This is a genomic window from Dietzia papillomatosis NBRC 105045 (assembly GCF_001570845.1).
Taxonomy (GTDB): Bacteria; Actinomycetota; Actinomycetes; order Mycobacteriales; family Mycobacteriaceae; genus Dietzia; species Dietzia cinnamea.
The window spans coordinates 56,327-112,379 of record NZ_BCSL01000006.1; the positions used below are offsets into that span (position 1 = coordinate 56,327).

The following is a 56,053-nucleotide window of genomic DNA, read 5'->3' on the forward strand; positions in this document are numbered from 1 at the left end:
AACCGAACAGGATCGAGTGCAGGTCCTGCTGGGTGGGGAACCGGGCGATCAGCACGAGACCGAACGAGAACAGGGCCGTGAACACGATGCCCATCGCGGCGTCCGGCCGCACCGTCCCGCTCTCGCGGACCGCGCCGATCAGCCACACGGCGACGAGGGCGGCGACGAGGGCGCCGACCGCGAACGGGATGCCGGTCAGCGCCGCGATCACCACTCCCGGCAGGACCGCGTGCGACACGGCGTCGCCCATGAGCGACCAGCCCATGTGGACCAGCCAGCAGCTCAGCAGTGCGCCGGCGACCCCGGAGGCCGTCACCACGAGCAGCGCGCGGCGCATGAACTCGTACGACATCGGTTCGGTGAGGAGTTCGATCACGAGACGGCCCGATCGGTGACAGGGGACGCGGCGGCGCCCCGGGCGGAGTCGGCGGCCCCGGGGAGGCGGGCCCCGAGCAGGGTCGACAGGACATGCGGCGTCGTGGTCTCGGCGACCGGGCCGTGGGCGACCAGGCGGCCGTTGAGCAGGGCCACCGAATCGGCGAGCCGCTCGACCGTGCCCAGGTGGTGGGTGGAGACCAGCGCGGTGCGGCCGCCGGCGGTGAGCTCGCGCAGGACGTCGATGTAGACCTCCTCGCTGCCGGCGTCCATCCCGTTGAACGGCTCGTCGAGCAGGAGCAGGTCGGCTTCCTGGGCCAGGCAGCGCGCCAACATGACCCGGCGACGCTGGCCGCCCGAGAGCTCGCCGATGCGACGCGCCGCGAGCCCGGACAGGCCCACCCTCTCGAGGGCGTCCGCCACGGCGGCGCGGTCCCGTCCCGACGGCCGACGCCACGGCCCGGTGAAGTGCCGACGGCCCTGCATGACGACCTCGGCGGCCGTGACGGGGAAATGCTCGTCGATGCCGTCGGCCTGCGGCACCGCCGCGACTCGTCCGCTGCGCAGCGCGCCGCGGACGGACGTGCCGAGGAGGCGGACGGAGCCCGCCGTGGGGGTGACCAGGCCGAGCAGCGCCTGCAGGAGAGTCGACTTGCCGGAGCCGTTGGGGCCGAGCAGGACGGTGATCTCCCCCCGCGGCGCGGACAGCGAGACCGCGTCGAGGGCCCGGACCTGTCCCCGGTCGACGGTGAGGTCGGAGACGACGACGGCGGGCGGGCCGGTGTCCGGGGAGAAGGGCAGTGGCCGATCGGTCATGAGGTCAGCTCCCGGGTGATGGTCTCGAGGTCGTGGTCGAGGAGGTCGAGATAGGTGGGCACGGGCCCGGTGGGGCCGGAAAGGGAGTCGACGTACAGCAGGCCCGCCAGGCGGCTGCCGGTCTCGGCGGCGACCTGCTCCATGGCGGCGTCGGAGACCGTCGACTCGCAGAACACCGCGGGGATCTCACGCTCGCGGATCCGGTCGATCAACGCGGTGACCTGCCGGGGCAGGCCCTGGTTCTCGCTGTTGACCGGCCACAGGTACAGCTCCTCCAGCCCCAGGTCGCGGGCCAGGTAGGAGAACGCCCCCTCGCAGGTGACGAGCACGCGGCGGTCCGCCGGCACCTCCGCCACCGCGTCGCGGGCGCGGACCGCCATCTCCTCGAGGTCGGCGACGTAGTCCTCGGCGCGGGCGCGGTACTCCGCCGCACCGTCCGGATCGAGGTCGGCGAGGGCGCCGGCGATCGCGTGGACGTAGCGTGTGCCCTCGACCGGCGACATCCACGCGTGGGGATTGGGGCGGCCGGTGTAGTTGCCCGCCCGGATGGGCAGGGGCTCGACCCCGTCCGAGGTCACGAGGTGGGCGGCGTCGGTCCCGTCGATGAAACGCAGGAGCCAGTCGTCCATCCCCAGCCCGTTGCTCACCACGAGGTCCGCGCCCTCGACCCGCTTGAGGTCCTCGACGGTCGGCTCGTACTGGTGGACATCGGCGCCCGGCGTGGTGACGGACTCGACCACCACGCGGTCGCCGCCGACGCGCCCGACCATGTCGGCCAGGATCGTGAACGTCGTCGCCACCACCACCCGGTCCCCGGACGCGCCGGACCTCTGGCGGTCGTCGACGTCCGCCGGGCCGGTGACGCCGACCGCGCACCCGGACAGCAGCGCGAGCGCAGTGGTGAGCGCTGTTGCGGCTGCCCGAGAAGGGGCGGCGCTACGGGTGGCAGCGCCTCTGAGTTTCGGCATACCGAAACTTTAAATCAATTGGCGGGAAAATTCATACCGCCCCGGTAGTCCTGCTGGCGCCACGCCTCGTAGACCGCCACCGCGGCGGCGTTGGACAGGTTCATCGAACGCCGCCCGGGCAGCATCGGGATCCGCACCCGCGCCGTAACCCGCGGATCGGCTAGGACGTCCTCGGCCAGGCCGGTGGGTTCGGGGCCGAAGAGCAGGACGTCGCCGGGGGCGAACCGCACCTGGGGCAGCGCGAGGTCGGCCCGGGCGGAGAAGGCCCACACCCGTGCCGGCAGGAGCCGGGCGTACGCCGCCTCGAGGTCCTCGTGGACCTCGACGTGCGCCAGGTCGTGATAGTCCAGCCCGGCCCGCCGCAGGTGCGGCTCCGACAGGTCGAAGCCCAGCGGGCCCGCCAGGTGCAGCTCGCACCCGGCGCCGGCCGCCATGCGGATCGCGTTCCCGGTGTTGGGTGGGATACACGGACGGTCGAACAACACACGCACACCCACACCGGTCATGGGGGCCATTCTCGCAGCGCCGCGACGACGGGCGCGCCCCGGAGTGGGATACTGGTGCGCGTGACCGCGATCAAGCTGGACGGCAAACTCACCCGCGACGAGATCGTCGCCGACCTCACCCGGCGCGTGTCCGCGTTGCGGGAGAAGGGGATCACCCCGGGGCTCGGCACGGTTCTGGTGGGGGACGACCCCGGCAGCCACTCCTACGTCAAGATGAAGCACCGCGACTGCGAGCAGGTCGGCATTGCCTCCATCCGACGTGATCTGCCCGCCGACACCACCCAGGCCGAACTCGAGGCCGTGATCGACGAGCTCAACGATGATCCCGCGTGCACCGGGTACATCGTGCAGCTGCCGCTGCCCAAGCACCTCGACGAGAACGCGATCCTCGAGCGCATCGACCCGGCCAAGGATGCCGACGGACTCCACCCCGTCAACCTCGGCAAGCTCGTGCTGGGCGAGCCCGCCCCGCTGCCGTGCACCCCCAACGGGTGCATCCACCTGCTGCGCCGGTTCGGGGTGGAGCTCGACGGTGCGCACGTCGTGGTGGTCGGCCGCGGCGTCACCGTCGGTCGCCCGATCGGCCTCATGCTCACGCGGCGTAGCGAGAACGCCACCGTGACCCTGTGCCACACCGGCACGCGTGACCTGGCGGCGGAGACCCGGCGAGCTGACGTCATCGTCGCCGCCGCGGGCGTGGCTCACATGCTCACCCCGGACATGGTCAAGCCCGGCGCCGCCGTGCTGGACGTGGGGGTCTCCCGCCTCGACGGCAAGCTGGCCGGTGACGTGCACCCGGACGTGTGGGAGGTCGCCGGGGCGATCTCGCCCAACCCGGGCGGCGTCGGCCCGCTCACCCGCGCGTTCCTGCTGAGCAACGTGGTCGAGCGCTGCGAGCGGCTCGACGCCGACACCTGACGGCTCCCGTGACACACCCCGCTCCCGACCGCGCCCGGCACCGGGCCACCGACGCCCGGCCCCGCCGGACGCGCCCCGCGCGCCTGACGTGGGCGCAGGTGCGTGCGCAGTGGCCGCTCGCGCTCGTGCTGGCGGGGGTCGTCGTTGCGCTGGGCTTCGTCATCCTCGAACGCTGGCGCAGGGGCGCGTTTCTGCTGGGGCTGGTTGCGCTGGCGGCGGCGACCCTGCGCGCGGTGCTCCCGGACGAGCGGGCGCGGCTGCTCGGGGTACGCGGCAAGAAGTTCGACGTGGCGTTCTACGTCGGGATCGGGGCCGTCATCCTGTGGCTGGCCACGTCCGTCGACTCGCTCGGTACCGGCTGATCCTCCGGGTCGTGCACGGCGGGGGTGCTATGCCCCGCGGGGTTGCGGTGTCCGGCGCGGTTGCCGGGCTCGCGGCAGCCTCCGCGCTTGGCCGTGCTGTGGCGCTCGGTGCGGTTGCTGGGCTCGCGGCAGCCTCCGCGCGCGGTCGCCGCTCCGCTGACGTCGGCGCCACCTATCGAATCGCGCGCCACCTATCCGACCGCGCGCCACCTATGGGGCCCCGTAGGCGGCGCATAGTCGGATAGGCGGCGCTAGCTCTGGGTGTGCGCCCGGCGGCTTCTGCCCGGTGGTTGCACCCGGTTGGGAGGGCCCGGGCCACAGCCGCTGGCGGGTCCGCCGGATCGGCCTCGATCACGCAGCGGCTGCGAAGAGCACACGCTTGATCCGCGCAGCCAGCACATGCGGTTCCTGCAGATCGCGCCACCGCCAGTGGAGGACCCGATAACCGAGGGCCATCAGTTCGGCGTCGCGGTCCTTCTCCATACCCAGGCGGCGCCGTGTCTCTCCGGGGCTCAGCCCGTCGAAGTACTTGCCGAAACCGTCGCACTCTCCGATCACGCCGTACTCCCGCCACAAGAAGTCCACACGGGCGACCCGAACGCCTCGAGAGGTGAAGACGTCCACCTGAGGCTCGGGCTCCGGTAGGCCGAAGTCGTGGAAGGTCAGCCGGCTGAGGCTCTCTGCCACGCTCTCGCTCCTCCCGTCGACGACACTCAGCGACTGCCGTGCACGTCTGATCCCGCGACGACCCGCGGATCTGCGCAGAGACTCGTCGAGCGCGTCCCTGGTGACGATCTCCCCGTACAACGCCGCGTCGGCGACCGCCACGGAAGCGTCTCTGGGCGTCGAGATCGCGATGTCGGTGACCGTTCGTGCCGGGGTGGTGACCCGCAATCCATTGACCGTCATCACCTCATCGGACAGGCCGGGCGCGGTGCGGAAGGTCGTCAGACTGGTTGTGCGGGACCGCGGCGTCGGGCCGTCCTCGCACACCGCGACCCTGCGCAGCGGAAGACCCCAGTCCGGAAGCCCGTGGAGGAGGGCCGCGGATGAGTGGGAGAAGACCGGCGCGTCGAGTGCGGCGTCCGCGGCCAGAATCGACAAGAGGTGGCGCTCGCGCCTTCCGAAGTCACGCGCTCGCCCTTCGACGTAGAACCCGGGCCTGAGTCGGATCAGATCGCCGGACTTCACCGCGCGGTTGATGCTCTGACTCGTGATTCCGCGGGCGAGTAGCTGATCGGAGGTGACCAGCAGGGAGATCAGGTCGTCTGGTGTGTTCATGGGCCCGATCATCTGGGCCCAGACACCGGGAAATCGGCTCAGCACCGCCTGACGCGGCCTAGCTGTGGAGAGCGCCGGGCCTGCGGACGGACGTGTACGCGTGCTGGACTTCCCGGGCTGAGCAGCACGCATCGTGCCGCGCGCGGGTCATGGATGGACGATCTCGCACGACGGCACGTCATTGCATCGCAGGTCACCTATCGGGATGCGCGCCGCCTAGGGGTTCCCTTGGGCGGCGCTCGATCCGATGGGCGGCGTTGCGACCTGACGGCACGAAGCGCGTAGGCGAGTTGTGCGGCTCGCCGGGGGACCGCGTCGGCGGGGGAGTGGGTCAGCGGAGCCGGAGGGGGACGCCCTCGCGGACATGATCGCGAACCCCGTCCGACGCGATGAGAGATCCCATTGCGACCAGGGCGAGCAACGAGAACACGGTGCCGACCACCGAGATGAACGTGAGGCTGTCCAGCACCGTCCGGGCGAGTGAGCTGAGCGTCAGCAGGCCCACGCCGGCGCTGATCACCACCAGCGACGCACGGTGCGCCCGCCACAGCAGGACCGCGCCGACGAGAAGCAGCAGCCCCAGGACCAGCGAGGAGACGGCTGAGACGAACAGGGGCCCGAATCCGGCGGTACCGCTGCCTCCGCTCGCGGTGGCGGCCAGGCCGAGCACGGTGGCGAAACCGATGGCCACGCCGATGATCCCCAGGCCGGCCGCCAGTCCGGTCAGCAGCATCGCGGCGGGGCGGGGGGTCTGGTCCCGTTCGGAGGCGTGATGCGGGTGATCGTGGTGGTCCGGGCCAGTCACGCGTGCCCCCGCGTCTTCTCGGCGGTTCCCTGCTCGGCGAGTTCCAGGGTGCGCGCGAGCATCGGGCCGACCACATCCGCCTCGGTGAGGAACCCGTCGTGCCCGGCGGGACTGTCTATCACGACGAGCGGGTCCGCTCCGGGGAGCAGCGCGGCGAGCTCCTCCTGCTGACGCAGCGGGTACAGCCGGTCGGTGGTGACGCCGCCGATGACGCAGGGAACCGGACAGGAGCGCAGTGCCTCCTCGACGCCGCCGCGCTCGAGGCCCACGTCATGACGGTTCAACGCGTCCGTGAGCAGCACGTACGTGCAGGCGTCGAAGCGGGAGACGAGCTTGCCGGCCTGGTGGTCGAGGTACGACTGCACGGCGAAGCGGCCCGACATGGACAGGTCCTCGCCGCGGGGATCCTCCCCGGGCTGGGGACGGTTGGCGAAGCGCTCGTCCAGCTCCACCTCGCCCCGGTAGGACAGGTGGGCGATGCGGCGGGCGATGCCGAGTCCTGTCACGGGTGTGCGCCCGGTGCCGTGGTACCCGCCCTGCTGCCAGTGCGGGTCTGAGGTGACGGCCATGATCTGCGCGGTCTGGATACCGATCTGATCGGCCGACGCCCGGGCGCCGACCGCCAGTACGCACGCGGCGCGGACGCGGTCCGGGTGGGAGACCATCCACTCCAGGGCGCGGGCCCCGCCCATGGATCCGCCGATCACGGCGGCCCAGCGCTCGATGCCCAGCAGATCGGCCAGAACGCGCTCGGACTCGACCATGTCCCGCACCGAGACGGCGGGGAACCGGGCTCCCCAGTAGTGGCCGTCGGGGTGTAGCGAACTGGGGCCGGTCGACCCCCGGCAGCCACCCAGGACGTTGACCGACAGTACGCAGTAGCGATCGGTGTCCAGCGGCAGACCGGGCCCGACGAGCCCGTTCCACCATCCCGGGGTGGGGTGCAGCGAGTCGACCGGTCCCACGACGTGCGAGTCACCGGTGAGCGCGTGCTCGACCAGCACGACGTTAGAGCGGTCCTCTGCGATCCGCCCCCATCGCTGGACGGCGAGCGTCACCCCCGGGAGGACGACACCGGTGACTAATGTGATGTCGCCGATGGCGACATGGCCGAGGGTGCCGTCACCCGGGGGCAACAGCGCGAGCGGATCGGAAGAGCTGACCATGGGATCGGGTCAGGAGATCGCGGCGAAACCGAGCTCGAGGTCGGCGATGAGGTCCTCGACGGACTCGATGCCCACCGAGAGGCGGATGGTCGCCCACGTGACACCCGCGATCGCGTTGGCCTCGGGGGTGCCCTGTGAGTGGGTCGTCGTGGCCGGGTGGGACACCAGCGACCGCACGTCGCCGATGTTCACCAGGCACGAGTGCAGCTTGAGGGCGTCGATGAACGTCCACGCGCGCTGCTTGACCTCCTCGTCCGACGCGCCGTCGGGGACGACGATGTCGAACGTCACGATCGCGCCGGCGCCCTTCGGGGAGATCTTCTTCTGCAGCTCGTTGTACGGCGACGACGCGAGGCCGGCGTACTGCACCTTGGCGACGTCCTCGCGGGCCTCGAGCCACTCGGCGATGCGCTGCGCGTTGGACACGTGGCGCTCGATCCGCAGGCTCAGGGTGTCGATGCCCTGGGCGAGGGTCCACGCGTTGAACGGGGACGCGGCCGCACCGGTGTCCCGCAGGAGGGTGACGCGGGCCTTGAGCGCGAGCGCGGGCGCGCCGAGGTCGGCGTAGACCAGCCCGTGGTACGCCGGGTCGGGGGTCGTGAAGGACGGGAAGACGTCCTCACCGTTTCGCTGCACACGCCAGTCGAACTTGCCGCCGTCCACGAGCACTCCACCCAGGGACGAGCCGTGGCCACCGAGGTACTTGGTCGCCGAGGCCACCACGACGTCGGCTCCCAGCTCGATCGGACGGATCAGGTAGGGGGTCGCCACCGTGTTGTCGATGACCAACGGCACCTGGTTGTCGTGCGCCACCTCGGCGATCGCCGGGATGTCGAGGATGTCGTTGAGCGGGTTCGAGATGGACTCCGCGAAGAACAGCTTGGTGTTGGGGCGCACCGCCGCCTGCCACGAGGCGGGGTCGTCCGGGTTCTCGACGAAAGTGGTCTCGATGCCGTACTTGGGCAGGGTGTGCCGCAGCAGGGTGTCCGTGCCGCCGTAGAGGCGCGGGGAGGACACGACGTGGCCGCCGGACTGGGCGATGGCCTGGATGGCGGCGGTCTCGGCCGCCTGACCGGACGCGAACAGCAGACCCGCGACGCCGCCCTCCAGAGAGGCGATGCGGTCCTCGACCGCCGCCACCGTCGGGTTGGTGATACGGGTGTAGATGGGGCCCATCTCTGCGAGGGCGAACCGGTCGGCCGCCTGCTTGGCGTCGGCGAAGACGTACGAGGTGGTCTGGTAGATCGGCAGGTTCCTGGCGCCGGTGTCGGAGTCGACGGGCTGCCCGGCATGGATCTGGCGGGTCTCGAAGGCCCAGTCAGGGTTGCTGTTGTCGTAGGTCATAGGGGCGGAGACCCTCCTTTCGTCAGAAGGGTCCGGCCGCTTCGTCAGACAGCGGACCCGCGCTTGCCCGTCCACCCGGTCGGGTGGTGGCCAGGTCGTCTCCCGGGGCACCCCACCGCGGTGGAGGGTTGCCGTCCAGCGAGCCGGGGCTTCGCGCTGGAACTCATGACCTGGGGGTCAGGCTAGCCTAAGCCTCTCCGCGGCTGCAACGAGGGGCCACCTCGCTCCTGCGGACCCTCCGGGTGTCCCGGATCAGTAACATGAGACGCACGTCACGATGTTCACCGACAGCGCCGGTCTCACGAGGTCCGGGCGGGGAAAGAGGGACCGATGTCGAAGATCAAGGTCGAGGGGACGGTCGTCGAACTCGATGGCGACGAGATGACGCGCATCATCTGGAAGTTCATCAAGGACGAGCTGATTCACCCCTACCTGGACGTGAACCTCGAGTACTACGACCTCGGGATCGAGAGCCGGGACGCCACCGACGACCAGATCACCGTCGACGCGGCCAACGCGATCAAGAAGCACGGCGTCGGCGTCAAGTGCGCGACCATCACGCCCGACGAGGCCCGCGTGGAGGAGTTCGGGCTCAAGCGCATGTACCGCTCGCCGAACGGCACGATCCGCAACATCCTCGGCGGGACCATCTTCCGCGCCCCGATCATCATCTCCAACGTCCCCCGTCTCGTGCCGGGCTGGACCAAACCGATCATCGTCGGCCGTCACGCCTTCGGGGACCAGTACCGCGCCACCGACTTCAAGGCCCCGGGGGCGGGCAAGGTCACCATCACCTTCACGCCGGCCGACGGGTCCGAGCCGATCGAGCACGAGGTGGTGGACCTGCCCGAGGAGGGCGGCGTGGTGATGGGTATGTACAACTTCAACAAGTCCATCGAGGACTTCGCGCGCGCCTCGTTCAACTACGGCCTGGACCGCGGCTACCCGGTGTACCTGTCCACCAAGAACACGATCCTCAAGGCCTACGACGGCGCCTTCAAGGACATCTTCCAGGACGTCTTCGACCGCGAGTTCAAGGAAAAGTTCGAGGAGGCGGGCCTGACCTACGAGCACCGGCTCATCGACGACATGGTGGCGTCCTCGCTGAAGTGGGAGGGCGGTTACGTGTGGGCATGTAAGAACTACGACGGCGACGTGCAGTCCGACACCGTGGCACAGGGCTTCGGCTCACTCGGCCTGATGACCTCGGTCCTGCTCACCCCGGACGGGAAGACCTGCGAGGCCGAGGCCGCCCACGGCACCGTGACCCGCCACTTCCGCCGGCATCAGCAGGGTGAGCCGACCTCCACTAATCCGATCGCCTCGATCTTCGCGTGGACCCGCGGCCTCGAGCACCGCGGCAAGCTCGACAACACCCCCGAGGTGATCGAGTTCGCCCACCAGCTCGAGGACGTCGTGATCAACACCGTCGAGGGTGGTCAGATGACCAAGGACCTCGCCGTGCTCGTCGGAGACGACCAGGGGTACCTCAATACCGAGGATTTTCTCGCCGCGCTGGACGAGAACCTCAAGCGCACCCGCGCCGGCTCCTGATCCAGGCTGAATCGACGCGCGGGTCCACCGCCCGCGGCGGGATGGGCTACGGTCAACCGGACAGTGGTCCACTTCACAGTGTGGCCGTCCCCGCCCCTTGGCCCCAGGAGTTTCCGTGGACCAGAGCCCCCTTATCGACGTCGGTCTGCCGATCGCCCTGGCCATCATCATGGTCGGGATCGGTCTGAGTCTGACGCGGGAGGACTTCGCGGTCCAGGCTCGATCGCCGCGGGCCACGATCGTCGGCCTGGTCGGCCAACTCGTCCTGGTGCCGCTGGTGGGCGTCGGGGTCGCCCTCCTCTTCGACCTCACGCCGATGCTCGCGCTCGGGGTGGTCTTGGTGGCGGCGACGCCCGGCGGGGCCACGTCCAACCTCATCACCTACCTGGCCCGCGGGAACGTGGCACTATCGGTGATCCTCACCGCGATCACGTCCGTGGCGGTCATCCTCACCCTGCCGCTGTGGTTCGACCTCGGCGTCCGGTTCATCCCGGGCGCGGCGGACTCTGAGGTGAGCGTCCCGCTGGCCCAGACCTTCGGATTGCTGCTGGGTGTCATCCTCATCCCGGTGGCGATCGGCATGGTGCTACGGGCGAAGGCCCCGTCGCTGGCCGCGCGCATCGAGCGGTTCGTAGGGGTGGTGGGTCTCGTCGTGCTGGTGGCGCTGATCGTGGGCATCGTGCTGGGGGAGCGGGACCGGATCGTCGACCTGGTCGCCACCGTGGGCCCGGCGGTGATCGTCCTCAACATCGCGTTCATCGTCCTCGGCGGACTCCTCGCGTGGGTGTGCCGACTGGGCCGCGCCGAGCAGATCGCCGTCGCGGTGGAGTTCGGCATCAAGAACACGACCCTGACGATGCTCATCGCCTTCACGGTGATCGGCGACGAGGAGGTCGGTCTCGCCGCCGCCGTCTACAGCATCGTCATGTACGTCACATCGTTCCTCGTGGTCTTCGCCGGGCGGCGCCTCATGCGTACCGCCCCCTGAGAGGGTGATGCGGCGAGACCACCCGGTCGGTCGGCGTAGCCTGCTCCGGTGACCACGCGCCCCGACCCCGCCGCCGAACCCGGCGCAGACCTGTCCGTCCAGCCCGGCGCCGCAGGTCCCGCGTCTGCCACCGCGGCGCCCTCGCCCACCCGCCGGAGGGTGACGGCGGCGCCCGCGCCCACCCGCCGGAGGGTGACGGCGGCGATTCTCGCGCTCGCGCTGGGCGGGTTCGGCATCGGCGTCACCGAGTTCGCCGCGATGGGTCTGCTGCGCTCGATCGCGGACGGGTTCGGGCTCACCGAGCCACAGGCCGGCAACGTCATCACCGCCTACGCGCTCGGCGTGGTGGTGGGCGCACCGCTGCTCACCGTGTGGACGTCGCGGTGGCGCCGACGCACGCTGCTGCTGGTGCTCATGGCCCTGTTCACCGTCGGCAACGTGGCGGCGGCCTTCGCGCCGACCGCGGAACTGCTGGTGGCGGCCCGCTTCGTCGCCGGCATCCCGCACGGCGCGTACTTCGGGGTCGCCTCGCTGGTCGCGGCGTCCCTCGCTGGGCCGGGCAGACAGGCGCGGGCCGTGTCCCAGGTGCTGCTGGGCCTGTCGGTCGCGAACGTGATCGGTGTCCCGGCCGCGACCTGGCTCGGGGAGTCGATCGGGTGGCAGTCGGCCTTCCTCGCGGTCGGGGTGATCGGCGCACTGACCGTGGCGGCCATCCTCGTCGTCGTCCCCGAACCCACCGGCACGGTGGTCGTGCGCGCCCGCGAGGAGCTGGCCGCCCTGGCGCGGCCACAGATCCTCGCCACGCTCGCAGTGGGCTGCGTGGGCTTCGGCGGGATGTTCGCGATCTACACCTATATCCAGTGGACGATGGTCGACGTCGCCGGGATCGACCGCGCGTGGATGCCCGCCGTCCTGGCCGTCTACGGGCTGGGCATGGTGGCCGGCAACATCGTGGGCGGGATCGTCGCCGACCGCGACCTCGACCGGGGCCTCGTCGGCATCGCCGCAGTGATGACGCTCGTACTGGCGGGGTTCGCGCTCGCCGCGCATCACCCCGTGACCGCGGTGATCGGTCTGTTCCTCGTGGGGACCACGGGCTCGGCGCTCGTGCCCGGGCTGCAGTCGAGGCTCATGCGGCACGCCGGCCGCGGGCAGACGCTGGCCGCCGCGCTCAACCACTCGGCACTCAATGCCGCCAACGCGCTCGGCGCCTGGCTCGGCGGGGTCGTGATCGCGTTCGGGTGGGGTTACACCTCGCCCGCCCTCGCCGGTGCCGCGCTGGCGGCGCTCGGGCTGGCGATCCTCGTCGTGGCCGTGCGGTCGGTGCGCAAGGGAGAAACCGCGGCGCCCTGAAATGTCGTAGCCGTCTGAGAAGGTGCGGGCACGCGGCCGGGACAACCGGCTTTCGTCACCACACCGAGAGGCTGACCATGGGGAATGCAGCGCAAGCCACGCCCGGGCGTCCGGCGTCGAAGGAGATCCTCGGACGCCTGGGAATCTCGGAGCGAGCTGTAGTCGAGGCGGTTCGAGACGGTCTCGCCGAAGGGCTCGCCCTCGATCCCGCGGCGCCGAAGATCGCTCCGGGTTTCTACGCTTGGGCAGGGACGGTCGCGTCGATCCGGCGCCACCTGGCGACCGACGGCTGGAAGCTGGCGGACAAGCAGAATCTGCCCACGATCGTGTCGCCGGACGGGCGTGTGCGCCTCATCGTGGCGAGCGGCGACTCGGGTACCGGTGACCCCGAGGCGATTCCGTCGACGTCCAACCCGAAGGGGCGTGCTGTGGAAGAACACGTCCGATCGAACGATCCCGGGCGGCATCAGCAGATCCAACTGGCTCTGGACATAGACGTGGAGTCGAACCGAGACGGAGCGGGTGCGTGTCAGACGTGGATGCTTCTGTACCGGCACGACATCGGGACGCAGGCGAGCGTTGCTGAGGTGTCGCTCCCGCTGGATATCGAGGGTGGCAAGGTGACCCGGTGGGGCGACCGTGCAATCATCGATACCCCCATGCAGTTCTCGGCCATGGAAGTGAGGGCGACCGATGTCTCCGCGTTCGACGACGTCGACTTCGAGATCCACGCCGCAGGAGAAGGCTGATGGATCCAGGCTGGCCCTCGCCCGGGTACGCGCCGGTCTGACCCGGCGAGAACTGGCGGACGTGGTGGGAGTCGCGGGGTCGACGGTTCGGACATGGGAGGCCACGGGCGTTCCGGTGGGGCGATTGGGCGCCCTTTCGGCAGCGACAGGGGTATCGCGGGCCTTTCTCGAGCTGGACGAGCCGGACGTGCTTGAGCCGGATTTGATTTACTTTCGATCGCGTCGGTCGGCGTCGTCGTCGACGCGAGCTGCGGCAGCGGGGGACGGGCTCGTCGGAATCGAGTTCTACAGCGCGCTCGCGAGGCGCCTGACATTGCCCCGGGTTGATGTGCCGGTGTTGTCCGAGGTGGGCGATCCGGAAGAGGCCGCACGAGTGCTGCGGTCGGCATGGACGTTGGGTCCGGGACCCCTGCCGAATCTGGTGCAGCTCGCGGAGGCGCACGGGGTGCGAGTGATGGGCCTGCAGGGACGGTCCGCCGACGTCGATGCCTTCAGCCTGTGGCGTGACGGCCGTCCATACGTCTTCCTCTCCCGCCTGAAAACCCCGGAGCGATCGCGATTCGACCTCGCCCACGAACTCGGCCATCTCGTTCTCCACGCACATGAGCCATATCCCACGGCCGAGTGCGAAAAAGAGGCCGATGCGTTCGCGTCCGAGCTTCTCCTCCCGACGCTCACGCTGCAGAGCGAGGGACTGCCAGAGGTGGGACTGGACCCGCTCCTCGCCGGGAAGCTCAGATGGGGTGTGTCCGCGATGGCGTACGTCTCGGGCCTTCGGCGGGCCGGGGTGGTGGGGGATTCCTCGATCACCAAGATGTTCCGCGATCTCTCGGCGAGGGGCTTCCGACGTGCGGAACCGAGCTCGTCGATGCCGTGGCCCCGATCCAAGGTGTTCGACGCCGCCAGGGAGATCCTGGGGCGGTCGATCGTGGAGGATCTCGCAGCCGAGACCGGACTCTCGCCTGACGACATAAACACCCTCACCTTCGGCCAACTCCTTGCCGTGGCTCGACCTGGTGCTCCCTCCACTCCGGGCACGGAGCCGGATGAGGGCGATCGTCACGCGAGTGGGCTCCGGTTGGTCGTCGGGGGCGCTTAGCCCCGGTTTCCAGTGGCACGACGTCCGACACTGCCGCTGCACCGGTGCCCCGGGTTGGGTCCGGCGGTCGGAGGCGGCCTGATCCCGGCCCGGCCGTGTTGGAGGGGGTGGCTACGATGGCGGCCGTGAGTCTCACCGTCAGCACTGTCAACGTCAACGGGATCCGCGCCGCCGTCAAGCAGCGCTCGGAGACCAACCTCGGGTTCCTGCCCTGGTTGGAGAGCAGCGGGGCGGACGTCGTCGCCCTCCAGGAGGTGCGCGCGGACGAGGAGCAGACCCGCAAGGCGCTCGCGCCCGCGCTCGACGCGGGGTGGCATCTCATCGGATCGGCGTCTTCGATGAAGGGCCGCGCCGGGGTGGCGTTGCTGTCCCGCCAGGAGCCGTCGGACGTGTGCGTCGGTTACGGCGATCCGGAGTTCGCCGAGTCCGGCCGCTACATCGAGGCCGTCTACCCCGGCGCGGTCGACGGCGAGACCGTCACCGTGGCCAGCCTGTACCTGCCGTCGGGCTCGGCCAACACGCCCAAGCAGGATGAGAAGGACCGGTTCCTGAAGACGTTCCGGGGGTACCTCGCCGAGCGCGCCGCCGAGCTGAAGAGTCGCGACGGTCACGAGATGATCATCTGCGGGGATTGGAACATCGCCCACCGTGAAGAGGACCTGAAGAACCACAAGGGCAACCACAAGAGCTCCGGTTTCCTGCCGCACGAGCGGGAGTGGATGACCGACGTGTTCGCCGACGGCAGCGGGTGGACCGACATCGTGCGGCACCGCCGCCCCGACGAGGTGGGCCCGTACTCGTGGTGGAGCCAGCGTGGCAAGGCCTTCGACAACGACGCGGGCTGGCGCATCGACTACCAGGTGGTCTCCGACGGCCTCGTCGACCGCGCCGTCAAGGACTGGGTCGATCGCGCCGAGGCCTATGACATGCGGTGGTCCGACCACGCGCCGGTGACCGTCGTCTACGAGTGACGGCGCCGGGGCGACGAGGGTGACGACGACGAGGGCGTCCGCGCCGGGGCGGCCCGCGGTCGCGGATGCCGCGTGGCGGGTGGGCCCGTAGCCTCGGTCCCATGCCGAAGTACGCGACCGCTGAGCACCCTGATCGTGCGGGCCTCGAGGAGTTCCTGCGCTCGCGGCACCGCGCGATCCTCATCACCCGCAAGTCGTCGGGGGGCCTGCAGTCCTCACCGGTCACGTGCGGCGTGGACGCCGAGGGGCGGCTCACCGTGGCGACCTATCCGCAGCGGGCGAAGGTGCTCAACATCCGCCGGGACCCGGCGGTGAGCGTGTGCGTGCTCTCCGACGAGTTCAACGGCCCGTACGTCCACCTCGACGGCCGCGGGGAGATCATCGACCTGCCCGAGGCGGTCGAGCCGCTGGTCGACTACTTCCGCAGCGTCGCCGGCGAGCACGACGACTGGGAAGAGTATCGCGCCGCGATGGTGCGCCAGGGCAAGTGCCTCATCCGCGTGACGATCGACGACTGGGGCCCGATCGCGACCGGCGGTTTCCCGCCGGAAATGGCATCACGCTCGGTCGACTGACCCGTCCCATCGGCGGGCCGAGGGCGTCAACGGAGAGAACCCGGCAGCGTGGGATGATGATGGCCATGTCTGAGCCGTCCTCCTCCGCAACCCCCACGCCCGCCGCCGGGTCGGCAGAGGCGCAGGCGCCCGCCAAGCGCCAGCGTGTCCTGTCCGGCATCCAGCCCACCGCCGACTCGTACCACCTCGGCAACTACCTGGGCGCCGTGCGGCAGTGGGTCGAGCTGCAGGACGACTACGACGCCTACTACTTCATCCCGGACCTGCACGCGATCACCGTCAAGCAGGACCCCAAGGAGCTGCGCGAGCGGGTCTTCCGCGGCTGCGCGCAGCTGCTCGCGCTGGGCGTGGACCCCGCCCGTTCGGTGCTGTTCGTGCAGTCGCACGTGCCCGAGCATGCCGAGCTGTCGTGGGTGCTGAGCTGCATCACCGGCTACGGCGAGGCCGCGCGGATGACGCAGTTCAAGGACAAGGCCGCCAAGCAGGGCACGGACGGCACCACCGTGGGGCTGTTCACCTACCCGGTGCTCATGGCCGCCGACATCCTGCTCTACCGCCCGCACCTGGTGCCGGTGGGCGAGGACCAGCGCCAGCACCTCGAGCTGACCCGCGACCTGGCGATGCGGTTCAACTCCCGCTACAAGAAGACGTTCGTGGTGCCGGAGGGCAAGATCCTCGAGGGTTCGGCCAAGATCTACGACCTGCAGGACCCCACCGCCAAGATGAGCAAGTCCGGCGAGAACCCCAAGGGCGTCGTCAACCTGCTCGACGATCCCAAGGTTTCCGCCAAGCGCATCCGGAGCGCGGTCACCGACTCCGACGGGAACATCCGCTACGACCGCGAGATGAAGCCCGGCGTGTCCAACCTGCTGGCCATCCAGTCCGCCTTCACCGGGCGCGCGATCGCCGACATCGTCGCCGACTACCAGACCGCCGGAGCAGGCTACGGCGCGCTGAAGACCGACACGGCCGACGCCCTCGAGGCGTTCGTGACGCCGCTGCGTGGCCGGTTCGACGAGTTCATGTCCGACCGCGCCGAGCTCGAGCGGATTCTGGCGGACGGCGCGGAGAAGGCCCGCGCGGTCGCCGGCCCCGTCCTGTCGCAGGTCTATCAGGCCGTCGGATTCACCGCGCCCCGTCGGGGCTGAACCGGGCGTCGGCGCGGCCGCCGACCATACAACACCTGTAGCGCGGTCGACACGCCGACGCCGCCTCAGGCCTCGCGGGTGGCCTGCTGGTAGACCTGCTTCCAGTCACCGCCGAACCGCTGCCACAGCGAGCTGCCCAGCGAGACCTCGCCCCCGGGAGCGGTGGCGCGCCACAGCACGAGAACCGCGTCGTCGCCGAGGCGTCGGGTCTCGACCACCTCGAGTTCGACGTCCTCGACGGACCCGTCCGTGTCGCCGAGCTGGCGGCGGGTCCGGGTGCGGCCCGCGGCGTCCACCTGCCGCCACCGCACGTCGAGCAGTCGCGTGAGAGTGCGGCGGTCCCGGCGGACGGCGTCGGTCAGCAGGGAGCGTTCCAGGTCGACGACGAGGTCCTCGATCCCCGGGCCGGCGGCGGAGGGAGAACTCCCTTCCTCGTCCGCGGGACCGGCCGGGGTGTTCGCGTCCAGGGAGAACAGGTCGGGCTCGGACTCGGCCGCTGACCTCGTCGTCGTCCCGCTCGTCCCCGATCCTCCCGCGGACGGCGATCGCCGGGCGGCGCCCCCCGCGGCGGGCGGGGGAACGGCCGGGTCCTCGCCCGCGCCCACAGCCGTCGCACCCGGGAAGCCCGGCCCGGGCTCAGGCTCCTTGCGCGACGAGTGCGCCTTGGCGGCGCCGTTGGCCAGGGCGTCGGCCTTCTCGTTGAGCTCGTGGCCCGCGTGCCCCTTGACCCACTCGAACGTCACCTCGCGGCCCTGCATCGCCTCGTCGAGGGCCTTCATCACCTCGACGTTGAGCACGGGCTTGCCGTCGGCCTTCTTCCAGCCCTTGCGCTTCCAGCCCTTCATCCATTTGGTGACCGAGTTGATGACGTACTGCGAGTCGCACAGGATGTGCAGCGGCTCATCGGTGTGCGCGGTCTGGCGCAGCAGGTCCAGCACGGCGGTGAGCTCGCCCTGGTTGTTGGTGCCGCGCTTCCAGCCACCGCAGCGCCAGGTCGAGTCGTCGATATACCAGGCCCATCCGGCAGGACCGGGGTTTCCGAGAGCGGAGCCGTCCGCGGCGGCGATGATCGTCACGACATGGGATCCTGCCACCGTGGCCGGCGCCACTTCGCACCGGCCACGGGGGGCCACGGGGGCCGACCGGCCGCCTCTCCCCGGGAAGCGGCCGGTCGCCGGTCAGCCCTGCAGGTCGCCGTCCTCGATGCCGTCGAGGTTGATCAGCGGCTCGTCCGCGGTGCGCTGCCGCTCCTCGCGGCGGGAGATTCGGGCGGCCTCACGCATTTCGATGCCCTCGGTGACGAAGTCGCCGATCTCCTTGGCGATCGACCCGACCGCGTCGGTGACGATGACCGCGATCCGACCCACCAGCGACGCCCCCGCCTGGACGCCCGCCTGGACCTGGTCCTTGTTGCGTTCGAAGTCGCTCACGGACCGCTCCCCTCGTCGATGGTGGCCTTTGACGGTACCCGCGACTCAGGCGGCGGAGGGAGCCTTCCTGCGCTCGATGATCACCGCGGGCGCGTCCTCCGGCTTCGGCGGCAGCGGCAGGGCGAGGCGGAACATCTTGACCCACACCGAGCCGACCTGCTTCCACAGCGGCCCGGTGTTGTATGGCAGCCCGTGCTCCTCACAGATCCGGCGCACCTCGACCGCGATCTCCGGGTACCGGTGCGCGGGCAGGTCCGGGAACAGGTGGTGCTCGATCTGGTGGGAGAGGTTGCCGGTGGCGAGGTGCATCAGCGGGCTGCCGGAGATGTTGGCCGAGCCCAGCATCTGGCGCACATACCACTCGCCGCGCGTCTCCTCGGCCGTCTCCTCCTGTGTGAAGACCTGCGCGCCGGACGGGAAGTGGCCGCAGAAGATCACCGAGAACGCCCACACGTTTCGCACGAGGTTGGCGGTGAGATTGCCGGCGAACGTCAGCGGGAACAGGGGGCCGGTCAGCGCCGGGTGGACGATGTAGTCCTTCGCTACCTGGCCGCGCACCTTGCGCCACCAGCCGGCGACGAGGCCCTTGACGTCGGACCACTTGCGCTTGCCCTTGAGCACGTTGTCGTACTCCAGGTCGTGGAGCATCACGCCCCACTCGAAGAGCATCATCAGCGCGAACGCGTACACCGGGTTGCCCAGACGCAGCGGGGTCCACTTCTGCTCGTACTCCATACGCAGCAGGCCGTAGCCGATGTCCCGGTCCAGGTCGAGGATGTTGGTGTACGTGTGGTGCATGTAGTTGTGCGAGTGTCGCCACTGGTCGGAGGGGCACACGTTGTCCCACTCGAAGCTGGACGAGTGGAGCATGTCGTCGCGCATCCAGTCGTATTGGCCGTGCATGACGTTGTGGCCGATCTCCATGTTGTCGAGGATCTTGGACGCGCTCAGCGCCGCGACACCGGCCAGCCACGCGGGCGGCAGAAAGCCGAGGAACATCAGGCCGCGGCCTGTCAGTTCGAGACGACGTTGGGTGCGGACGACGCGCAGGATGTAGTCACGGTCGGCGGTGCCGAGGTCGGCGACGACCCGGTCGCGGATCGCGTCGAGCTCGCGGCCGATGATCTCCACCGACTCGGCGGACAGGACGATCGGTTCGGGCGCGAGAGCGGACTTCTTCGCGGACATCTTCGCGGCCTTCTTCGGCGCCGCGGGCTTTCTGGGACGCAGGGTGGGGAGTTGCAGGAGAGCCATGATGCGGTTCCTTTCCGGGTCGGGATCCGGTTGGTGGTGTCTACAGTTCGATCTCGACGTCGCCGACGGGCGCGTTGACGCAGATCTGGACGTGGCAGCCGGGCGTGGCGTCGACCTCGCCGGTCCGCAGGTCGCGCGTGGCGCCGGAGCGACGCACGGCCGTGCAGGTGTGACAGATGCCCATGCGGCACCCGTGCTGCGGTCTCAACCCCGCGGCCTCCGCGCCCTCGAGCAGCGTGGTGCCCTCGTTGCGGGCGGTGATTCCGCTGCGCAGGTGGGTCACCGTGCCGCCGTCGCCGTCCGGGACCGGCCCGTTCGAAGCGGTGAAGCGCTCGCGGAGAACGCCGGAGAAGCGCTCCGCGCCGAGCGTCTCCGCGAGCCCGCCGGCCAGGGGATCGGGGCCGCAGAGGAACACCGTCGCGTCGCGGTGCCACGGGGCGATCGCCTCGAGGTGCCCGGCGCTGAGGTGGCCGGCCAGGCCGTCGGGCGTGGACCCTCCGGCGGTGGGCACCACGCGGACGTCGATGCCCGCGCGCGACAGCTGGCGGAGCCGGTCGCGGAAGGGCACGTCCTGCACACGCCGGGCATAGTGCAGCCAGGCCACGCGGCCGGCGCCGGAGCAGTGCTGCTCTGCGGCCAGGGTCGAGGCGATCGCCAGCATCGGCGTGATGCCGCTACCGCCGCTGACCAGGAGCACGTCGGCCGGGCGGACCTCGGGCAACGCCATCTCCCCGGCCGGGTTGCCGAGCAGCAGTCGCGTCCCGGCCGCCGCGTCGGCCCACAGGTACTCGGAGACCGTGCCGCCGGGATGGCGACGGACGGCGATGGTCGCGAGCCCGTCGGCGCGGGACGCCGGGTCGACGGGGGAGTAGTGGCGGCGGTGGACGACGCCGTCGATCACCACGCCGATCTCGAGCGCGCCGCCGGGGGCGGGCCTCGGGACGCCGGTGGGCAGTCGCAGGGTGAGCACGGTGACGTCGGGGACGGGCCGGTCGACGGCCACGACCGTCGCGCCGGTGGGGTCGTCCGACCAGGCCACGCCCAGCGAGCGGACGTAGTGCTCGACCGGATGCGGCGTCAGCAGGGTGCGGGTGAGGCGTCGGGAGAAGAGTCGGCGAAGGGGCGGGGCGGTCATGGGGACCTCCGTGGAAAGTGTGGGTCGGTGTGGTCGTGCACCGTCGGCCGCGCTCGCCCCTGTGTGGTCCTCGCGCCTCACACCCCCGGGGGCGTGGTCGCGTCCCGGGGGGCGCGTCCGCCCGGTTCGACCACCGGACGAGTGTGAGTGTACAGGTGTTCTCTGAAATGAAAAGACCCCGCGGCGGTGGCCTGTGAGACGATCTGGCGACGTGGCCGGTCTGAGCGGTTCCAGCAGATAGTCGATAGGATCGGACCCGTGACGACCCCCAGGACGCGAGCGGAGCAGAAGCGGCACACGCGTGCACTCATCGTGGAGGCGGGCCGGAACGCGGTGGCGTCCCGCGGATTCACCGGGCTCGTCGTCCGCGAGCTCGCCCGCGAGGTGGGCATCGTGCCCACCGCGTTCTACCGGCACTTCGAGTCGGTCGACGACCTGGCTTCCGAGCTCGCGGCCGGCGCGGCGGACGTGCTCGGCGCGTTCGTCGACGAGCTGGTCTCCACCCCGACCGAGGACCCGGCGACCGACTGGCCGGGCCGCGCCGCCGACGCCGCGACCCGGGATCCGCAGACCTGGGGGATGTTCGCCCGCGGGCTGGCAGACACCGCTCACCCCGATCATCGCGTCCTCACGACAGCCGTCGATTCCGCGCGTCGTCGGCTGGGGATAACCCTGGGCCGACTCGAGACGCTCTCCGGAGCGGACGGCACCGCCGTGGACATCGCGGCCGACCTCGTCGTCGTCGTCCTACTCCGTCTCCTCGTGGAGGTCTCCGTCGGCTACGCGGCGCGGACGGCGCGCGACGAGTGCGCGGCGCGGTTGCGGGTCATTCTCACCGGAGCCGCCGTCTCCTGATCGCGGCCGGTGTCCCCTACGCCATCCGGCCCGCGTCCCCGGCCGCGCCACCCGCTCAACGTCGCGAGCGGAGCGCCAGCACCGCGCCTGCCAGTACCACGAGTCCGGCGGCACCGAGCCCCAGCCACGGCCCGTAGCGCCCCAGCAGCGAGTCGCCGACGTCCGCCGAGTCCGCCGCGCCCGGGTGCCCCGCCGTGCCGAGCGGCCCGGAGGCGAGATGAGCCGTCGCGTCGTCGGACGGGTCCTGTTCGCCGGCCCCGAGCGACCCCACCGTGCCGCCGGTGGCGAACGCGGCATCGAGCAGGGACGCCGCCTGCTGCCACGGGGCCGCGGGCACGCGGGTGCCGTCGAGCAGCACCACTGCCAGCCGCCGCCCGTCGCGCTCGGCCGCGCCGATGTACGTGTGGCGGGCGTCGTCCGTGAAGCCGGTCTTGCCGCCGATCGCGCCCGGGTAGTTGTAGAGGAGCAGGTTGTCGTTGCCCACCACGAACCCGGGATTGACGGTGACCCCGTCCGGGCGGATGACCGGGCCGGTGTTCGGCGGCGCCTCGGCGGGGTCGGGCGGGCCCGCGCCCTCGCCGGCGGGATACCCGGGGAATCCGGTGGACTGCGTGGCGACGATCTCGGCGAACGTCGGCCGGGTCATCGCGTCGCGGAAGATCAGCGTCATGTCGTAGGCGCTGGACATCATGCCGGGCCCGTCGAGCCCGTTGACCGTGGCCGCATAGGTGCTGCGCGCCCCGATCCCGGCGGCGTGGGCGTTCATCGCCTCGAGCGTCGCCTCGATCCCGCCCATCTGGTGCGCGAGCACCACGGCCGCGTCGTTGCCCGACGACATGAGCAGTCCGGTGAGCAGTCGCTTGACGGAGTACGCACCGCCCGGGCCGACGCCCACGAGGCTGCCCTCGGCCCCCTCGAGGTCGGCGTCGGTGACGTGGACGATCCGATCCGGGTCGAGAGTGTCGAGCGCGACGGTCGCGAGCAGCGTCTTGATGAGACTGGCGGGGCGATAGCGACCGTGAGGGTCGCGGGCGGCCACGATCTCGCCGCTGTCGAGGTCGGAGATCATCCACGCGCTCGCCGTCACGTCGCGGGGCGTCTCGAAACCGTCAGGGGCTACGACGTCGCAGCCGGCCAGCGCGTCGCCGCCCGGCGGGATCTCGGGGACGGGGGGAGGGGTGGGCGCGGTCTGGCCGGGCAGCGGGACCTCGGACTCGTCGACCGGTGCGGGCGGGGTCGTGCGGTGGGGACAGCCGGTGATGTCGCGTGGGGTGTCGAAGTACGACGACGAGGTGGTCGACGGCAACACGGCCGCCGGCGGCGCCTCCGTGAGCGGGAGGTCCGGCGCGGGTTCGACGGCCGTAGCGGGGTCCGCGGCGGCGAGGGGTGTCAGCGCGACGAGGGCCGCGATCGCGAGGCCGGCGGCGCGGTGTGCGGGCCGTCGTCGGGTGCTGGTCACGGGTCCAGATTCTATGACCGTCCGGGTCGTTCGTGGGCCGGATCCGCCGTGAGACGGGCCGCCGAGGCGAACGCATTCCCCGCAGCCGCTCCCGGCGATGGCGTCTCGCTCCCGGCGTCGCTTGCAGCCGCTCTCGGCGATGGCGTCTCGCTCCTCCCGATGGCGTCTCGCTCGCGAGCTTTCGACAGCCGCGCGCGGACATGTCGTCTCGCGCGCTCATCGGTACGCGCCAGACGCCATGGCGAGAGGCGGCTATGGGAGGCATGGGTAGGGTGCGCAGTGACGCGCGCAGCGCAGGCCCGGGCGGGCCGGAAATGCGGGCGGGGCCGCACCCTCCGGAAGTGGAGGATGCGGCCCCGCCCGCGGCGGCGTCTGGGGCGCCCCGCGTGGAGATGATCAGCGGGCGAACAGCAGTGCGCGCTTGACCTCCTGGATCGCCTGCGTGACCTGGATGCCACGGGGGCACGCGTCGGTGCAGTTGAAGGTGGTGCGGCAGCGCCACACGCCCTCGGCGTCGTTGAGGATCTCGAGACGCTCGGCGGCGCCCTCGTCACGGGAGTCGAAGATGAACCGGTGCGCGTTGACGATGGCCGCCGGCCCGAAGTACGACCCGTCGGCCCAGAACACGGGGCAGGAGGTCGTACAGCAGGCGCAGAGGATGCACTTGGTGGTGTCGTCGAAGCGGGCGCGGTCGGTCTGCGACTGGATGCGCTCGGCGGTCGGCTGGTTGCCGGACGTGATGAGGTACGGCATGACGTCGCGGTACGACTTGAAGAACGGCTCCATGTCGACGTAGAGATCCTTCTCCACCGGCAGGCCGCGCAGCGGCGCCACCGTGATGGTGATGGACTTGCCGTCCTTGGGGAGCATGTCCTTCATGAGGACCTTGCACGCCAGGCGGTTCACGCCGTTGATAAGCATGGCGTCCGACCCGCAGATGCCGTGCGCACAGGACCGGCGGAACGCCAGGGACCCGTCGATGTAGTTCTTGACGTACATCAGCAGGTTGAGCAGACGGTCCGACGGTAGGGCCGGGACCTCGTACTCCTTCCAACCCGCCGAATCCGGATCCTCCGGGTTGAACCGGGCGATCTTCAGCGTGACCATGGTCGAGCCGGGCGGGACGGGACGGTTGTCGGAGCTCGGGTCCCTGCCGTCGGTGGCCTTGGTGGTGTCGACTGCGGTGGTCATCAGTACTTACGCTCCATCGGCTCGTAGCGGGTCTGCACAACCGGCTTCCAGTCCAGCCGGATGTCGGAGAGCAGGTCGAGACCGCCCTCCTTGAACGCCATGGTGTGCTTCATGTATGTCTCGTCGTCGCGGTCAGGGTAGTCCTCGCGGGAGTGACCGCCGCGGGACTCCTTGCGGTTGAGGGCACAGACGACCGTGACCTCCGCCAGCTCCAGCAGGAAGCCCAACTCGACGGCTTCCAAGAGCTCGGTGTTGAAACGCTTGCCCTTGTCCGAGACGGTGACCTCGGCGTAGCGCTTCTTCAGCTCGCGCAGCTCATCGCGGGCCTCGGTGAGCGACTGCTCGGTGCGGAACACCGACGCCTTGTCATCCATCATGGCCTGCATCTGGCTGCGGATGTCGGCGGCGTTCTCCGTGCCGTGCGGGGCGAGCATGCGCTCCATCCAGTCGCGGACCATCTTCTCCGGCTCCTCGGGGAGCTCGACGAACTCGTGGTTCGCAGCGTACTCCGCCGCGGCGATGCCGGCGCGGCGGCCGAAGACGTTGATATCCAGCAGCGAGTTGGTGCCCAGGCGGTTGGAGCCGTGGACGGACACGCAGGCGCACTCACCGGCGGCGTACAGGCCGGGGACGACGTCGGAGTTGTTGCGCAGCACCTCGCCCCGGACGTTGGTCGGGATGCCGCCCATGACGTAGTGGCAGGTGGGGAACACGGGCACGAGCTCGGTTACGGGGTCCACACCGAGGTACGTGCGGGAGAACTCGGTGATGTCGGGCAGCTTCTCCTCGAGCACGTCGGCGCCGAGGTGGGTCACGTCGATGTAGACGTAGTCCTTCTCGGGGCCGGCGCCGCGACCCTCGCGCACCTCGAGGACCATCGAGCGGGCGACGATGTCACGCGGGGCGAGGTCCTTGATGGTGGGGGCGTAGCGCTCCATGAAACGCTCGCCGTCGGCGTTACGCAGGATGCCGCCCTCACCACGGACGGCCTCGGAGATGAGGATGCCCAGGCCGGCCAGGCCCGTCGGGTGGAACTGGTGGAACTCCATGTCCTCCAGCGGCAGGCCCTTGCGGAAGACCACGGCCATGCCGTCACCGGTGAGGGTGTGGGCGTTGGAGGTGGTCTTGTACATACGGCCCGAGCCGCCGGTCGCGAAGACGGTGGCCTTGGAATGGAAGACGTGCAGGTCGCCGGAGGCGAGCTCGTAGGCGACGCAGCCGGTGGCGACGGGGCCGTCGGCGGTCTCCGTGAGGCAGAGGTCCAGGACGTAGAACTCGTTGAAGAACTCGACCTTGTGCTTGACGCAGTTCTGGTAGAGCGTCTGCAGGATCATGTGACCCGTGCGGTCGGCCGCGTAGCAGGCCCGGCGGACGGGCGCCTTGCCGTGGTCACGGGTGTGTCCGCCGAAGCGGCGCTGGTCGATCTTGCCCTCGGGCGTGCGGTTGAACGGCAGGCCCATGTTCTCCAGGTCGATGACGGCGGTGATGGCCTCCTTGGCCATGATCTCCGCGGCGTCCTGGTCGACGAGGTAGTCGCCGCCCTTGACCGTGTCGAACGTGTGCCACTCCCAGTTGTCCTCCTCGACGTTGGCGAGGGCCGCGCACATGCCGCCCTGGGCGGCGCCGGTGTGGGAGCGGGTGGGGTAGAGCTTGGTGAGGACCGCGGTACGGGTACGCGGGCCCGCCTCGATGGCCGCGCGCATGCCTGCGCCGCCCGCGCCGACGATCACTACGTCGTACTGGTGCTGGTGGACCTGACGATCGGTCATGGGTTTCTCAGTGCTCGCTTTCGGAAGGGTGAAGTCCGCCGGCCGGATACTGCCGTCGATCAGATGTCGTAGGCGAGGCCGAAGATGGCGTAGGTGCCCAGGACCAGGGTCAGAACGGTGGCGGCGAGGAGGATCGAGTTGAGCCAGAACCGGGTCGAGTCCTTGCGCGAGTAGTCGGCGATGATGGTGCGGACACCGTTGGCGCCGTGCAGCATCGCCAGCCAGAGCATGAGGATGTCCCAGGTCGCCCAGAACGGGCTCTGCCAGCGATCGGCCACGTAGGCCCAGTCGATGCGGTGGACGCCCTCGTCGATCATGAGGCCGACCGTCAGGTGGCCGAGGGTGAGGATGACCAGCGCGACGCCGGAGAATCGCATGAAGATCCACGCGGTGCGCTCGAAATTGAAGCGCGAGCGGAGGCGCGGGGACCGGGGCTGCGCCAGCGAGGCGGGGCGGTCGTAGGAGGTCTGGAGAACAGGTGCGTCTGCCATGGTGATCGTTCTCCTTAGAGGTGCTCAAAGAGGAGGAAGAGGAGGCGCGCGGTCGCGGCGGCGAAGACCACGACCCAGATCGCGAGGATCGTCCACAGCATCTGGCGCTGGTACTTGGCGCCCTTGGACCAGAAGTCCACCAGGACGATGCGCAGGCCGTTGAGCGCGTGGAACAGCACGAGCGCCACGAGGCCGATCTCCATCAGCCCGACGATCGGCGTCTTGTACGTGTCGATGACCGCGTTGTAGCTCTCCGGGCTCACCGTGACGAGCGACGTGTCGAGCACGTGCACGAAGAGGAAGAAGAAGATCGCGACGCCGGAGATCCGGTGGGCGACCCACGACCACATCCCCGGGTCACCCTTGTAGAGATTGAGCTTCTTTCTGGGGGCCGGACGCGCCGGCGCCTGCGCAGTACTCATGGGCTTGTCGTGCCTCCGAATCGTCTGGGCCTGATGCCATCGGCGCGCGTTCCGGCCCGAGAGCACAGCGGGCGCCTACTAGGACTTTAGACCTGAGATCTGCCTGACGAAAACCAGGGTGGGTACCGTGGTCGGGGCGGGTAATGCCTGTTAGGCGACCCTAAATGAAGTTACCGAGGGGTAGATCGACGTGACGCATGATGAATCCGCAGCACAACGCAGCACTCTTGTCGACACTCTCACGGAAGTGGCACTGGGGGCCGCGCGAAACGCCTACACGCCCTACTCCGGCCTGGGGGTCGGTGCCGCCGCGCTGACCGGGCCTCCGGTCGGCCCTGCCGTCGCGGGAACGGAACCCGGGATCACGCCGCCCCCCGGCCGGGGAGACGGGCGGGATCGGATCGTCGTCGGGTGCAACGTGGAGAACGCCTCCTACGGGTTGACACTGTGTGCCGAGTGTTCGCTCGTGTCGGACCTCCACCGCACCGGAGGCGGGAGGCTGCTCGAGCTCGTCGTCGTCACCCACACCGGCGAGCCGCTCTCGCCGTGCGGGCGCTGCCGGCAGCTCCTCCACGAACACGGCGGCCCCGAGTTGGTCGTCCACACCGCACGCGGCGCGGTGCGCCTCGGCGAGCTCCTCCCGGACGCGTTCGGGCCGGGGGACCTGGCGTGAGCGCGCGGGTCGGTCCGGCGCGACGCCATGACGCCGTGCGGATCATCGAGGCGAAGAGGGACGGACGGGAGCTCGACGACGACGAGATCGACTGGATCGTCGAGGGGTTCACCAGCGGGGCCGTCGCGCCCGAGCAGATGTCCGCGCTCGCGATGGCGATCTATTTCCGCGGGATGACCGACCACGAGATCTCCCGGTGGACCTCTGCCATGGTGCGCTCGGGCACCCGACTGGACCTGTCCACCGTGACCCGCGGCGACGCCGTGGTGCCGACCGTCGACAAGCACTCGACCGGCGGGGTGGGCGACGCGATCACCCTCGTGCTCACGCCGCTGCTCGCGACCTGGGACGTCGCCGTGCCGCAGCTGTCCGGTCGCGGACTCGGCCACACGGGCGGCACGCTCGACAAACTCGAGTCGATCCCCGGGTGGCGCGCGGACCTCGACGCCGACGAACTGCGGGCCGTCCTGACGCGGACGGGGGCCGTGATCTGCGCTGCCGGGGCGGACCTCGCCCCCGCCGACCGGGCCCTCTACGCGCTCCGAGACGTCACCGGCACCGTCGCGTCCATCCCGATGATCGCGGCGTCCATCATGAGCAAGAAGATCGCCGAGGGCACCGGAGCGCTGGTGTTGGACGTGAAGTTCGGCTCCGGCGCGTTCCTGCCCGCCCCCGCCGACGCCCGCGAGCTGGCGCGGGTGATGGTCGGGATCGGCGCCGCCGCCGGTGTGCGGACCAGCGCCCTGGTGACCGCCAACCACACGCCGCTCGGTCGCGCCGTGGGCAACGCGCTCGAGGTGGCTGAGGCGCGGGAGATCCTCGCCGGCGGGGGGCCCGCCGACATGGTCGACCTCACCTGCGCGCTGGCGCTGGAGGCGCTCGCCGCGGTGGGGATCCCGGACGCCGACCCGCGTGCCCGGCTGGCGGACGGGCGGGCCATGGACGCCTACCGGGCGATGATCTCCGCGCAGGGCGGGGACCCGGACGCGGTCCCACCGCGGGCGGCGCACGTCGCACAGGTGCGGGCCCCGGCGTCGGGTCCGATCAGGTGGGACGCTCTCGGGGTCGGTCGCGCATCGTGGTTGTCCGGGGCGGGGCGCACCGGCCCCGGCGAGACGGTCGACCACGCCGCCGGCGTCCTGCTGGACCGCGTCGAGGGCGAGGTGGTCAGCGCCGGGGACGTGGTGGCCTCCGTCCACGCGGGCGACGCGGCACGGTTGCCCGCCGCCGTCGACGAGCTCCGGGCCGCCCTGGGGACGGGCCCTGGGCGCGGTCCCGCGGGGGAGGTCGCCGACCGCCTGCGCGGGTGGTGACCCGTCAGGCCATGTCGGGGGTGGTGACGAGCTTCTCGACGTCGTCGACGAGGTCGCGCCACTCGGTTGCCTCGTCGTCGAACGGTGCGGTCGGCTCGAGCAGCCTGGCGTCGTCGGGGTTGAGCACGTAGTGCAGGAACCGACGCAGCGCCGAGCCGCGGCCGGTGACCGACGCCTCGAGCTCGGCGTCGCCGACATAGTTGGCGAGGTCGGTGATGAGTTCCACGGCCAGGCCGAGCTGGTCGGAGTCGACCATGTCGGGGCCGACCTCGATGTCGCGGTCGAGCCCCGCCAGGACGTAGGCGTTGTCGTCGGTGACGTGGACGTCGAGGCTGCCGTCGACCGCGGCGAGCTTGACGCGCTCGTACGTGGCCACCCTGCTGAGCGTCGCGTCGTCGTTGTCCGCCAGGAAGCGGGCCAGGCCGCGGGGGCTGGTGAAGACGTAGGCCTGGTCGCCGTCCCCGAGGAACACGGGGCGGTCCCCGAGGTAGCAACGCAGGCTGAGGTACTCCTGATCGGAGAACACGATCTTGACGGGGTCGATACCGACGCTCTCCCACAGGGAGCCCTCGGGGTAGCCGGTGGGTGCGGGCTCGGGCTCCGGCTCCGGCTCGGGGAGTGCAGCCTCGGCGGTCGCGAGGTCGCGGCGGGCACGCTCGACCTCGCCGCGGTCGAGGTCGGGGGTGGCCATGACGTCCTGGATGGCGTCGAGGACGTCGTCCCAGCCCTTGGCGACGGTCTTGCGGATGGACTTCCACAGCTTGAGCCCGTCGCGGCCGTAGAACTCGTCCATGCCGTGCGTGACGGACGCCAGGACGGGATTGCCGTTGAAGAACTTGGTCACGGTGTCGAGTTCGCACACCTCGCCGATCGAGCGGGCGATCGCGAAGGACTGGTCGATCTCGTCGACCGAGGACTCGGTGGGGTTCTCGCCGAGCAGTTCGAGGACGCCGACCAGGTCGTAGCAGTTCTCGTCGGCGGCGCGGAAGTCGAGGACGTCGGACTGTGCGAACTGCTCCCACGAGGGGTGGTCCTGCAGGTCGTGCTCGGCGCCGCTGCGCACCAGCGCCAGGAGTTCGGCCGTCGAGTCGAACGCGTAGAGATCGTCACCGAGGCCCAGGAACGCCTCCCAGTCGTCGTTGTCCTCGCGCCAGCTGGGTGCCCAGAGGGTCGTGACGTCTCCCTCCGGGAGACCGAGCTCGATCGGGACGATGTCCTTGGCCATGCTGGTCAGCATATCCACGCCCGCTCAGCCGGTGCCACGGCCCGCCCGGGTGGCGTCCGGGTGCCGGCGGGCGGCGTCCTCGGCGGCGCCCCTACGACCGATCACCGCGAGCGCCACCGAGCCCGACACCAGCTCGGCGCGTCGCGCGTTGGCCTGTTCGACGGCGTCCGCGGTGGCCTCGAGGATCGACGCGGCGACCGTCTCCGAGCCGTGGCGGCGCAGGCCGGATGCCAAGACGAGATCGATCACGGTCCCGCCGGAGTCCGCGGTGGCGGTGGCGAGCTGGTCGCGGCTGCTGGACACCACGCGCAGCGTCTCCAGCTGGTCGTGGGCGGACTCCCATTCGGCCGCGATCCCGCGCAGACGGTCGAGGAAGGCCTCCACGTCCAGTCCGCCGCCGCTCACGAGACGGTCTCCCGCAGCTCGTCGTCGTCCCACTGCCACTCGTCACGACCGTGTCCGTCACCCTCCTCGGCGGCGAGGCGTTCGAGGAGTTCGCGGGCGTCGCCCGCCGCGGCGGTGAGCGTGCGCAGGACCGCCCGCGCCACCTCCGTAGACGGGCGGTCCAGCAGGTCAGCAGGCAGGGCCAGACCCACCGGCACGCCGTCGGTACCGACCTCGGCGACCACGCCGGTCATGGGGTCGGTGCGACGGCAGGTGTCGCGGGTCATCCGCCTGTCGGGCGGTAGAAACCGTAGAAGGACATGCCTATATTGTCGGTGCGCAGGCCCGATACCGCTACAGGGTCCCCGGCCTCCACGATCTGCCCGTTGCCGATGTACATGGCGACGTGACCGTCCCACACCAGCAGGTCACCAGGCATGAGGTCCTGCGCCGACACCTGGACGCCGACGCCCTGTTCCTGGGCCAGCCGGGGGATCTCCACTCCGGCGTCCCGGTACGCCCACTGCGTGAGCCCGCTGCAGTCGAGCCCCTGCCCCGGGGTCGTGCCGCCCCACACGTAGGGCACGCCCTGCTGGCTGAGCGCGTTACGCACCGCCCCGGCGGCCTGTTCGTTGGGGGCGGTGACGACCGAGCCGTCGGGCAGCGTGACCTCGGTACCGCCGCCGATCAGACCGGAACCGGCGTCCCCGAAGCCCACTGAACCGGGCGCCGCGGTCGCCGCCCCCTCGGACGATCCGCCGTACCCGTCCGGCGACGCCGTCGCACCCACAGAGCCGCCACCCGCGGAGTAGGCTCCGCCTGCGCCGCCGTGAGCCCCGCCCGCCGCGCTGTCGGCGGCGGTGATCGCGCCCGGTCCCGACCCCGAGTAGGCGACCGTGGTTGCGTTGATCGCGCCGCCGGTGCTGCTGTCCGCGGCGAGCGCGCCCGGCATGCGCGGCGCCGGCGGAATGCCCGCGGCGATCGCCCGCATTTCCGCGGTGGGGATTCTGAGTTCGTTCTGCACGCGCTCGGCTACCTGTATCCCGCGCGCGAGGTGCTCTGCGGCCAGGCCGAGCAGCGCACCCTGCCCGGCCGGGGTCACCAGCGCCGGACCGAGGGCGGCGGCGCGGGCGAGGAACTGCTGGACGATGCCGATCACCTCGACGGTGCCGCGGACCACGATCTCCGCCGCGACCGCGGTGACGCGCGCGATCTCCGCCGCGGACTCCCCGAGCGCGCCCATGGTCCGTCCGACCTCCGCGATCGAGTGGGCCGCACCGAGGGAGGCGAGCGAGTTCCACGATTCGGACAACAGCCGCTCGAGGGGCGGCCCCATCTGCTGGGCCACCTCGAGGCCCTCGCTGACCGGCCGCATGATGTCGCGGGCCTCGCCGGGGACGAACTCCTCGGCGGACAGCAGGTCGAGGATCTGCTTTATGGGGCCCGCGTAGGCCAACGCGTCGGCGATCACCGGATCACACCCACCTCTCGGTCATGTCGAGCCCCGCTGGGCCCGCACCCGCCGCTCCCGGGCCCCCGGTGCCCGCCGCACCGATCATGGCCGCGCCCGCGGCGTCGGACTCCTCGAACAGACGGCCGGTCTGCAGCACCAGGTCGCCGGCGGCGTCCGTGACGCGCGTGAGGCCTGCCAGCACCTCGCGATGCCGTGCGGTGGCGGCCAGCAACGCGGACATGAAGTCGGCCCCGACCGGACCCACGACCGGTGCGACCGCGTCGATCGGCACCGCGTCGACCGCCTCGAGCGCGCTCCCCAGCGTGTCGGCCAGGGTGGTCAGCCCCGTGCCCAGTTCCCGTAAACCGTCGACATCGACATCGATCGCCCCGTCCGCCATGGCCTCGTCCCCTCAACGCCGTCTTCTCGTCCGTCACAGGGTTCGACGCGCAGGGGAGGCGATCCGGTTCCACCCGGTCCGCGATTTGTCCGGTGTGGAATCCTGACGGGCATGGACATCATCGTCGTGGACCACCCGCTGGTCGGGGACCGGCTCCGAACCCTGCGGGATTCCGCCACCGACACCGCCGGGTTCCGGGCCGCGATGGACGCGCTCGGGACCATGCTCTGTTACGAGGCGTTCCGCTCGATCCCGACGAAGCAGGTCCCGGTGACCACCCCCATCGTCGAAACGACGGGGGTGGCCGTGGACGGCGTGCCGCTGGTCGTCCCGGTCCTGCGCGCGGGCCTGGGCCTGCTGGACCCGGCCACCCGGCTGCTGCCCGGGGCGCAGGTCGGGTTCATCGGCCTGGCCCGCGATGAGGAGAGCCACGAGCCGGTGTCGTATCTGTGCTCGCTGCCCGAGGACCTCGCCGGACGCCACGTGGTGGTGCTCGACCCGATGCTCGCGACCGGCGGCTCGCTGGTCACGACGTTGGAGACGCTCGCGGCGCGGGGCGCGACCGGCCTGACGGTGGTGTGCGTCCTGTGCGCGCCGGAGGGGATCGAGGCCGTGCGCGAGTCTGGCCTGGCGGCGACGCTGGTCACCGCGACGATCGACGAGCGCCTCGACGAGAACGCCTTCATCGTCCCCGGCCTGGGCGACGCGGGCGACCGCCTCTTCGGCCCCCGCTGAACGGCGGTCCCGTCTGACGCGAGCCCCCCGCAGACGCGAGCCCCCGCAGACGCGAGCCCCCGCAGACGCGAGCCTCCCGCCGACGCGAGACCCCGTCTGACGCCCGCCGGTCAGCCCACGTCGCGGCGGGCCACGGCCACGGCGACGGCGTCGGCCACCGCCTCTCCCAGCATCGCCAGCCGACGCTCGGCGTCGTCCCGGTCCGCCGGCGACGGCGCGGCCGGGGTCCACGCCTCCACGTAGGTCTTGAGCAGGGGCTCCGTACCTGAGGGGCGCACCACCGCGCGCGCACCGTCGACATCCACGCGCAGGCCCGCCGTGCCGTCGAGCGCGCGCACCCTGCCGACGGTGGCGAGCAGCGCGCCCACCCGGTCCAGCACGGCCACCGGGTCCGTCCCCGAGGCCAGCGGCAGCGGGACGTTGTGCCGCGTGTGCGCCCCGAACTCCCCGGCGAGCGCATCAAGCCGCGCGGCGACAGACGGGCCACCGGAGCCGACCATCGCGCACCACGCCGCGGCCGCCGCGATCCCGTCCTTGTCGGCCACGACGTCCGGCAGCACGCAGTGCCCGATGGCCTCCTCGTAGGCGTACCGCAGCGGCTCGCCGGCCCGCACGAGCCACTTGAACCCGGTCAGCGTCTCGACGTACCGCCCGCCGCGCGCAGGAACCAGCAGGGACGGTAGTCGCGAGGACACGATCGTCGACGCCACGACCGGCACCCTCGTATCGGCATCCGCGGGCGCTTCCGATCCGCCGTCCGTTCCCGGCACGTCGCCCGCCCCCGGGCTGGCGTCCGTCCCCGGGCCCCCGCCCGCGCCGGGGAGTGGCGCGCGCAGCAGATGATCGGCCAGGACCGCCCCGGTCTCGTCGCCGTCGAGCATCCGCCAACGCCCGTCCGGGCCGACCAGGCCGACAGCGCAGCGATCGGCGTCAGGGTCGAGCGCGATCGCCACGTCGGCGTCGATCCGCGCCGCGAGTTCCATCAGCCGCGCCGTCGTGTCGGGCATCTCGGGGTTCGGCGAGGCGACGGTGGGAAAGTCCGGGTCGGGGACGGCCTGCTCGCGCACCAACGTCACATCGTCCACACCGATGCCGGCCAGGACGCGGACGCAGAGATCGCCGCCGACCCCGTGGACGGGGGTCAGGGCCACGCGGGGCGGCCGACCCGGCCGGGGCAGTGCCGCGACGACGGAGGCCACGTAGTCGTCGACCAGCATGGGGTCCACCCGCACCGACCCACGGGCGGGGTCGGTGCGCGCCGACGCGGGTACCGCCGTGGGGACCGTGACCCCCCCGCGCGCCGCGGCGCGCAGGTGCCGCTCGATGTGGGCGTCGGTGGGCGGGATGATCTGCGCGCCCCCGCGCCCGTAGACCTTGACGCCGTTGTCTCCGGCCAGGTTGTGGGACGCGGTCACCATGAGCCCGCCGGCGGCGCCGCGCGCGCGGACCGCCGCGGCGATCACCGGGGTGGCCACGGGGCCTCCGGGGACGACGACGACGAGGTCGTGCGCCGCCAACACCGCAGCCGCGACGTCGACGAATCGGGCGGACCCGTGCCGGGCGTCTCCGCCCACGATGACCGTCGAACCGGAGGGTTCATGTTCGCGTAGGTGCCGGGCGACGGCGGTGGCGACCAGGGCGACGGTCCGGTCGTTCATCTCGTCGGGCCCGGGCCCGAGGGGAGCGCGGACGCCGGCGGTGCCGAAGGTCAGGGTCACGGGCTGCTCCGTCGGTTCCTCGCGGTGGGCGTGGGCGATCAGGTCCGGGAGACGACCGGGACGAGCGCCCGCAGCGCCCCGGTGAGGCGGGCGGATCCGGCGGCGCCGGCGGCCAGGACCTCGGCGTGGTCGAGGGGCTGGCCGGTGACGCCGGCGGCGAGGTTGGTCACCAGCGACACGGCGACCACGTCCAACCCCAACGCGCGGGCGGTGATGGTCTCGGGCACCGTCGACATGCCCACGAGGTCCGCGCCGAGGGCCCGCAGCATCGTGATCTCGGCCGGGGTCTCGTACTGCGGTCCGGGCATCGCGGCGTAGACGCCCTCGGCGGCCGCGATGGCGTCGGTGGCCGCGGCGCGCAGCCGCGGGGAGTAGGCGTCCACCATGTCGACGAACAGCGGCCCGGTCAGCGGCGAGCGCCCGGTGAGGTTGAGGTGGTCGCGGATGAGAACGAGGTCCCCGACGGCCATGTCGTCCCGCAGGCCACCGGCGGCGTTGGTGAGCACCAGCGTGCGGGCGCCGACCGCGGCCGCGACGTGGGCGGGGTGGACGACGGGCGCGGTGTCCGCGCCCTCGTAGAGGTGGGTGCGGCCGGCCACTGACAGCAGCGGCACGCCGTCGACGAGGCAACTGGTCACGGCGCCGCGGTGACCGGCGGCCGTGGGGGTGACGAACCCGGGCAGGTCGGCGGCCGCGACGGTCACGGCCGTGCCCGGGTCGGCGAGCCCGGCGACGACCTCGGACCACCCCGAGCCCAACACGAGCGCGACGTCGTGGCGGTCGCGACCGCTCAGGCGCGCGATCTGTGCGGACGCGTCGCGGGCGTCGTCGGTGGGGGAGAGCAGGGGCGCCATCGTCTGCTCAGGCGCCCGGGCCGACGTTGCGTGATTCCCGCGTGCGCAGTTCGTGCACGTACTGGTCGGGGGCGCCCGCGCACTCGGCGGCGTCGGCGAGCAGACCGAGGTACCTCGCCGACGGCAACCCGCCCTCGAAGGCGTCCATGACGTACAACCACGCGAGCACGGTGTCGTCTGTGCCGGTGCCGGTGGGGGTGGTGGTGTCCACGGCGAACTCGGACTCCTGGGCATCGACCGGGGGACCGTCGGGCACCGTCGGCCGGCGGGTGACGCGGACCCGGATCTTGCGCGCGGGCATCTCGTCGGTGCCCTCCCAGCGGTCGAGTGCCCGGACGTCCTCCTCGGGGACGTCGTAGAGCACCACGAAGACCCTCGACCCCTGGTCCGGTACGACCGTGGCGACGGCGCCCTGCCAGGTGGGATCGTCCCCGGCGAAGGTGAGGCGCCAGCCGTCCACCCACCCGGTCCCGGCGAAGGGGGAGTGCGGCGCGCGGGTGTTCATCTGATCGGGATGCATGTTCGTCCCGTACGCGGCGTAAAGAGGCACGGTCACAACCCTAGTCCCTGGGGGCGGCACCGGGCCCGACGTCCTCGGCCCCGATCGGATCGTTCGACTACCGTGTACGGCGGACGTGACGCGGTCCGCCACAGCGGGGCGCGGCGCTCGGCCCTTACCCCAGCGAGCCGTGGAGGACATGTGACGCAACGCATCATCATCATCGGCGGCGGACCCGCCGGCTACGAGGCGGCGCTGGTCGCCGCCCAGTACGGTGCGGACGTCACGATCGTCGACGCGGACGGCATCGGCGGCAACTGTGTGCTCAGCGACTGCGTGCCGTCCAAGACGTTCATCGCCACCACGGGCGTCCGCACGGACATGCGTCGCGCAGAGGAGATGGGCGTCCAGGCTCACTTCGACCCCACCGCATACAAGCTGGGGCAGGTCAACGGGAGGGTCAAGTCCCTGGCCCGCGCGCAGTCCGCCGACATCCGGGCGCAGCTGCAGCGAGAGGGCGTGCGGCTGATCTCCGGCTGGGCGCGTCTGCACGACTCGCAGCCGGGCATGGCCTCGCACCGGGTGGCAGTGACCTTCGAGAACGGGCAGGAGAAGATCTTCGACGCCGACGTGGTCCTCATGGCCACCGGGTCCAGCCCGCGCGTGCTCCGGGGCGCCGAGCCCGACGGTGAGCGGATCCTCAACTGGCGTCAGCTCTATGACCTCACCGAGCTGCCCACCCACCTGGTCGTGATCGGCTCGGGCGTCACCGGTGCCGAGTTCGTCTCGGCGTTCACCGAGATGGGCGTCAAGGTCACCATGGTCTCCAGTCGAGACCGGGTGCTGCCGCACGAGGACGCCGACGCCGCCCTGGTGCTGGAGGAGGCACTGAGCGAGCGTGGCGTGTCGCTGGTCAAGCACGCGCGCGCCGACGCGGTCGAGCACTTCGAGGACGGCATCATCGTCCGCCTCGGTGACGGGCGCACGGTCAAGGGCTCGCACGCCCTCATCTGTGTCGGGTCGGTGCCCAACACGCAGGGCCTCGGTTTGGAGAACGCGGGCGTCGAGTTGCAGTCCAGTGGCCATATCAAGGTCGACCGCGTCTCCCGCACCACCGCCCCGGGCATCTACGCCGGTGGCGACTGCACGGACCTGTTCCCGCTGGCTTCGGTGGCAGCCATGCAGGGCCGCATCGCGATGTACCACGCGCTCGGCGAGGGCGTGAACCCCATCAAGCTGCGGACCGTGGCCTCCGCGGTGTTCACGCGGCCCGAGATCGCCACGGTCGGCATCTCGCACGCGCAGATCGAGAGCGGCGAGGTCCCCGCCCGCGTCGAGGTCATGCCGCTGGCCGGCAACCCGCGGGCCAAGATGCGCAGCCTGCGGCGCGGCTTCGTCAAGCTCTTCTGTCGCCCGGCCTCCGGCGTGGTGATCGGCGGCGTGGTCGTGGCCCCCACGGCGTCCGAGCTGATCCTGCCGATCTCGGTGGCGGTCCGGAATCAGCTGACGGTGGGCGACCTCGCGGGGTCGTTCTCGGTCTACCCGTCGATGACGGGCACGATCACCGAGGCGGCGCGCCAGCTCATGCGCCACGACGACCTGGACTGATCGCGTCCGCCGGGCTCAGCCCTCGGCGTCCGCCCAGCAGAGCGTGCGCTCGACCGCGTCGTTCCACCGCGCGAGCAGCCGTTCGCGCTCCTGCCCGGGCATCTGCGGCGACCAGCGGCAGTCCTCCCGCCACAACTCGCGTAGGCGGTCGGGCGAATCCCACTGACCCACCGCCAACCCGGCCGCGAACGCGGCCCCGAGCGCGGTGGTCTCGGTGACCTGGGGCCGGATCACGTCCACGCCGAGGATGTCGGCCTGGAACTGCATGAGGTAGTCGTTGACCACCATCCCGCCGTCGACGCGCAGCGAATCCGCGGACTCACCGGCGTCGGCCACCATCGCGTCGGTCATCTCGCGGGTCTGGAACGCGGTCGCCTCCAGGGCCGCTCGGGCCAGGTGCGCGCGCGTGTGGAAGCGGGTGAGCCCCACCATCGCGCCACGGGCGTCCGGCCGCCAGCGCGGGGCCAGCAGCCCCGAGAACGCGGGCACCAGATAACAGTCCCCGTTGTCCTCGAGCGACTTGGCCAAACCCTCCGTCTCGCCCGCGGTGGAGATCACCCCGAGGTTGTCACGCAGCCACTGCACCAACGACCCGGCCACGGCCACCGAGCCCTCCAGCGCGTAGACCGGGTCGTCGTCCCCGAGCTGGTAGGCCACGGTGGTGAGCAGGCCGTTGTCGCTGAACTGAGGCGTCGTTCCCGTGTTGAGCAAGAGGAACGCGCCCGTTCCGTAGGTGTTCTTGGCCTCGCCGGGCTCGAAGCAGGTCTGGCCGAACATCGCGGCCTGCTGATCGCCGAGGATCCCCGCTATGGGCGTACCGCCGAACATTCTGCGCCGGGCCACGTGACCCAGCACCCCGGAGGAGGGGACGATCTCCGGGAGCATCGCGCGGGGCACACCGATCTCGCGACAGAGTTCCTCGCTCCACTGCAGGGTCCGCAGGTCCATGAGCAGAGTGCGCGACGCGTTGGTGACATCCGTGACGTGGAGGGCCTCCTCGCCGTCGTCACCCCCACGCCTCCCACCGGTCAGGTTCCACACCAGCCACGAGTCGATGGTCCCCGCCAGCAGTTCCCCGGCCTCCGCGCGCTCGGTGCCGCGCTCTCCCCGGGAATCGAGGTGATCGAGGATCCACCGGATCTTGGGCCCGGCGAAGTAGGTCGACAGGGGCAGCCCGGTGACATCTCGGAAGCGGTCGTCTCCGTCGGGGTGTCCGTCGGCGAGGCGCGCACAGAGCCCCGACGTGCGCGTGTCCTGCCAGACGATCGCGTTGTAGACGGGCTCGCCGGTGACCCGGTCCCACACCACGGTCGTCTCGCGCTGGTTGGTGATGCCGATCGCGGTGACCGCCGCCGGCTCGAGGTCCACCCGGCCCGCCACCTGGCCCATCGCGGTGCGAACGTTCGCCCAGATCTCCATCGGATCGTGCTCCACCCACCCCGCGCGCGGGAGGACCTGGCGGTGCTCCACCTGGACCGTCGCCGCGGGGACCGGCATGCCCTGGTTGTCGAAGAGTATCGCCCGCGTCGACGTGGTGCCCTGGTCGATCGCCAGAATGTAGGTGTTCCTAGTCACGTGCCCAAGACTACGTCCGGTCGGGCGTAGAGTCGGGTCCGACCGACCGAACCACACGCCCGGCCGCGGAGGGAGCGTCCATGCGCACGACCAGGTCCAGATCCGTCCTCGGACCCGACCGCCGCGCCGAGGACTGGCGCAGGCTGGAGGAGGACACGTTCGACGTCGTGGTCGTCGGCGGCGGCGTGGTCGGCACGGGCAGTGCGCTGGACGCCGCCACCCGCGGGCTCAACGTGGCGCTCGTCGAGGCCCGCGACTTCGCGGCGGGCACCTCCTCCCGCAGCTCCAAGATGTTCCACGGCGGGCTGCGCTACCTCGAGCAACTCGACTTCGGCCTGGTCGCCGAGGCGCTGCACGAGCGGGAGCTCAGCATGACGCGTCTGGCGCCGCACCTCGTCACCCCGCTGAAGTTCCTCTTCCCCCTGACCCGCCGCTTCTGGGAACGCCCGTACATGGCCGCCGGCTTTGTGCTCTACGACGTGATGGGTGGTGCGAAGAGCGTCCCCCCGCAGAAGCACTACAGCCGGGCCGGCGCCCGTCGCGTGGCCCCCGGGCTGCGGGAGGACGCCGTGGTGGGCGGGATCCGCTACTGGGACAGCCTCGTCGACGACGCGAGGCACACCCTCACCCTGGCCCGGACGGCCGCGCACCACGGGGCGGTCGTGGCCAACTCGACCCAGGTGATCGGCTACCTCCGTGAGGGGGACCGGGTCACCGGCGTGCGCGTCCGCGACGCGGAGACCGGGCACGAGACCGACGTGCGGGCCCGTGTCGTGCTCAACGCGGCCGGCGTGTGGACCGACCAGCTGCAGCGGATGCTCGGGGAGGAGGGCGGTTTCACCGTCCGGGCGTCCAAGGGCGTGCACATCGTCGTGGACCGCGACAGGGTCGACTCCGAGGCGGCGCTGATCCTGCGCACCGAGAAGTCCGTGCTGTTCGTCATCCCGTGGGGCGAGTACTGGATCATCGGCACCACCGATACCGACTGGCAGCTCGACCTGGCCCACCCGGCGGCCACCGGAGCGGACATCGAGTACATCCTCGGCCACGTCAACTCCGTGCTCACCACGCCCATTCGCCGCGAGGACGTGCGTGGCGTCTACGCGGGGCTGCGACCGCTGCTGTCGGGCGGCGCGGACTCCACCGCCAAGCTCTCGCGCGAGCACGCGGTGATGACCGTCGCCCCCGGGGCCGTGGTGGTGGCGGGCGGCAAGTACACGACCTACCGCGTGATGGCCGCCGACGCGGTCGACGCGGCGGTGTCCGAGCTGGGCGAGCGGGCCGCGTCGGTACCGCCCTCGACCACCGAGCGGATCCCGCTCCTGGGCGCCGACGGGTATCCGGCGATGGTCAACCGCGCCGACCGGATCGCCGATCACTACGAGATCCGCGAGGACCAGATGCAGCACCTGCTCGGCCGCTACGGCACGCTGGCCGAGGACGTCCTCGACCTGGCGGCGGACCGCCCCGACCTGCTCGATCCTGTCGGCGGGGCCGAGCGCTACCTGCGCGTGGAGATCGTCTACGCCGCCCAGGCCGAGGCGGTCCTGCATCTCGAGGACGTCCTGGTCCGCCGCACGCGGATCTCGATGGAGTACCAGCACGGAGGCGTCGACTGCGCGCGCGAGGTCGCCGACCTCATGGCCGGGTTGCTCGGATGGGACCCGGACCGCGTCGCGCGCGAGGTGGAGCTTTTCGAGCGGCGGATCGTCGCCGAGCGGGCGAGCCAGGTGGTGGAGTCCGACGACGAGGCGGACGAGTTCCTCAGGAGTGTGCCCGAGGTCCGCGAATTCCTGGTGGACGCGGCGTTCGATCCCGCCAGCGCGGAGCCCGTGGTCGAGCACTCGGCCGGCCCGGGGGCCTGAGACCCGCCGACGCCGGGCGGTAGGACCCCACAACCGCGAAATCCGCTACTCCGGCCGGGGATCCGCTACGCCTGCGGGGGTAGCGGATCCCCGGCCGGAGTAGCGGATTCCGGGGGTGGGTCGTCGACGGCGCGGACGGGTCCCGCCCGCGCCGTCAGCGGATCACTTGATCTCGCAGAGAACCGTGCCCTGGGTGACGGGGGCACCGGCGTCCACGGACAGGTCGGTGACGACGCCGTCCTTGTGGGCGGTGACGGGGTTCTCCATCTTCATGGCCTCGAGCACGGCCACGAGCTCGCCGGCCTTGACCTCCTGGCCCTCGGAGACGGCGACCTTGACGACGGTGCCCTGCATGGGCGCCGACACGGCGTCACCGGACGCGGCCGCACCGGCGGCGCCGCCGCGGGTCCGGGACTTGGCCCTGCGGCGGACGGTGCCGCCGGCGTGCGAACCACCGAACGCGAGGTCGCCGGGCAGCGAGACCTCGACGCGACGACCGTCCACCTCGACGACGACCTTCTTGCGCTCGACGGGCTCGTCATCGTCGGCCGGGGCACCGGTGGGCGTCCACGGCTCGATCGGGTTCTCCCACTCCTCCTCGATCCACTTGGTGTAGACGTCGAACTTCTTGCCGTCGCCGACGAACGCGGGGTGGGTGACGATGTGCTGGTGGAACGGCAGGACGGTGGCCATGCCCTCGATCTTGTACTCGGCCAGGGCGCGGGCCGAGCGGGCGAGCGCCTGGTCGCGGTCCTCGCCCCACACGATGAGCTTGGCGAGCATCGAGTCGAACTGGCCGCCGATGGTGTCGCCCTGCTCGACGCCGGAGTCCATGCGCACGCCCGGGCCGGTGGGCTCGTGGTAGGCGGTGATGGTGCCGGGGGCGGGCAGGAAGTTGCGGCCCGCGTCCTCGCCGTTGATACGGAACTCGAACGCCACGCCGCGGGGCTCGGGGTCCTCGGTGAACTCGAGCACCTCGCCCTCGGCGATCTTAAACTGCTGCAGGACCAGGTCGATGCCCGCGGTCTCCTCGGTGACCGGGTGCTCGACCTGCAGGCGGGTGTTGACCTCAAGGAAGGAGATCGTGTCGCCCTGGACCATGTACTCGACAGTGCCGGCACCGTAGTAGCCGGCCTCCTTGCAGATGGCCTTGGCGGAGTCGTGGATGCGCTTGCGCTGCTCGTCGGTGAGGAACGGCGCCGGGGCCTCCTCGACGAGCTTCTGGAAGCGACGCTGCAGGGTGCAGTCGCGGGTACCGGCGACGATGACGTTGCCGTGCTGGTCGGCGAGGACCTGCGCCTCGACGTGGCGGGCCTTGTCGAGGTACTGCTCGACGAAGCACTCGCCACGACCGAAGGCGGCGGTGGCCTCACGGGTGGCCGACTCGAAGAGCTCGGCGACCTCCTCCATCTTGTGGGCGACCTTCATGCCGCGTCCGCCGCCACCGAAGGCGGCCTTGATGGCGATGGGCAGGCCGTACTGCTCGGCGAACTTGACGACCTCGTCAGCGTTCGCGACCGGGTCCTTGGTGCCGGCGGCCATGGGGGCGTTGGCCCGCTCTGCGATGTGGCGGGCGGTGACCTTGTCGCCGAGGTCGCGGATGGCCTGCGGCGGGGGCCCGATCCAGATGAGGCCGGCGTCGATGACGGCCTGCGCGAAGTCGGCGTTCTCGGACAGGAAGCCGTATCCTGGGTGGATCGCGTCGGCGCCGGACTTGGCGGCGGCGTCGAGGATCTTGTCGAAGACCAGGTAGGACTCCGCGGAAGTGGTGCCCCCCAGGGCGAAGGCCTCGTCGGCCAGCTTGACGAACAGGGCGTCGGCATCGGGCTCGGCGTACACCGCCACGCTGGCCAGGCCGGCGTCCTTCGCCGCGCGGATCACACGGACGGCGATCTCGCCGCGGTTGGCGACGAGGACCTTGGTGATGTGAGAGCTGGCATGACTGGGCACTCAGGGCCTCCTGGTGATGGACGTCTTTACTGGCGGTCGGCCGGGAGGCCCACCGAGTTCTTCCGCAGTCTAATGAGAGGCCTCCCTCATGTGTGGTGTTGGGGTCGGCGGTCCGACCGCCGGGGGCGGACCCCGATGGCCCGTGGCCGGGGTGACCTGCAGGTTCCGAACGGGGGTGGCGGGGTCAGCCGCGCAGCTCGGGGCGCCAGACGCGGTGCGCGTTGATCCCCGCGGCCTCCAGCAGGCGGCGCAGCAGCGGCAGGCTGAGGCCGATCACGCTCGACGGGTCGCCCTCGATCCGGTCGATGAACCAGCCGCCGAGCGACTCGATCGTGAACGCGCCCGCGCATTCCAGGGGCTCGCCGGTGCGCAGGTACACGTCGAGGTCGGCGTCGGACGGGGCGCCGAAGTGCACCGTGGTGTCGGAGGTGTCCGAGTCGGAGAAGGTCACGGCGTAAGGGGCGTCGTCGGCGAGGTCGGCGACGATGAGCGCATGCCCGGTGAGCAGGACGCCGTGGCGACCGCGCATCTTGTGCCACCGCTCGAGCGCGCGCTCGTAGGTGTGCGGTTTGCCCTCGAGGCGACCGTCGACCAGCAGCATGGAGTCGCACCCCACGACGATCAGGGTGTCCGCCCCCGCCGACCGCGCCTCCTCTGCGAGCTGCGCGCCCTCGCGGTGCAGGACATCCTCCGCCTTCGCGCGGGCCAGCTCCTCGACGACCCGCACGTGCGGTGTCCCCGTGGGCAGTGCAGCCTGGAGCGCGTCCTCGTCGACCTCCGGGTGCCGGACGAGCGGGTCGACACCGGCCTGCTCGAGGATGTGGAGACGGGACGGGGAGGCGGAGGCGAGGACGAACGCGATCATGGGCTAGAGCGTAGCCACGTGCTCACGAGCGCGGCAGCAGCATGGTGACGGTCAGCGTGGTGGGCTCGAGGGCGCGGACCCTGTGTCGGAGCTTGGCGGTGAGGTGCACGATCTCGCCGGGGCGCAGGTCGAGGGTGCGGTCCGGCAACCCGAACTCGACGCGGCCGCGCAGCAGCTGCACGAGGATCGGGTGGAAGGCGGCGTGATCCGCTAGTTCCTGACCCTCGGCGAACTCGAACGCCACGACCTTGGTCGTCTCGTCCTGGTGGATGACGGTGGCGCCGGGACGGTCCGCCGACGGTTCGGCGCGTCCGATGATCCCCGTGTGATGGGTGGCGGTGCCCTCGTCGGTGCCCGCGCGCCTGCCGTGCTCGCGGTCCTCGGACATGCGACCCCCTCCTCGCGCACCGGCACGCCCACCGGCCGGGCGGCGCCTTCTGCCAGCCTACCGGCGTGGTCGCCGACGACGGCCGCCCCCGCCGCTGCACTCCCGCGCGCGCGTCGGTGCGGGCGGGAGTGCAGGAGCGGGGGCGGCGGTACGGAGCGACGGCGGGCCCGGCGCGTGGTGCGCCGGGCCGACCGGTCAGTACTGGCGGCGGTTGAGGAACGAGTTGGGGTTGTAGCCGAACGGCGGCCGGAGCCGGTCCTCGAAGGCGCCCCAGTCGTTCTTGATCCCGGTGTCGTGCCCGCCGTGGGCGGCGTTGCCCTGGGCGGTTGCGAAGACCGCCGCCAGGATGCCCACCTCGGTGGCCGTTGGGTTACCCCCTTCGACCTCGAAGAACGGCTTCTCGGGCTTGTCGGCCCCGTCCTGTTGCTTCTCGGCGGTCACAGCGGGATGTTCCCGTGCTTCTTGGCGGGCACCTCGACTACCTTGCGGTCGAGCAGACGCAGGGCCTGGGCGACCTGCAGGCGGGTGTGCGACGGCGGGATCACCGCGTCGACGTAGCCGCGCTCGGCGGCGACGTACGGGTTGACGAGGGTGTCCTCGTACTCGGCCTGCAGCTTCAGGCGCAGGGCGTCGACGTCCTCGCCGTTGGCCGCGGCCTGCTTGAGCTCGTTGCGGTAGACGAACCCGACCGCGCCCGAGGCGCCCATGACGGCGATCTCGGCGGTCGGCCACGCCAGGTTGATGTCCGCGCCCATGTGCTTGGACCCCATCACGTCGTACGCTCCGCCGTAGGCCTTGCGGGTGATGACGGTGACCTTGCCGACGGTGGCCTCACCGTAGGCGTAGAGGAGCTTGGCGCCGCGGCGGATGATGCCGTCGAACTCCTGACCGGTGCCGGGCAGGAAGCCCGGGACGTCGACCAGGGTGAGGATCGGGATGTTGAACGCGTCGCAGGTGCGGACGAAGCGCGCGGCCTTCTCGGAGGCCTTGATGTCCAGGCAGCCGGCGAACTGGGTCGGCTGGTTGGCCACTACGCCGACGCTGCGGCCCTCGATGCGGCCGTAGCCGACGATGATGTTCATCGCGTACTGGCCCTGGACCTCCAGGAACTCGCCGTCGTCGACGATGTGCGAGATGACCTCGTGCATGTCGTACGGGCTGTTCGAGGAGTCCGGGATGATCGTGTCGAGCTCGTGGTCCTCGAGCGTGAGGTTGTCCTCGATCGCGCCCTCGGCCACGGGGTAGGGGAGCCGCGGGGCCTCGGCCCGGTTGTTGCTCGGCAGGTAGGACAGCAGGTCCTTGACGAAGTCGAGGGCGTCCTGCTCGTCGCTGGCCGTGTAGTGGGAGACGCCGGACTTGGTCATGTGGGTGGTGGCGCCGCCGAGCTCCTCCTGCGACACCTCCTCGCCGGTGACGGTCTTGATGACGTCGGGGCCGGTGACGAACATCTGCGAGGTCTTGTCGACCATCACGGTGAAGTCGGTCAGGGCGGGGGAGTACACGTGGCCGCCGGCGGACGGGCCCATGATGAGGGACACCTGCGGGATGACGCCGGAGGACAGGACGTTGCGGTGGAAGATCTCGCCGTACAGGCCGAGCGAGACGACGCCCTCCTGGATGCGGGCGCCGGCACCGTGGTTGATGCCGATCATCGGGCGGCCGGTCTTCAGGGCCAGGTCCATGACCTTGACGATCTTCTCGCCGTAGACCTCACCGAGCGACCCGCCGAAGACGGTGGCGTCCTGGGAGAACACGCAGACGCTGCGGCCGTCGATCGTGCCGTAGCCGGTGATGACGCCGTCACCGAGCGGGCGACGCTCGGCGAGGCCGAAGGTGGTGGCGCGGTGGCGGGCCAGGGCGTCGATCTCCACGAACGAACCCGGATCGAGGAGGTTCTCGATCCGTTCGCGGGCCGTCATCAGGCCCTTCTCGTGGGTCTTGTCCACCGCGGCCTGCCCCATGGGGGCCCGGGCCTCGTCGAGGCGCCGACGCAGCTCGGACAGCTTCCCGGCGGTCGTGTGGATGTCGGGGGTCGCGGCGTCCGTCTGGACGTCGGCGCTCACGTCCGGTTCTGAGGCAGTCGTCATGTTGCAAGACTCTAACTAGTCGCCGCGCCCCGTGGCGACGTGACCCGGCCGACGTCCCCCGCCAGACGGCCCGCGCCCCGTGTCGGAGCGGGCACATACCCTGGGTGTCGTGCACGCAGACACCGGTTCCGAGACCCCGCCCGCGCTGGACGGCGACGCGCTCCGTCGCGTCCTGGTGGAGGGACCGGACGCCCCCTACTCCTCGCTGGAGGTGGTCGAGGACATCGGCTCGACCAACGCGGAACTCCTCGCCCGCGCGGCCGCGGGCGCGGCGGACCGCAGTGTGCTGCTGGCCGAGCATCAGGCGTCGGGGCGTGGCCGGCTCGGCCGCGTGTGGACCGCCCCGCCCCGCACGCAGGTCGCCGTCAGCGTCCTACTGCGACCGGGTGCGGTCTCGCCGACGCTCTTCGGGTGGCTGCCGCTGGTCACCGGCCTGGCGATCCGCGACGGGCTCCGCGAGGCCGGCGGTGTGGACGCCACCTTGAAGTGGCCCAACGACGTCCTGGTCGACGGCCGGAAGATCGCCGGGATCCTCGCCGAGGTGACCACGGTCCCCGCCGGGGGCGACTACTCGGTGCGCCTGCCCGCCATCGTGGTGGGCGTCGGGATCAACGTGTCCCTCACGCAGGCGCAACTGCCCGTACCGCACGCCACCTCGCTCGCGTTGGCCGGCGGATCGGTCGACCGCGACCGCCTCGCGCGATCCGTGCTGGAGGCGCTGGCCCTTCGCCACGGCCAGTGGCGCGAGTGTGAACGCGGGAGCGGATCGACCATCTCGGACACGCTCATGACGACCTACTCCGAGGCCTGCTCCACCATCGGCGCCGACGTGAGGGTCGAGCTGCCCGGGGACATCGTGCGGACCGGGCGAGCCGACCGGGTCGACCGAGACGGCCGCCTCGTCGTCGTCGACACCGACGGCGAGTTCCCCGTGGCCGCGGGCGACGTCACCCACGTCCGCGGCGTCGGCGGTCGGTGGGGCGGCTGAGCCGTGGGTTTCGTCCGATCGGTCCTCGCGCCGGGGGAGACGCTCATCGTCCACACCCACCCGCACTGGCGCGCGCTCGTCAGACCCGCGCTCGTCACCCTCGTCGGCGCCGGGCTCGCCGGTATCGCCGGCGGCTTCATCGAGGTCCAGGTCGTCCACGCCGGGGACCGGACCGCTACCTGGGCGATGGTCGCGGTGCTGTTCTCGCTCGTCGTCCTCCGGTTCGCCCTCTGGCCGCTGATCCGCTGGGCGCGCACGGACCTCGTCGTCACCGACGAGCGCGTGCTCTATCGCCCGGCCGGCTCCAACCGGCGGTGCGTGGACGTGCCGCTGCGCCGCATCAGCGCCGTCCGCTTCCGCCACACCCTCGCCGACCGCGCCCTGGGCACGGGCTGCCTCATCCTCGAACTGGGGCACCTCCCGCCCATCGAGATCGACCACGTGCCCGACGTGGCCCGCGTCCACGCCGCCGTCTACGACGAGCTGCTCCGGCTGCCCCCGCCATCGCCGCCCGCCCCGCTGGCCGCCGCCCCGCGCTCGCGCTGGGGCCTGCCGGGGCGGCGCTGACACCCGGGCGGCGTGAGACGATGGGCGGCGTGAACGACGACTCGCGCATCCGCCGCAATCCACTCGCAGCGCCCGTCGTGGCGATGATCGGCGGCGGGCAGCTCGCCCGCATGACCCACCAGTCGGCCGTCGCCCTGGGCCAGACCCTCCGGGTCCTCGCCGCCGACCCGCTCGACCCCGCGGCCCAGGTCACGCCCGACGTCGTGATCGGCGCCCACGACGACCCCGACGCCGTCCGTGCCGCCGCCGAGGGCGCCGACGTGATGACGTTCGACCACGAGCACGTGCCCCCGCAGATCCTGCTCGACCTCGAGGCCTCGGGCGTCACCGTCCGCCCGCGTGCCTCCGCGCTCATCCACGCCCAGGACAAACTCGTCATGCGGCGTGCCCTCGCCGAGATCGGTGCGCCGATCCCGCCGTTCACCGGCGTGGACACGGTCGAGGACGTCCGGCGCTTCCACGATGAGCAGGACGGGCGGATCGTCCTCAAGTCCGCCCGCGGCGGCTACGACGGGCGCGGCGTCTGGATGCCGGACTCGCTCGAGGAGGCCGAGCGGATCGCCTCCGAGCAGCTCGCCGCCGGGGTGCCCATGATGGCCGAGGCCCGGGTGCCGTGGACCCGGGAGCTGTCCGCCATGGTCGCGCGGTCCCCGTTCGGGCAGGGCGCCGTGTGGCCGGTCGTCGAGACCGTACAGCGCGACGGGATCTGCGCCGTGGCGATCGCTCCCGCCCCCGGACTCCCCGACGACCTGCGCTCGGCCGTCCAGGCGACCGCCCTCAAGCTCGCCGAGCACCTGGACGTCACCGGCGTCATGGCCGTCGAGCTGTTCGAGGTCGTCGGCTCGGACGGTCGCCCCGGCGTGCTGGTCAACGAGCTGGCGATGCGGCCCCACAACTCCGGGCACTGGACCATGGACGGGGCCACCACCAGCCAGTTCGAGCAGCACCTGCGTGCCGTGCTCGACTACCCGCTCGGCTCGACCGTGTCCACCGCCCCGCTCACCGTGATGGCCAACGTCCTCGGCGCGCCCGAGACGCCCGAGATGAGCATGGACGAGCGTGTCCACCACCTCGCAGCGCGGTTCCCGCACGCCAAGGTGCACCTCTACGGCAAGTCCGAGCGACACGGCCGCAAGATCGGGCACGTCAACGTGCTCGCCGACCCGGGTCTCGACCCGGACGACGCGGACCAGGTGGCCGCCGTGCGCGCGGTGGCCGAGCTGTCCGCCCACTGGCTCTCCCACGCCCGGTGGGCCGACGGCTGGGACCCTCACACGGGCGCGCCCGTCGGCGACTTCGAACGCTGAGCTCACCGCCGCGTCCGCGCGGCCGATGCTGTGCGGACACCGCGTCCATCGGACAACCCCCCGGGCGGCGGCGCCCCGGCCGCCCCCGCTGACACACCTCCACGAAAGGCGACGAGATGACCGCGCGACAGGACGGGCCGCAGGTCGGCCTCATCATGGGCAGTGACTCCGACTGGCCCACCATGGAGGCGGCGGCCGAGGCGCTCGCCGAGTTCGGGATCCCGTTCGAGGTGGGCGTCGTCTCCGCGCACCGCACCCCGCAGAAGATGCTCGACTACGCCCGGTCGGCCGCCGGTCGCGGCATCCGCGTCGTGATCGCCGGCGCGGGCGGCGCCGCGCACCTGCCGGGGATGGTCGCCTCCGCCACCGCGCTGCCCGTGATCGGAGTGCCGGTTCCGCTCAAGCATCTCGACGGGATGGACTCGTTGCTGTCGATCGTGCAGATGCCGGCGGGGGTCCCGGTGGCGACCGTGTCGATCGGGGGAGCCCGGAACGCCGGGTTGCTGGCGGTCCGGATCCTCGCCGCCTCCGACCCCGCCCTGCGTGAGCGGATGGAGGGTTTCCAGGCGGAGCTCGAGGCGATGGTCGAGCGCAAGGACGACGCGCTCCGGCAGCGTCTGCTCGGCTGACGGGCGGGAGGCATCCCGCAGGTGCGTTCCGCGATGCGGAAAGTGGGGTCGCCGATGGGGGAGGAATCCAGTTAGTCGCTGGTAACCTGAGTGGCCGGGTGCACCCCGGATCCACTCGCGAGCCGCCGCCGTCGCGCGACCGGCCCACACCGATGTCCGGACACCGGCGCCCGCCGCGTGACCAGCACTGACGATTCCCCTTTGGAGGCCCGCACATGTCCGGTAACCCTGACTTCGATCTGTACCGTCCGGCGGAGGAGCACGAGGAGCTCCGCGCCGCGATCCGCGCGCTGTCGGAGAAGGAGATCGAGCCCCACGCCGCGGATGTCGACGAGAACGAGCGGTTCCCGCAGGAGGCCCTCGACGCGCTCAACGCGTCGGGCTTCAACGCGGTCCACATCCCCGAGGAGTACGAGGGTCAGGGCGCGGATTCGGTCGCGGCCTGCATCGTGATCGAGGAGGTCGCCCGCGTCGACGCCTCGTCCTCGCTGATCCCGGCGGTCAACAAGCTCGGCACCATGGGCCTGATCCTGGCCGGTGGCGAGGAGCTCAAGCAGAAGGTGCTGCCCGAGATCGCCGCGGGGAAGATGGCCTCCTACGCCCTGTCCGAGCGCGAGGCCGGCTCGGACGCCGCGTCGATGCGCACGCGCGCCAAGGCCGACGGTGACGACTGGATCCTCAACGGCTCCAAGGCGTGGATCACCAACGGCGGCAAGTCCACCTGGTACACGGTCATGGCCGTGACCGACCCAGATAAGGGTGCCGGCGGGATCTCCGCGTTCATGGTCCACGCCGACGACGAGGGTTTCGGCGTGTCCAAGACCGAGAAGAAGCTCGGGATCAAGGGCTCGCCCACCGCGGAGCTGTACTTCGAGAACGTCCGCATCCCGGGCGACCGGATCATCGGCGAGCCGGGCACCGGGTTCAAGACCGCGCTGCAGACGCTGGACCACACCCGTCCGACGATCGGTGCGCAGGCCGTGGGCATCGCGCAGGGCGCGCTCGACGCGGCGATCGCCTACACCAAGGAGCGCCGCCAGTTCGGCAAGGCGATCTCGGATTTCCAGAACACGCAGTTCATGCTGGCCGACATGGCCATGAAGGTGCAGGCCGCGCGTCTGATGGTCTACACCGCCGCCGCCAACGCCGAGCGCGGCTCCGCCCCCGGTGGCGAGAAGCTCGGCTTCATGGCCGCCGCCTCCAAGACCTTCGCCTCGGACGTGGCGATGGAGGTCACCACCAACGCGGTGCAGCTGTTCGGCGGCGCCGGCTACACGCGTGACTTCCCCGTCGAGCGGATGATGCGCGACGCCAAGATCACCCAGATCTACGAGGGCACCAACCAGATCAACCGCATGGTCATGGCCCGCCAGCTCCTGGCCTGACCGGTCGGCTGAACCCCGCCTCGATCTGCCCCTCCGATCGCGATCGACCCCCGGAACCCCGGGGGCGGATCGCAATCGGAGGGGCAGATCGCGTTGCGGCCCGGATCGCGCCTGGTAGGCGGCGGGTGGAGTCGGGGCGGGAGGAGAACGCCCCGCCCCGCCGGCGCCGGAACGCTCCGCCGGCGCTCGGTGTCCGGTGCTCTAGGCGGTGAGCGTGGTGCGCTCGGTGTCCGCGATCCCCGCCACGGCGGGGTCGTCGGCGTCGGCGCCCGTGACGAGCACGGCCGTGCCGCCGGAGGCGAACACCCGCGCGAGGGTGGCCACGACGTCGTCGCGTTCGCGGCCGGCGACCAGCGCGCGACCGGAGAGGGCGCGGTCGGCCAGTTGGTCGAGCGGCAGGCCGTCGAGGGCGAGGTCACCGCCGCCGGAGGGGACGAACGCGTCGGGGTGGATGCGGCACGCCTCGGCGAGGTCGGTGACGCCCGGCGGCACCTCGACGCCCGCGGCGGCCAGGGGGCGGCCCATCGGGTCGGTGGTCATGAGGAGGGTCTCGACGTCGGTGGGGTGGCGGTCGAGGCGGTCGGGGACGGTGACGACGACGACGGCGTCGTCCGCGGACCCTGTGCGGACCTCGGCGCCCGCCCACCAGGTGCCCAGCAGGACACCGGCGGTGAGCCAGTGGGCGGGCAGGTCGCACACGATCACGTCACCGGGCGTCACCCCGAGTTCGTCGCGGAGCAGGCCCGCGATCTTCGCCGCCCAGTTGGCGGTCGAGGTGACCGACAGCTCGACGCGGGACGGGGCGGCCTGGTCGTAGTGGGTGACCATCGGCGCCCCGGGGTCGAGCGCGAGCAGCGGCTGGAGCACGGTGTCTGCGGCGGTGTTCACTCGGGTGGCCTCCTGGCGTCGTGGGGTGGTTCCCCCGGTGCGGCGGGCGGCGCGTCCGCCTCCGGGGTCAGTTCACGCAGGGTACGTCGGAGCCGCCGGCGTCGAAGGTCGGACGCTGCGCGATCGACGGCGGGAGCGGCGCGTACGTGGTGGTGGCGGGGGAGTAGGACTCGGTCGTGGCGGCCTCACCGGTGGGGCCGCTGTAGTCGTCCGCGAGGACCACACGCACGGTGCCGGGCGGGACCGCGGGGTCGACCTGGACCGGCAGGCCACCGAGCGCGTCGGAGACGGCGAACGCGGCGGCGTCGTCGGCAGAGCCCGCCGCCACGTGAGAGGTGTAGGCGGCGGCCGGGTCGGTGAGCAGATCACCGGTGGTGTAGCCCAGCTCGGTGAGCGCACCGGAGACGCGGGCGGCCAGCCCGTCGATCGCGGTGGTGTTGACCACCGACACGGCGACCGTCGAGGGGTCGACGCCGGGCTCGCCGGGGGCGGGCTCGCCGTCGCCGCCCTCGGCGGCGTCCGCGTCATCCTCGGTGCTGGCGAAGCCCGCGACGAACTCCGACACCTGGACGGGGTCGGCGGTGACGATGGACTCGCCCCACTCGGTGTACGAGTCGATGCTGGTGACCGGGATGGTCTCGAAGCGGACGCTGCCGCCGCTGATGTCCTTGAGCTTCATGGCGAAGTCCACGAAGTCCCAGTTCTCGTCGATCACGAACGAGCGTTTGGCGGCGTCGACCAGCGCACCGAGCTTGCCCGGATCGGTGAGGGTGCCGGCCGAGAGGATCTTCTTGACCAGCTGGGACATGAACACCTGCTGGCGGACGATGCGGTCGAGGTCGCCGGCGGGCAGGTCGTGGCGCTGGCGGACGAAGCTCAGGGCGTCCGAGCCGGAGACCGTCTGGACACCCGCGTCGAAGTTCGCGCCCGATAGCGGCTCGTCGACGGGCTCGTTGAGGCAGACGGGGACACCGCCGACCGCGTCGGTGAGCAGTACGAAACCCAGCAGCCCGATCTCCGCGTAGTGGTCGGCCTGGACGCCGGTGAGGTCCGCGACGGCGCCGATGAGCCCGTTCCGGCCAGCGTTGACGGCCGCGCGCTGGTCCTCCTCGGTGATGACGCCCTCGGGGTCCGAGGCCACGACCCGCTCGAGGTGGGCCTCCTTGTTGGCCGCGTACACACCGTTGATCTTGCTGCCGCCGACGGTGCTGGTCTCCACGTACACGTCACGCGGGATGGAGATCGCGGTGGCGGAGCTGCCGTCCTCCGGGATGCGGATGAGCAGGATCGTGTCGGTGTTCTCGCCGTCCTCCTCACCGGTGCGGATGGTGGCGAGCTCCTCCTGGCTGAGGGGGTTGCCCTGGGCGTCGGTCCGGTTGTCGGTGCCGACCAGAAGGATGTCCACCGCGCCGTCGAGGCCGCCGTCGCCCACGTCCAGGCCGCCGGCGGAGGACAGGTCCGAGCTGAGCCCGCTGACGAGCGTCCAGCCGACGCCGGTGACCAGAAGGCAGACCGCGGAGACGAGAGCGGCGAGGACGCGGCCTATACGCGAGGCCATCGGGTGGGCCGGGGTGGCGTGCCGCCTACCCCGCGCCCGGCTGTGGGCGCGACGGGGAGTCACTGGCAGCTCGGCGCTCATCCACCGTCCTTGTCCTCGATTAGGGGCCGCTCGAGGCCGCCGACGATCATCCCACGGTACCGCGCCGCGCGCCGGGCGTCGGAATCGACGGGCCGCGTCGTAGGGTGTTGCGCGTGACGACCCGACTACCCGTCGTGACGGTGACGTACTCGCCGGGCGACCACCTCCACAGCTTCGTCGAGACGCTCCCGGCGGCCACGTCCCGGCCGGTGGCGCTGGTGATGGCGGACAACGGGTCGACAGACGGGGCGCCCGAGGCCGTCGCCGCCCGGTACGACTTCGCCGAGTTCTTCCCGACCGGCGGCAACCTCGGCTACGGCACCGCGATCAACCGGGCCGTGGCCGAGATCGCCGCGCGTCCGGACGAGTTCGACCAGGAGTTCGTCCTGGTGGTCAACCCGGACGTGACGTTCGAACCCGGCTCGGTGGATGCCCTCCTCGAGGCGGCGCGGCGGTGGCCGCGCGCGGCCGCGTTCGGCCCGCGCATCTCCGAGACGGACGGGTCGGTGTACCCGTCGGCCCGCTCGGTGCCGCGGCTCGGGGCCGGGATCGGTCACGCCCTGCTCGGGCAGGTGTGGCGGGGGAACCCGTGGACCGCCCACTACCTCGACGGCGCGGACATGGAGACCGAGCGGACCGCGGGCTGGCTGTCCGGTTCGTGCCTGCTGCTGCGCCGTGAGGCCTTCGACGCGCTCGGCGGGTTCGACGAGCGCTACTTCATGTACCTGGAGGACGTGGACCTGGGCGACCGACTCGGGCGCGCCGGGTGGCAGAACGTCTACGTCCCGGACGCCGTCATCCACCACGACCAGGGCCACGCGGCGAAGGCGGTGCCCGAGTTCACCCTCCGGGCCCACCACCGCAGCGCCTATCTGTTCCAGGCGGACAGGCACCCACGGACCTGGCAGGCCCCGATACGCTGGGCGCTCAGAGCGGGCCTGGAACTGCGGTGCCGTCTCGCGATCCGGTCCGCGCGGCGTGCCACGCGCCCACCCCGCGGCCGCCACGGCTGAGCCCGCGGGGGCCCGGTCCGACCCACGACCGACATCCACCCACCGCCCCGGCGGCTCGCGAGCGCGACCGCGGGGCCCGACGACCCCAGGAGCTTCATCGTGACCTCGACGACCACCGGGAGCGCCGCGACCGGCGACGACCTGATCGCCGACACCGAGGCGGTGGTGCTGGTCGGCGGAAAGGGCACGCGGCTGCGGCCCCTGACGATCTCCGCGCCCAAGCCCATGCTCCCGACCGCGGGGCTGCCGTTCCTCACGCACCTGCTCTCGCGCATCCGCGCGGCCGGCATCCGGCGGGTCGTGCTGGGCACGTCGTTCAAGGCCGAGGTGTTCGAGGAGTACTTCGGCGACGGCTCGGACCTCGACCTCGACATCTCGTACGTGGTGGAGACCGAGCCGCTGGGCACGGGTGGCGGCATCCGCAACGTGCTGCCCGAGCTCACCGCGTCGACCGTCATGGTGTTCAACGGCGACGTGCTCGGCGGGACCGACCTGCGGGAGATCCTGGCCCTGCACCGGGCCAAGGACGCCGACCTGACCATGCACCTGGTGCGCGTGTCCGACCCGCGCGCGTTCGGCTGCGTGACCACCGACGACGACGGCCGCGTGCAGGAGTTCCTGGAGAAGACGCAGGATCCGCCGACCGACCAGATCAACGCGGGCTGTTACGTCTTCCGCCGCGAGCTCATCGAGCAGATCCCGGAGGGGCAGCCCGTCTCGGTCGAGCGGGAGACCTTCCCGCAGCTGCTCGGGGAGGGCAGGCGGGTCTACGGGTTCGTCGACTCGGCCTACTGGCGCGACATGGGCACCCCGGAGGACTTCGTGCGCGGCTCGTCGGACCTCGTCCGCGGCATCGCCCCCTCGCCGGCGCTCGACGGCCACGCGGGGGAGGCCCTCGTCCACGAGGGCGCCGGGGTCGGCGCGGGCGCCGTGCTCGTCGGCGGCACGGTCGTGGGACGCGGTGCGGAGATCGGCGCGGGCGCCCGGCTGGACGGTGCCGTCGTCTTCGACGGCGCCCGGATCGAGGCGGGCGCCACGGTCGAGCGCTCGATCGTGGGCTT

General features: G+C 71.4%; 56 protein-coding genes and 1 riboswitch (2 of these 57 cut by a window edge). Of the genes, 23 read left to right on the plus strand and 33 right to left on the minus strand.

The features are described from left to right. The 4 genes in view from DPA01S_RS03230 to DPA01S_RS03245 are tightly spaced (at most 14 nt apart) and all read right to left on the minus strand, a layout consistent with a single transcriptional unit that may run on beyond the window. Positions 1–376, minus strand: the start of a protein-coding gene (locus DPA01S_RS03230; protein WP_083324409.1) for a metal ABC transporter permease. It extends 494 nt beyond the left edge of the window; 376 of the gene's 870 nt are visible here — the first part of the coding sequence; the start codon lies at positions 374–376; its stop codon lies off the left edge, out of view. Then, entirely contained in the window at positions 373–1,191 is an 819-nt protein-coding gene (locus DPA01S_RS03235) for a metal ABC transporter ATP-binding protein (RefSeq protein WP_061914001.1), read from the minus strand. The genes DPA01S_RS03230 and DPA01S_RS03235 overlap by 4 nt, the downstream gene beginning before the upstream one ends. After that, the gene (locus DPA01S_RS03240) at positions 1,188–2,159 is read right to left on the minus strand and encodes a metal ABC transporter substrate-binding protein (protein ID WP_232302985.1); all 972 of its coding nucleotides are present in this window, start codon (positions 2,157–2,159) and stop codon (positions 1,188–1,190) included. Before DPA01S_RS03240 ends, DPA01S_RS03235 begins: the two co-directional genes overlap by 4 nt. A gap of 14 nt (positions 2,160–2,173) precedes the next feature. Beyond that, positions 2,174–2,665: a tRNA (cytidine(34)-2'-O)-methyltransferase gene (locus DPA01S_RS03245; protein ID WP_061914003.1), complete on the minus strand. Its 492-nt coding sequence runs from the start codon at positions 2,663–2,665 to the stop codon at positions 2,174–2,176. Positions 2,666–2,725: 60 nt separating this feature from the next. Here DPA01S_RS03245 and DPA01S_RS03250 point away from each other — a divergent pair, with 60 nt between their 5' ends. Both DPA01S_RS03250 and DPA01S_RS03255 read left to right on the plus strand, forming a co-directional pair. Continuing rightward, positions 2,726–3,583: a bifunctional methylenetetrahydrofolate dehydrogenase/methenyltetrahydrofolate cyclohydrolase gene (locus DPA01S_RS03250; RefSeq protein ID WP_061914066.1), complete on the plus strand. Its 858-nt coding sequence runs from the start codon at positions 2,726–2,728 to the stop codon at positions 3,581–3,583. Between the two features lie 8 nt (positions 3,584–3,591). Beyond that, a complete protein-coding gene (locus DPA01S_RS03255) occupies positions 3,592–3,945 on the plus strand; it encodes a DUF3017 domain-containing protein (RefSeq protein ID WP_174705780.1) in 354 nt (117 codons plus the stop codon). Positions 3,946–4,296: 351 nt separating this feature from the next. Here DPA01S_RS03255 and DPA01S_RS03260 read toward each other — a convergent pair whose 3' ends face one another. The 4 genes from DPA01S_RS03260 to DPA01S_RS03275 all read right to left on the minus strand — a co-directional run bounded on the left by DPA01S_RS03260 (position 4,297) and on the right by DPA01S_RS03275 (position 8,541). Further along, positions 4,297–5,226, minus strand: a complete 930-nt coding sequence (locus DPA01S_RS03260) for a type IV toxin-antitoxin system AbiEi family antitoxin domain-containing protein (RefSeq protein WP_232302986.1) — start codon at positions 5,224–5,226, stop codon at positions 4,297–4,299. A gap of 331 nt (positions 5,227–5,557) precedes the next feature. Continuing rightward, positions 5,558–6,031 (minus strand): hypothetical protein, encoded by a 474-nt coding sequence (locus DPA01S_RS03265; protein ID WP_061914007.1) that lies wholly within the window; start codon positions 6,029–6,031, stop codon positions 5,558–5,560. Beyond that, positions 6,028–7,197: a homoserine O-acetyltransferase MetX gene (gene metX / locus DPA01S_RS03270; protein WP_061914009.1), complete on the minus strand. Its 1,170-nt coding sequence runs from the start codon at positions 7,195–7,197 to the stop codon at positions 6,028–6,030. The genes DPA01S_RS03265 and metX overlap by 4 nt, the downstream gene beginning before the upstream one ends. A 9-nt stretch (positions 7,198–7,206) precedes the next feature. Next, complete coding sequence (locus DPA01S_RS03275) at positions 7,207–8,541, minus strand: O-acetylhomoserine aminocarboxypropyltransferase/cysteine synthase family protein (RefSeq protein WP_061914011.1); 1,335 nt, start codon at positions 8,539–8,541, stop codon at positions 7,207–7,209. 54 nt (positions 8,542–8,595) lie between these two features. After that, positions 8,596–8,712, minus strand: a riboswitch (SAM riboswitch). 159 nt (positions 8,713–8,871) lie between these two features. On the opposite strand from DPA01S_RS03275, the gene DPA01S_RS03280 reads away from it, so the two are divergent. From DPA01S_RS03280 to trpS, 8 genes are all read left to right on the plus strand, one after another. Then, complete coding sequence (locus tag DPA01S_RS03280) at positions 8,872–10,095, plus strand: NADP-dependent isocitrate dehydrogenase (RefSeq protein WP_061914013.1); 1,224 nt, start codon at positions 8,872–8,874, stop codon at positions 10,093–10,095. Between the two features lie 115 nt (positions 10,096–10,210). Continuing rightward, complete coding sequence (locus tag DPA01S_RS03285; RefSeq protein ID WP_061914015.1) at positions 10,211–11,083, plus strand: bile acid:sodium symporter family protein; 873 nt, start codon at positions 10,211–10,213, stop codon at positions 11,081–11,083. A 159-nt stretch (positions 11,084–11,242) separates the two neighbouring features. Next, positions 11,243–12,436, plus strand: coding sequence for an MFS transporter (locus DPA01S_RS03290; RefSeq protein ID WP_371412151.1), 1,194 nt, complete (start codon positions 11,243–11,245; stop codon positions 12,434–12,436). A 77-nt stretch (positions 12,437–12,513) separates the two neighbouring features. After that, a complete protein-coding gene (locus tag DPA01S_RS03295) occupies positions 12,514–13,185 on the plus strand; it encodes a hypothetical protein (RefSeq protein WP_061914017.1) in 672 nt (223 codons plus the stop codon). 187 nt (positions 13,186–13,372) lie between these two features. After that, positions 13,373–14,284, plus strand: a complete 912-nt coding sequence (locus DPA01S_RS03300) for an ImmA/IrrE family metallo-endopeptidase (protein WP_063935666.1) — start codon at positions 13,373–13,375, stop codon at positions 14,282–14,284. A gap of 116 nt (positions 14,285–14,400) precedes the next feature. Next, positions 14,401–15,255, plus strand: a complete 855-nt coding sequence (locus tag DPA01S_RS03305) for an exodeoxyribonuclease III (RefSeq protein WP_167349535.1) — start codon at positions 14,401–14,403, stop codon at positions 15,253–15,255. A 101-nt stretch (positions 15,256–15,356) separates the two neighbouring features. Further along, on the plus strand, positions 15,357–15,830 hold the full coding sequence (locus tag DPA01S_RS03310; protein ID WP_061914021.1) for a PPOX class F420-dependent oxidoreductase: 474 nt from the start codon (positions 15,357–15,359) through the stop codon (positions 15,828–15,830). 65 nt (positions 15,831–15,895) lie between these two features. Next, a complete protein-coding gene (gene trpS / locus DPA01S_RS03315; RefSeq protein ID WP_061228105.1) occupies positions 15,896–16,978 on the plus strand; it encodes a tryptophan--tRNA ligase in 1,083 nt (360 codons plus the stop codon). Between the two features lie 65 nt (positions 16,979–17,043). Here the strand turns inward: trpS and DPA01S_RS03320 are convergent, their stop codons facing one another. The 4 genes from DPA01S_RS03320 to DPA01S_RS03335 all read right to left on the minus strand — a co-directional run bounded on the left by DPA01S_RS03320 (position 17,044) and on the right by DPA01S_RS03335 (position 20,797). Continuing rightward, the gene (locus tag DPA01S_RS03320) at positions 17,044–18,054 is read right to left on the minus strand and encodes an RNase H family protein (RefSeq protein ID WP_061228081.1); all 1,011 of its coding nucleotides are present in this window, start codon (positions 18,052–18,054) and stop codon (positions 17,044–17,046) included. A gap of 102 nt (positions 18,055–18,156) precedes the next feature. Next, positions 18,157–18,408, minus strand: coding sequence for a hypothetical protein (locus DPA01S_RS03325; RefSeq protein WP_061228080.1), 252 nt, complete (start codon positions 18,406–18,408; stop codon positions 18,157–18,159). 45 nt (positions 18,409–18,453) lie between these two features. Further along, a complete protein-coding gene (locus DPA01S_RS03330; RefSeq protein WP_061228104.1) occupies positions 18,454–19,596 on the minus strand; it encodes a fatty acid desaturase family protein in 1,143 nt (380 codons plus the stop codon). A 106-nt stretch (positions 19,597–19,702) separates the two neighbouring features. After that, positions 19,703–20,797, minus strand: coding sequence for a flavin reductase family protein (locus DPA01S_RS03335; protein WP_061228079.1), 1,095 nt, complete (start codon positions 20,795–20,797; stop codon positions 19,703–19,705). Between the two features lie 258 nt (positions 20,798–21,055). Here DPA01S_RS03335 and DPA01S_RS03340 point away from each other — a divergent pair, with 258 nt between their 5' ends. Beyond that, positions 21,056–21,652 carry a TetR/AcrR family transcriptional regulator gene (locus DPA01S_RS03340; RefSeq protein ID WP_061228078.1) on the plus strand — a complete coding sequence of 199 codons (597 nt, stop codon included), beginning with the start codon at positions 21,056–21,058 and terminating at the stop codon, positions 21,650–21,652. A gap of 55 nt (positions 21,653–21,707) precedes the next feature. Here DPA01S_RS03340 and DPA01S_RS03345 read toward each other — a convergent pair whose 3' ends face one another. The 5 genes from DPA01S_RS03345 to sdhC all read right to left on the minus strand — a co-directional run bounded on the left by DPA01S_RS03345 (position 21,708) and on the right by sdhC (position 26,984). Next, positions 21,708–23,111 carry a D-alanyl-D-alanine carboxypeptidase family protein gene (locus DPA01S_RS03345; RefSeq protein WP_061914023.1) on the minus strand — a complete coding sequence of 468 codons (1,404 nt, stop codon included), beginning with the start codon at positions 23,109–23,111 and terminating at the stop codon, positions 21,708–21,710. 396 nt (positions 23,112–23,507) lie between these two features. Beyond that, positions 23,508–24,302 carry a succinate dehydrogenase iron-sulfur subunit gene (locus tag DPA01S_RS03350; RefSeq protein WP_061914025.1) on the minus strand — a complete coding sequence of 265 codons (795 nt, stop codon included), beginning with the start codon at positions 24,300–24,302 and terminating at the stop codon, positions 23,508–23,510. After that, the gene (gene sdhA, locus DPA01S_RS03355) at positions 24,302–26,071 is read right to left on the minus strand and encodes a succinate dehydrogenase flavoprotein subunit (RefSeq protein WP_061228075.1); all 1,770 of its coding nucleotides are present in this window, start codon (positions 26,069–26,071) and stop codon (positions 24,302–24,304) included. Before sdhA ends, DPA01S_RS03350 begins: the two co-directional genes overlap by 1 nt. 59 nt (positions 26,072–26,130) lie before the next feature. Next, on the minus strand, positions 26,131–26,562 hold the full coding sequence (locus DPA01S_RS03360; protein ID WP_061228074.1) for a succinate dehydrogenase hydrophobic membrane anchor subunit: 432 nt from the start codon (positions 26,560–26,562) through the stop codon (positions 26,131–26,133). A gap of 14 nt (positions 26,563–26,576) precedes the next feature. Next, positions 26,577–26,984 (minus strand): succinate dehydrogenase, cytochrome b556 subunit, encoded by a 408-nt coding sequence (gene sdhC, locus DPA01S_RS03365; RefSeq protein WP_061228073.1) that lies wholly within the window; start codon positions 26,982–26,984, stop codon positions 26,577–26,579. Positions 26,985–27,174: 190 nt separating this feature from the next. Between sdhC and DPA01S_RS03370 the strand changes: the two genes are divergently transcribed. Together DPA01S_RS03370 and DPA01S_RS03375 are read left to right on the plus strand one after the other, a co-directional pair. Continuing rightward, on the plus strand, positions 27,175–27,657 hold the full coding sequence (locus tag DPA01S_RS03370) for a cytidine deaminase (protein WP_061914027.1): 483 nt from the start codon (positions 27,175–27,177) through the stop codon (positions 27,655–27,657). Continuing rightward, a complete protein-coding gene (locus DPA01S_RS03375) occupies positions 27,654–28,970 on the plus strand; it encodes a thymidine phosphorylase (RefSeq protein ID WP_061914029.1) in 1,317 nt (438 codons plus the stop codon). Before DPA01S_RS03370 ends, DPA01S_RS03375 begins: the two co-directional genes overlap by 4 nt. Positions 28,971–28,974: 4 nt before the next feature. Here the strand turns inward: DPA01S_RS03375 and DPA01S_RS03380 are convergent, their stop codons facing one another. The 5 genes from DPA01S_RS03380 to DPA01S_RS03400 are packed head-to-tail and all read right to left on the minus strand — an operon-like array spanning position 28,975 to position 32,432. Then, positions 28,975–30,195, minus strand: a complete 1,221-nt coding sequence (locus DPA01S_RS03380; RefSeq protein WP_198150709.1) for a SatS C-terminal domain-containing protein — start codon at positions 30,193–30,195, stop codon at positions 28,975–28,977. 24 nt (positions 30,196–30,219) lie between these two features. Further along, positions 30,220–30,600, minus strand: a complete 381-nt coding sequence (locus DPA01S_RS03385) for a YbaB/EbfC family nucleoid-associated protein (RefSeq protein WP_061228069.1) — start codon at positions 30,598–30,600, stop codon at positions 30,220–30,222. Next, complete coding sequence (locus DPA01S_RS03390; protein WP_061228068.1) at positions 30,597–30,866, minus strand: hypothetical protein; 270 nt, start codon at positions 30,864–30,866, stop codon at positions 30,597–30,599. Before DPA01S_RS03390 ends, DPA01S_RS03385 begins: the two co-directional genes overlap by 4 nt. Then, positions 30,863–32,050, minus strand: a complete 1,188-nt coding sequence (locus tag DPA01S_RS03395) for a C40 family peptidase (protein ID WP_061228067.1) — start codon at positions 32,048–32,050, stop codon at positions 30,863–30,865. Before DPA01S_RS03395 ends, DPA01S_RS03390 begins: the two co-directional genes overlap by 4 nt. A gap of 4 nt (positions 32,051–32,054) precedes the next feature. Continuing rightward, a complete protein-coding gene (locus DPA01S_RS03400) occupies positions 32,055–32,432 on the minus strand; it encodes a type VII secretion target (RefSeq protein ID WP_061914031.1) in 378 nt (125 codons plus the stop codon). Positions 32,433–32,543: 111 nt separating this feature from the next. Between DPA01S_RS03400 and upp the strand changes: the two genes are divergently transcribed. Beyond that, positions 32,544–33,167 carry a uracil phosphoribosyltransferase gene (gene upp / locus DPA01S_RS03405; protein ID WP_007628887.1) on the plus strand — a complete coding sequence of 208 codons (624 nt, stop codon included), beginning with the start codon at positions 32,544–32,546 and terminating at the stop codon, positions 33,165–33,167. 110 nt (positions 33,168–33,277) lie between these two features. Here the strand turns inward: upp and DPA01S_RS03410 are convergent, their stop codons facing one another. The 3 genes from DPA01S_RS03410 to DPA01S_RS03420 are packed head-to-tail and all read right to left on the minus strand — an operon-like array spanning position 33,278 to position 36,289. Continuing rightward, positions 33,278–34,885: a phosphohexomutase domain-containing protein gene (locus DPA01S_RS03410; protein ID WP_061228064.1), complete on the minus strand. Its 1,608-nt coding sequence runs from the start codon at positions 34,883–34,885 to the stop codon at positions 33,278–33,280. A gap of 38 nt (positions 34,886–34,923) precedes the next feature. After that, positions 34,924–35,739, minus strand: coding sequence for a purine-nucleoside phosphorylase (locus tag DPA01S_RS03415; protein WP_061228063.1), 816 nt, complete (start codon positions 35,737–35,739; stop codon positions 34,924–34,926). 7 nt (positions 35,740–35,746) lie between these two features. Then, the gene (locus DPA01S_RS03420) at positions 35,747–36,289 is read right to left on the minus strand and encodes a gamma-glutamylcyclotransferase family protein (RefSeq protein ID WP_061228103.1); all 543 of its coding nucleotides are present in this window, start codon (positions 36,287–36,289) and stop codon (positions 35,747–35,749) included. Positions 36,290–36,439: 150 nt separating this feature from the next. Between DPA01S_RS03420 and DPA01S_RS03425 the strand changes: the two genes are divergently transcribed. After that, positions 36,440–37,846, plus strand: coding sequence for an NAD(P)H-quinone dehydrogenase (locus DPA01S_RS03425; RefSeq protein ID WP_061914034.1), 1,407 nt, complete (start codon positions 36,440–36,442; stop codon positions 37,844–37,846). A gap of 15 nt (positions 37,847–37,861) precedes the next feature. On the opposite strand, the gene glpK is transcribed toward DPA01S_RS03425, so the two are convergent. Next, a complete protein-coding gene (gene glpK, locus DPA01S_RS03430; RefSeq protein ID WP_061228061.1) occupies positions 37,862–39,421 on the minus strand; it encodes a glycerol kinase GlpK in 1,560 nt (519 codons plus the stop codon). A gap of 80 nt (positions 39,422–39,501) precedes the next feature. On the opposite strand from glpK, the gene DPA01S_RS03435 reads away from it, so the two are divergent. After that, positions 39,502–41,286 carry a glycerol-3-phosphate dehydrogenase/oxidase gene (locus DPA01S_RS03435; protein WP_061228060.1) on the plus strand — a complete coding sequence of 595 codons (1,785 nt, stop codon included), beginning with the start codon at positions 39,502–39,504 and terminating at the stop codon, positions 41,284–41,286. Positions 41,287–41,448: 162 nt separating this feature from the next. Here DPA01S_RS03435 and DPA01S_RS03440 read toward each other — a convergent pair whose 3' ends face one another. From DPA01S_RS03440 to DPA01S_RS03460, 5 genes are all read right to left on the minus strand, one after another. Continuing rightward, positions 41,449–43,236: an acetyl/propionyl/methylcrotonyl-CoA carboxylase subunit alpha gene (locus tag DPA01S_RS03440; protein ID WP_061228059.1), complete on the minus strand. Its 1,788-nt coding sequence runs from the start codon at positions 43,234–43,236 to the stop codon at positions 41,449–41,451. A gap of 184 nt (positions 43,237–43,420) precedes the next feature. Beyond that, complete coding sequence (locus tag DPA01S_RS03445) at positions 43,421–44,101, minus strand: Maf family protein (protein ID WP_061228058.1); 681 nt, start codon at positions 44,099–44,101, stop codon at positions 43,421–43,423. 22 nt (positions 44,102–44,123) lie between these two features. After that, positions 44,124–44,489, minus strand: a complete 366-nt coding sequence (locus DPA01S_RS03450; RefSeq protein ID WP_061914036.1) for a cupin domain-containing protein — start codon at positions 44,487–44,489, stop codon at positions 44,124–44,126. 195 nt (positions 44,490–44,684) lie between these two features. Next, positions 44,685–44,930: an acyl-CoA carboxylase subunit epsilon gene (locus DPA01S_RS03455; protein ID WP_061228057.1), complete on the minus strand. Its 246-nt coding sequence runs from the start codon at positions 44,928–44,930 to the stop codon at positions 44,685–44,687. Next, positions 44,927–46,576, minus strand: a complete 1,650-nt coding sequence (locus tag DPA01S_RS03460) for an acyl-CoA carboxylase subunit beta (RefSeq protein WP_043567136.1) — start codon at positions 46,574–46,576, stop codon at positions 44,927–44,929. The genes DPA01S_RS03455 and DPA01S_RS03460 overlap by 4 nt, the downstream gene beginning before the upstream one ends. Positions 46,577–46,685: 109 nt before the next feature. On the opposite strand from DPA01S_RS03460, the gene DPA01S_RS03465 reads away from it, so the two are divergent. From DPA01S_RS03465 to DPA01S_RS03485, 5 genes are all read left to right on the plus strand, one after another. Continuing rightward, the gene (locus tag DPA01S_RS03465) at positions 46,686–47,564 is read left to right on the plus strand and encodes a biotin--[acetyl-CoA-carboxylase] ligase (RefSeq protein ID WP_061228056.1); all 879 of its coding nucleotides are present in this window, start codon (positions 46,686–46,688) and stop codon (positions 47,562–47,564) included. 3 nt (positions 47,565–47,567) lie between these two features. Next, entirely contained in the window at positions 47,568–48,131 is a 564-nt protein-coding gene (locus tag DPA01S_RS03470; protein ID WP_061228055.1) for a PH domain-containing protein, read from the plus strand. 20 nt (positions 48,132–48,151) lie between these two features. Further along, positions 48,152–49,438, plus strand: a complete 1,287-nt coding sequence (locus tag DPA01S_RS03475) for a 5-(carboxyamino)imidazole ribonucleotide synthase (protein WP_061914038.1) — start codon at positions 48,152–48,154, stop codon at positions 49,436–49,438. Between the two features lie 116 nt (positions 49,439–49,554). Next, entirely contained in the window at positions 49,555–50,067 is a 513-nt protein-coding gene (gene purE, locus DPA01S_RS03480) for a 5-(carboxyamino)imidazole ribonucleotide mutase (protein WP_007628915.1), read from the plus strand. A 215-nt stretch (positions 50,068–50,282) separates the two neighbouring features. Beyond that, positions 50,283–51,452, plus strand: a complete 1,170-nt coding sequence (locus DPA01S_RS03485; RefSeq protein ID WP_007628917.1) for an acyl-CoA dehydrogenase family protein — start codon at positions 50,283–50,285, stop codon at positions 51,450–51,452. A 201-nt stretch (positions 51,453–51,653) separates the two neighbouring features. Here DPA01S_RS03485 and DPA01S_RS03490 read toward each other — a convergent pair whose 3' ends face one another. Both DPA01S_RS03490 and DPA01S_RS03495 read right to left on the minus strand, forming a co-directional pair. Further along, the gene (locus DPA01S_RS03490) at positions 51,654–52,340 is read right to left on the minus strand and encodes a TIGR03089 family protein (protein WP_061228053.1); all 687 of its coding nucleotides are present in this window, start codon (positions 52,338–52,340) and stop codon (positions 51,654–51,656) included. Positions 52,341–52,407: 67 nt separating this feature from the next. After that, positions 52,408–53,898, minus strand: coding sequence for an LCP family protein (locus DPA01S_RS03495; protein ID WP_174521518.1), 1,491 nt, complete (start codon positions 53,896–53,898; stop codon positions 52,408–52,410). Between the two features lie 194 nt (positions 53,899–54,092). Here DPA01S_RS03495 and DPA01S_RS03500 point away from each other — a divergent pair, with 194 nt between their 5' ends. Further along, complete coding sequence (locus tag DPA01S_RS03500; RefSeq protein WP_061914039.1) at positions 54,093–54,992, plus strand: glycosyltransferase family 2 protein; 900 nt, start codon at positions 54,093–54,095, stop codon at positions 54,990–54,992. A gap of 99 nt (positions 54,993–55,091) precedes the next feature. Further along, positions 55,092–56,053 carry the 5' portion of a mannose-1-phosphate guanylyltransferase gene (manB, locus tag DPA01S_RS03505; protein ID WP_375545302.1) on the plus strand. It continues 154 nt past the right edge of the window, so the window shows 962 of its 1,116 coding nt (coding positions 1–962); its start codon is at positions 55,092–55,094; its stop codon lies off the right edge, out of view.

Coding starts and splice junctions, on each gene's coding strand:
- DPA01S_RS03435 (WP_061228060.1), top strand. CDS start 39,502: ATGCGCACGACCAGGTCCAGATCCGTCCTCGGACCCGACCGCCGCGCC.
- DPA01S_RS03495 (WP_174521518.1), bottom strand. CDS start 53,898: ATGGCCTCGCGTATAGGCCGCGTCCTCGCCGCTCTCGTCTCCGCGGTC.
- DPA01S_RS03445 (WP_061228058.1), bottom strand. CDS start 44,101: ATGATCGCGTTCGTCCTCGCCTCCGCCTCCCCGTCCCGTCTCCACATC.
- DPA01S_RS03460 (WP_043567136.1), bottom strand. CDS start 46,576: ATGACGACTGCCTCAGAACCGGACGTGAGCGCCGACGTCCAGACGGAC.
- upp (WP_007628887.1), top strand. CDS start 32,544: ATGGACATCATCGTCGTGGACCACCCGCTGGTCGGGGACCGGCTCCGA.
- DPA01S_RS03450 (WP_061914036.1), bottom strand. CDS start 44,489: ATGTCCGAGGACCGCGAGCACGGCAGGCGCGCGGGCACCGACGAGGGC.
- DPA01S_RS03335 (WP_061228079.1), bottom strand. CDS start 20,797: ATGACCGCCCCGCCCCTTCGCCGACTCTTCTCCCGACGCCTCACCCGC.
- DPA01S_RS03360 (WP_061228074.1), bottom strand. CDS start 26,562: ATGGCAGACGCACCTGTTCTCCAGACCTCCTACGACCGCCCCGCCTCG.
- DPA01S_RS03415 (WP_061228063.1), bottom strand. CDS start 35,739: ATGGCGCCCCTGCTCTCCCCCACCGACGACGCCCGCGACGCGTCCGCA.
- DPA01S_RS03305 (WP_167349535.1), top strand. CDS start 14,401: ATGGCGGCCGTGAGTCTCACCGTCAGCACTGTCAACGTCAACGGGATC.
- DPA01S_RS03295 (WP_061914017.1), top strand. CDS start 12,514: ATGGGGAATGCAGCGCAAGCCACGCCCGGGCGTCCGGCGTCGAAGGAG.
- sdhC (WP_061228073.1), bottom strand. CDS start 26,984: ATGAGTACTGCGCAGGCGCCGGCGCGTCCGGCCCCCAGAAAGAAGCTC.
- sdhA (WP_061228075.1), bottom strand. CDS start 26,071: ATGACCGATCGTCAGGTCCACCAGCACCAGTACGACGTAGTGATCGTC.
- purE (WP_007628915.1), top strand. CDS start 49,555: ATGACCGCGCGACAGGACGGGCCGCAGGTCGGCCTCATCATGGGCAGT.
- DPA01S_RS03400 (WP_061914031.1), bottom strand. CDS start 32,432: ATGGCGGACGGGGCGATCGATGTCGATGTCGACGGTTTACGGGAACTG.
- DPA01S_RS03390 (WP_061228068.1), bottom strand. CDS start 30,866: ATGACCCGCGACACCTGCCGTCGCACCGACCCCATGACCGGCGTGGTC.
- DPA01S_RS03330 (WP_061228104.1), bottom strand. CDS start 19,596: ATGTCCGCGAAGAAGTCCGCTCTCGCGCCCGAACCGATCGTCCTGTCC.
- DPA01S_RS03475 (WP_061914038.1), top strand. CDS start 48,152: ATGGGCGGCGTGAACGACGACTCGCGCATCCGCCGCAATCCACTCGCA.
- DPA01S_RS03485 (WP_007628917.1), top strand. CDS start 50,283: ATGTCCGGTAACCCTGACTTCGATCTGTACCGTCCGGCGGAGGAGCAC.
- DPA01S_RS03235 (WP_061914001.1), bottom strand. CDS start 1,191: ATGACCGATCGGCCACTGCCCTTCTCCCCGGACACCGGCCCGCCCGCC.
- trpS (WP_061228105.1), top strand. CDS start 15,896: ATGTCTGAGCCGTCCTCCTCCGCAACCCCCACGCCCGCCGCCGGGTCG.
- DPA01S_RS03280 (WP_061914013.1), top strand. CDS start 8,872: ATGTCGAAGATCAAGGTCGAGGGGACGGTCGTCGAACTCGATGGCGAC.
- DPA01S_RS03380 (WP_198150709.1), bottom strand. CDS start 30,195: ATGGCCAAGGACATCGTCCCGATCGAGCTCGGTCTCCCGGAGGGAGAC.
- metX (WP_061914009.1), bottom strand. CDS start 7,197: ATGGTCAGCTCTTCCGATCCGCTCGCGCTGTTGCCCCCGGGTGACGGC.
- DPA01S_RS03350 (WP_061914025.1), bottom strand. CDS start 24,302: ATGACCACCGCAGTCGACACCACCAAGGCCACCGACGGCAGGGACCCG.
- DPA01S_RS03245 (WP_061914003.1), bottom strand. CDS start 2,665: ATGACCGGTGTGGGTGTGCGTGTGTTGTTCGACCGTCCGTGTATCCCA.
- DPA01S_RS03310 (WP_061914021.1), top strand. CDS start 15,357: ATGCCGAAGTACGCGACCGCTGAGCACCCTGATCGTGCGGGCCTCGAG.
- DPA01S_RS03260 (WP_232302986.1), bottom strand. CDS start 5,226: ATGAACACACCAGACGACCTGATCTCCCTGCTGGTCACCTCCGATCAG.
- DPA01S_RS03240 (WP_232302985.1), bottom strand. CDS start 2,159: ATGCCGAAACTCAGAGGCGCTGCCACCCGTAGCGCCGCCCCTTCTCGG.
- DPA01S_RS03275 (WP_061914011.1), bottom strand. CDS start 8,541: ATGACCTACGACAACAGCAACCCTGACTGGGCCTTCGAGACCCGCCAG.